The following is a 43,199-nucleotide window of genomic DNA, read 5'->3' on the forward strand; positions in this document are numbered from 1 at the left end:
GGTTGACGACCAGCAGCGACTCCGAGTTGTCCGGCAGCCCGAAGAACGCCTGCTTGCGCCGCAGCTTCCGCTTCCACAGGTAGGTACGGGCCACCCAGCCGAGCGCGGCACTGATACCGGCCGCGACGACACCCAGGACGATGTTGCGCACGTCGTCATTCATGGGCGCGCATGCTAGCGGGCGAACGCAAACCCGTGTTCGACACGCGCTCCCACGCGCTCCTGACGGGGCGTCGGTGGGTGGCATAGGCTGCGCGGACGGACCCGGACTGGAGGTACGGATGCGTCGCCCTGTCGCGCGGAAGCTGTCGGTCCTGGCGGTCTCGGCCGCCGTCGTGTCGGTGGGAGCCACGGCCCCACCGACCGCACCGGACAGACCGGTTGAGAAGACCCCGGTCGCCGTCGGCTCCGGCGGCGCCGTCGCCAGCGTCGACGCGGACGCCTCCGCGGCCGGTATCGAGGTGCTGCGCAAGGGCGGCAACGCCGTCGACGCGGCCGTCGCCACCGCCGCCGCCCTCGGTGTCACCGAGCCGTACTCCGCGGGCATCGGCGGAGGCGGCTACTTCGTCTACTACGACGCCAAGTCCCGCACGGTGCACACGATCGACGGCCGTGAGACCGCCCCGCTCACCGCCGGCGCCGACCTCTTCCTGGAGAACGGCAAGCCCCTCGCCTTCGCCGACGCCGTCAGCAGCGGCCTCGGCGTCGGCACCCCGGGCACGCCCGCCACCTGGGCGACCGCCCTCGACAAGTGGGGCAGCAGGGAACTCGGCACGGTGCTGAAGCCCGCCGAGCGCCTCGCCCGCGACGGCTTCACCGTCGACGACACCTTCCGCACCCAGACCGCCGCCAACGAGACCCGCTTCCGCTACTTCCCGGACACCGCCGAACTCTTCCTGCCCAGCGGCCGGCTCCCGGTCGTCGGCTCGACGTTCAAGAACCCCGACCTCGCCCGCACGTACGCGGAGCTGGCGCGGAAGGGCGTGCGCGCCCTGTACCGGGGGGACATCGCCGACGACATCGTCGACACGGTCAACCACCCGCCGGTCGACCCGGCCTCCGGCTGGAACGCCCGCCCCGGCGCGCTGTCGGAGAAGGACCTCGCCGCCTACCGCGCCAAGCTCCAGGCGCCCACCCGGACCACCTACCGCGGCCTCGGCGTCTACTCCATCGCGCCCTCCTCCTCCGGCGGCACGACCGTCGGCGAGGCGCTCAACATCCTGGAGCGGACGGACCTGTCGAAGGCGAGCGAGACCCAGTACCTGCACCGCTTCATCGAGGCCAGCCGCATCGCGTTCGCCGACCGCGGGCGCTGGCTCGGCGACCCCGCCTTCGAGGACGTCCCCACCGAGGAACTGCTGTCGCAGCGCTACGCCGACTCGCGGGCGTGCCTGATCCGCGACGACGCGGTCCTCACCAGCCCGGTCGCGCCCGGCGACCCGCGCGACCCGGCGGCCTGCGCCACCGGCGGGACGGCCGTGCCGACGACGTACGAGGGTGAGAACACCACCCATCTGACGGTGGCCGACAAGTGGGGGAACGTCGTCGCCTACACCCTGACCATCGAGCAGACCGGCGGCAGCGGCATCACCGTCCCCGGGCGCGGTTTCCTCCTCAACAACGAGCTGACGGACTTCTCCTTCGCCCCGGCCAACCCGGCCGTCCACGACCCGAACCTGCCCGGCCCGGGCAAGCGGCCGCGGTCGTCGATCTCACCGACGATCGTCCTCGACCGGAACGACAAGCCGGTGGTGGCGCTCGGCTCGCCGGGCGGCGCGACCATCATCACCACCGTGCTGCAGACCCTCACCGGGTTCCTCGACCGGGACCTGCCGCTCGTCGACGCCATCGCCGCGCCCCGCGCCAGCCAGCGCAACGCGGCCCAGACCGAACTCGAACCGGGCCTGTACGGGAGCGGGACGGCGAAGGCCCTCGAAGCGCTCGGGCACTCCTTCCGGCTCAACGCCGAGATCGGCGCGGCCACCGGCGTGCAGCGGCTGCCGGACGGCAGGTGGCTGGCGGCCGCCGAGACGGTACGGCGCGGCGGCGGCTCGGCGCAGGTGGTGCGCCCCGCCCCATAGCGCGTCCCGCCTCACAGCTCCGGCGGCGGCACTTCCGTCGTGGGGACGTCCGTCGTGGGGACGTCCGTCGTGGGGACGTCCGTCGTGGGGACGTCCGTCGTGGGGACGGGCGGCGGCGGGGTGCCGAACGCCAGCCGTCCGTCCTCGACGTCCACGCTCACCCGGTCGCCCTCCCGCACCCGCCCGTCGAGCAGCAGCCGGGACAGCTCGTTGTCGACCTCGCGCTGGATGGTGCGGCGCAGCGGACGCGCCCCGTACTCCGGCTGGTAGCCGCGCTCGGCGAGCCAGTCGACGGCCGCGTCCGTGAATTCGACCGTGATGCCCTGCGCGCGCAGCAGCCGGCGGGTCTGCTCCAGCAGCAGATCGGTGATCTGCCTCAGCTGCTCTGCGGTCAGCTGACGGAAGACGACGATCTCGTCGATGCGGTTGAGGAACTCCGGCCGGAAGTGCTCGCGCAGCGGCCGCAGGATCTGCTCCCGCCGCGCCTCCTCGTCGGCGTCCGTGCCGCCCGACCCGAAACCGATGCCGGCACCGCGCCGGGTGATCACCTCCGACCCCAGGTTGCTGGTCATCACGATGACCGTGTTGGCGAAGTCGACCGTGCGGCCCTGGGAGTCGGTGAGCCGGCCGTCGTCGAGCACCTGGAGCAGGATGTTGAAGACGTCCGGGTGCGCCTTCTCCACCTCGTCGAGCAGCAGCAGCGAGTACGGGTGCCGGCGCACGACCTCGGTGAGCTGGCCGGCCTCCTCGTGGCCGACGTAGCCGGGCGGGGCGCCGACCAGCCGGCTGACGGTGTGCCGCTCCTGGTACTCGCTCATGTCGAGGCGCACCATGCGCTCCTCGCTGCCGAACAGCGCCTCGGCGAGGGCGCGGGCCAGCTCCGTCTTGCCGACGCCGGTCGGGCCGAGGAAGAGGAAGCTGCCGATCGGCCGGTCCGGGCTCGCGAGACCGGCGCGGGAGCGCATCACCGCGTCGGAGACGACCCGAACGGCCTGCTCCTGGCCGATGACCCGCTCGTGCAGATGCGCCTGCAGACCCAGCAGCCGCTCCTTCTCCTCCTGGGTGAGGCTGGCGACGGGGATGCCGGTCTGCCGGGACACCACCTCGGCGACGGCCTCGGCGGTGACCTCCAGGTCCAGTCCCTCGTCCGCCTCGCCGCCTCCGGCCGCGTCCTCGATCCGCCGCCGCAGCTCGACGATCCGGTCCCGCAGTTGGGTGGCCTGCTCGTACTGCTCGTCCGCGACCGCCTGGTCCTTGTCCCGGGCGAGCTGCTCGACCTCGCGCTCCATGGCGCGCACGTCCGTGCCCTTCGTCCGGGCGCCGAGGCGGACCCGGGCGCCGGCCTGGTCGATCAGGTCGATGGCCTTGTCCGGCAGCCGCCGGTCGGTGAGGTACCGGTCGGACAGCTCCACGGCCGCCACCAGCGCCTCGTCGGTGTAGCGGACCTGGTGGTGGGCCTCGTAGCGGTCCCGCAGCCCGCGCAGGATCTCGAGCGTGTCCGGCACCGACGGCTCGGGCACCAGGATGGGCTGGAAGCGGCGGGCCAGCGCCGCGTCCTTCTCGATCCGCCGGAACTCCTCCAGCGTCGTCGCGCCCACGATGTGCAGCTCGCCGCGGGCCAGCGGGGGCTTGAGGATGTTGCCCGCGTCCAGGGAGCCGCCCTCGCCGCCTCCGCCGGCGCCGACGACGGTGTGCAGCTCGTCGATGAAGACGATCAGCCGGTCGGAGTGGGTGCGGATCTCGTCGACGATGGTGTTCAGGCGTTCCTCGAAGTCGCCCCGGTAACGGGTGCCGGCGACCACGCCGGTGAGGTCCAGGGCGACGACCCGGCGCGCGGTGAGGACGTCCGGCACGTCGCCGTCCGCGATGCGCTGGGCGAGCCCCTCCACGACGGCGGTCTTGCCGACGCCCGCGTCGCCGATCAGCACCGGGTTGTTCTTGCCGCGCCGGGAGAGCACCTCGATGGTCTGCTCGATCTCGTCGTCGCGTCCGATCACCGGATCGATGCGGCCCTCGCGGGCCAGGTCGGTGAGGTCACGCCCGTACTTGTCCAGCGTGGGCGTGCCGGTGGGCCGGGGCCGCTCCGTCCGGTCCTGCGGCGCCTCCGGGGCCTCCGTCGCACCGCCCGAGGGCGCGAAGCGGGCCGCGTTGAGGATGTGGCCGGCCGCGGAGTCCGGGTTCGCCGCGAGGGCGCTCAGCACGTGCTCCGGGCCGATGTGGCCCGCGCCGCGCGACCGGGCCAGGTCGTGGGCGTCCAGCAGGGCGCGCTTGGCGGCCGGGGTCAGGGACAGCGAGGTGAGCGCCGGCGACTCGCCCGGCGGGTGCTGGGCCGGGCCCGACCGCTCGTCGATCTCCGTCGCGAGGGAGTCGGGGTCGGCGCCGGCCCGGCTCAGCAGCGTGCGCGTCGGCTCCGTCACGAGGGCCGCGCGCAGCAGGTGCTCGGTGTCCAGATCGCGGCTGCCGTGCTCGGCGGCGTACTGCGCCGCGCCGCGGACCAGGTCCCTGGCCGGCTGGCTGAGGAGCTGGCCGATGTTGATCTGGCGGGGACCGGGGCGGGGCCCGCCGAAGAAGCGGGCCAGGAATTCACCGAAGGGGTCGTTGTAGCCCTCCGGGCTGGTGAAGCCGCTGGTCATGGCGTTCCGTTCCATCGACTGCACTGCCGGTGCGACGGGTGCCCCTGCCGTGCGGTGCTAACCCTGCGAGGCGGGTGGGGACACCGTGTCCACCTTGTCACGGTCGCTGGTGGGCAGCACGTCGTGACGGGCGGTCCGGTGGTCCGGCGGTGGTCCGGCGGTGGTCCGGATGCGTGGACGATCGGCACGCGGACACCCGGCCCGTCCTGCCAATTACTGTACCGGTATTAGAATGACGGCATGGTGCGTACCCCGTTGACCCCCGAAGAGCGTGAACGCGGCGAGCGGCTCGGCGGCCTCCTCCGCGAGGCCCGAGGCGGTCGCAGCATGACCGAGATCGCGGCGATCGCCGGCATCTCCGCCGAGACCCTCCGCAAGATCGAGACCGGCCGGGCCCCGACCCCGGCCTTCTTTACGGTCGCCGCCCTGGCCCGGGCCCTCGGGCTGTCCATGGACGAGCTGGCGGAGCGGTGCGCGCTGCTGGGGGTGTGAGGCGGCGGGGGAGGGGCGTCCCGCCCTCTCGCGTCACCTTGGAAAACTCCCCGTAGCCGCGTTGTAACACAACTGGTGTTTTCTACGGACCGTGATGTTCCGGTCGCGCGGGAGGCGGGCGATGGCTACGGATCTGCTCCCGGACCGGGTGCGGGAGTTCGCGGACTACCTGGACGGCCTCCTGGCCCGTCTGGACCAGGGCGCCGGCTGGTGCGCGGTGTTCTGGCAGCGCGACCCCGACGGCATGCGGGCCTGTCTCGACGGACACGAGGTGCCGCCGTGGGACGTCGTGGAGGCACTGCTCCAGGACCTGGCCGCGGAGTACGGCACACCGGCCGCCGCCCAGGACGCGGAGCGGGCCCGGCCCCTGCACCTCGCCGCCCTGGTCGCCCATGACGACCGGCCCGGCGGCCGCGCCGCCCTCGAAGCCCGGCTCGACGGCATGCTCCGCGAACAGCGCCACGCGGTCGAGCGCCAGGCCGAACTGGGCCGCCTGCTGGCCGCCGCGGCCGACCGCGACGAGGTCGACGCCCTCCGCCTCGACCTCGCCTGGGCCCACGACGACCACGACCGGGCCACCGCCCGCTGCGCCGAACTGCGGTACCGGATCGCGGAGGCCGACCGGCGCGCGCAGGACGGGCGGACACGGACACCGCACCCGACGCGGCGGACCGCCGACGACCCCGCCCCGAGCGCCGGGGCGTCCACGTACGCCGACGCGCCGAGCGCCATGGCGTCCACGTACGCCGACGCGCCGAGCGCCATGGCGTCCACGTACGCCGATGCCCCGAGCGCCGGAGCGTCCACGTACACCGATGCCCCGACCGCCTCGGCGTTCGCTCACGCCGACCGCCCGACCGCCACGGCATCCGCTGACCCCAACGACCCGACCGCCTCCGCCGCACCCGCACCCGCATCCGCCCCCGCCCCCGACCAGGCCGCCCCGCTCCCCACCGTCCCCGCCCCCGGTCCCGCCCCCACCCCCAAGCAGCGCAAGCGCAGGCGGGGCAGTGCCCGCTTCGCCGGCCTGGTGGAGGAGGAGACCGCCGCCCCCGTCGTCGTACCGCCCGCCGCCGAGCACGCGCTGTCCACGACCGCGTCCTCCGCGTCCCCGTCCGCCTCACTCTCGTCCGCCTCACCCTCGGCCGCGTCCGCCTCGGCCGTGTCCGCGTCCGCCGGGCGCCGCGTCCCGCGCGGTGCCCGCTTCGCGGGGGCCGCAGAGGCGGTGGCGGAGCGGCCCGAGCCGGGGGGTGAGGCGTGGGCCGAGCCGAGGGACGCGGTGGCGCGGCGGGAGAGCGCCGAGGCGGTGGCCCGGCTGGTGCGGCTGCGCGCCGAGGGCCGCAGCGGAGAGGCCCACGCGCTGCTCGCGGAGCTCGCGTACGGGCCCGCCGCCCGTCTCCCGCTGCTCGCCGCCGATCTGCGCCGCGCGGGGCTCGACGCCGACTGGACGACCCTGCTGTGGGAGGCCGCCTCGCTGCCCGCCGACCGGCTGGTCGCCGCCGCGGACGCCCTGGCCGAGGCGGGGCGCACGGCCGACGGGGAGCAGATCCTGCGGCAGGGCGTCGTCCGGCCGGCCGACGAGATCGGGGAGGCCGTCCGCGGACTGCTCGCGCAGGGCCGCCACCCGGCGGCACGGGCGCTGCTCGACGCCTACGTCCGGGTGCGCACCCCGGAGGAGGCGGCCCGCAGCGCCGCCCCGGACCCGCAGGTCCTCGTCCCGCTCCTGCTGGAGGCCGCCCGGGGCGTCTCGGACGAACGGCACCGGTACCTGGCGCACGCCCTGCGGGTCGCCGGCCTCACGGCCTGACCGGCGCCCGCCGGGTACGCCGTACGGCCGCGGCTCACCCACCGGAGTGTGAAACGCGATCGACTCCGCGGGTTGACGACGATGGTCTTGGCAAGCCGGTCCGGGAGGCTTACGTTCGTCCCTCTACGGCCCTCGTCTACGGGCGTAGAGGCTCTGGCGTTCCCCGTCGAAGGAGCAGCTCATGGCCAACGTCGTCCGTGCCGCCCTGGTCCAGGCCACCTGGACCGGCGACACCGAGTCCATGGTGGCGAAACACGAGGAGCACGCCCGTGAGGCGGCCCGGCAGGGCGCGAGGATCATCGGATTCCAGGAGGTGTTCAACGCCCCCTACTTCTGCCAGGTCCAGGAACCGGAGCACTACCGCTGGGCCGAGCCGGTCCCCGACGGGCCGACCGTCCGGCGCATGCGGGACCTGGCCCGCGAGACGGGCATGGTGATCGTCGCCCCCGTCTTCGAGATCGAGCAGTCCGGCTTCTACTACAACACCGCGGCCGTGATCGACGCCGACGGCTCGTACCTCGGCAAGTACCGCAAGCACCACATCCCGCAGGTCAAGGGCTTCTGGGAGAAGTACTACTTCAAGCCGGGCAACCTGGGCTGGCCCGTCTTCGACACCGCCGTCGGCAAAGTCGGCGTCTACATCTGCTACGACCGCCACTTCCCCGAGGGCTGGCGGCAACTCGGCCTCAACGGAGCCCAGTTGGTGTACAACCCGTCGGCGACCCACCGCGGCCTCTCCGCCCACCTGTGGCGGCTGGAGCAGCCCGCGGCCGCCGTCGCCAACGAGTACTTCGTCGCCGCCATCAACCGGGTCGGGGTGGAGGAGTACGGCGACAACGACTTCTACGGGACCTCCTACTTCGTCGACCCGCGCGGACAGTTCGTCGGCGAGCCGGCCGGTGACAAGGACGAGGAACTCGTCGTCCGCGACCTCGACTTCGACCTGGTCGAGCAGGTGCGGCAGACATGGGCCTTCTACCGCGACCGGCGCCCCGACGCCTACGAGGGGCTGGTGCGGCCGTGAGCGACGACCTGTACGCCCGCCACCGCAGGGTCCTCCCGGACTGGCTCGCCCTCTACTACGACGAACCGCTGGAGATCACCCACGGCGAGGGCCGGCACGTCTGGGACGCGCAGGGCACCCGGTACCTGGACTTCTTCGGCGGCATCCTCACCACGATGACCGCCCACGCGCTGCCCGAGGTGACGAAGGCCATCAGCGAGCAGGCCGGGCGGATCGTCCACTCGTCCACGCTCTACCTCAACCGGCCGATGGTGGAACTCGCCGAACGCGTCGCCCGGGTGAGCGCCGTCCCCGACGCCCGCGTCTTCTTCACCACCTCCGGCACCGAGGCCAACGACACGGCCCTGCTGCTGGCGACGGCGTACCGGCGCAGCAACACCGTGCTCGCGATGCGCAACAGCTACCACGGCCGCTCCTTCAGCGCGGTCGGCATCACCGGCAACCGCGGCTGGTCCCCGACCTCCCTGTCCCCCCTCCAGACGCTGTACGTCCACGGCGGCGTGCGCACCCGCGGCCCCTACGCCGCGCTCGACGACCGCGCGTTCATCGCGGCGTGCGTCGAGGACCTGAAGGACCTCCTCGGCCACACCCGGCCGCCCGCCGCGCTGATCGCCGAGCCGATCCAGGGCGTCGGCGGCTTCACCTCGCCGCCGGACGGCCTCTACGCGGCGTTCCGCGAGGTGCTGCACGAGCGCGGGATCCTCTGGATCGCCGACGAGGTGCAGACCGGCTGGGGCCGCACCGGCGACCACTTCTGGGGCTGGCAGGCGCACGGCCGCAACGGCCCGCCGGACATCGTCACCTTCGCCAAGGGCATCGGCAACGGCATGTCCGTCGGCGGTGTCATCGCCCGCGCCGAGATCATGAACTGTCTGGACGCCAACAGCATCTCGACCTTCGGCGGCACCCAGATCACCATGGCGGCCGCCCTCGCCAACCTCGCATACCTGCTGGAGCACGACCTCCAGGGCAACGCCCGGCGGGTCGGCGGACTGCTCGTCGAACGGCTGCGGGCCGTCACCGCGCACGACCCGGGCGTACGGGAGGTACGCGGGCGCGGACTGATGATCGGCGTCGAGCTCGTCCGGCCCGGCACCGACGAGGCCGACCCGGACCGGGCGGCCGCCGTCCTGGACGCGGCCCGCGCGGACGGCCTGCTGATCGGCAAGGGCGGCGGCCACAGCACCAGCGCCCTGCGCATCGCACCGCCGCTGTCCCTGACCGTCGCGGAGGCCGAGGAGGGCGCCGCGATCCTCGACGGCGCGCTGAGGAGCACGCGGCACTGAGGAGCACGGCACTGAGGAGCACGCGGCACTGAGGAGCACGGCACTGAGGAGCACGCGGCACTGAGGAGCACGCAGCAGCACCACCGCGAGCAAGGGAACAACGCCATGACCAGCACCTGGGAGTACCGGGGGCCCGCGGAGGCCCTGGAACCCGCCCTGTCGGTCCGTCAGGTCCTCGCCCTGGAACGCGTGCTGGCCGGCGAGCCCGAGGTCGTGGCCGGCGCCGCCCAGCTCGACCGGCCCGTGCGCTGGGTGCACGTCGCCGAGGCCGCCGACGTCGGCGTGATGCTCAGCGGCGGCGAGATGGTGCTCACCACCGGGGTGCTGCTCGCCGGCGACGAGGACAGACAGGCCGAGTACGTCCGCTCCCTGCACCGCGCGGAGGCCGCCGCCGTCGTCCTGGGCCTCGGGCGGGCCTTCCCCGCACCGCCGGACGTGATGCGGCGCACGGCCGAGCGGTGCGGGCTGCCCATGGTCGTCCTGCACCGGCCGTTCCCGTTCGCCGAGCTGACGGAGGAGGTCCAGTCCCGGCTGGTACGGCGCAAGTTCGCCGCCGTCAGCCTCTCCGAGGCCGTACGGACCGCGCTGACCGGGCTCATCACCGCCGGCGCCCCGCTGCAACGCCTGCTCGACGAGGTCGCCCGGCACAGCGGCTGCCCCGTCGTCGTCACCAACCTCGCCCACCGGGTGCTGGCCACCGCGGGGGAGCGCCCGGCCGTCGACGACGTGCTGCGCGACTGGGAACGCATCGCCCGGCAGGCCGGCGGCAGCGAGGGCGACGGCTGGATCCGCGCCGAACTGGGCGGCCGCGGCGAACGCTGGGGACAGATCACCCTGTGCGGCCACCGCGGCCCCGCCGCGGGCGGACGGCTGCTCGCCGACCGGGCCGCCGAGGCCCTCGTCCTGCACCGCATGCTCGGCGGCACCGCCGCCCGCACCTGGGAGGAGCAGTCCGCCCAGGGACTCTTCACCGACCTGGTCTCCGGCGTCGTACCCGCCCGGCAACTGCTGCCCCGCGCACGGGCCGCCGGCCTTCCCGTCAACCGGCGCACCTTCGTCCCGCTGGCCGTGCGCGACGCCGAGCCCGCCCGGCTCGACCGCGTCCTGCGGCTGCTGGGACTGCCCGGCCTGGTCGCCGCGCTCGCCGGCGGGGCCACCGCCGTCCTGCTCAGCCTCGCCCGCGACCAGGACGCCGAGGCGCTCGCCGCGCACTTCGCGGCCCGGCTGCGCGCCGAGGCGGACGAGGACCGCCCCGTCGTCGCCGCGGCCGCCGCGCGGACCGCCTGGGACGACGTGCCCGCCGGGCTGCGCGAGGCGCAGCACGTCGCGGACGCCGTCGCCGACGCCCCGGCCGCCCTCGGCCTCCCGCCCGTCGTCCGCCTCAAGGACGTCCGGCTGCGCGGCCTGGTCCGGCTGCTGCGGGACGACCCGCACGTGCAGTCCTTCGCCGAACGCGAGCTGGACGGGCTGCTGTGCGCGGCCGGCGACGACCTGCTCGCCGTCCTGCGCACCTATCTCGCCACCGGCCGCAACAAGTCCCGCACCGCACAGCTCCACCACGTCTCCCGGCCCGCGCTGTACCGCCGGCTGGAGGCGATACAGACCCGGCTCGGGGTCGACCTCGACGACTTCGAGCAGGCCGCGTCCGTGCACATCGCGCTCCTCGCGCACGACGCCCAACAGGGATGACCACGCGCCGGCCCGCCCGCCCGCGCAACAGGAGTGAAACATGCGACGACCTGCGAAAACGGCGGTGAAACATGGGCCGGCGACAACGTGACACGGTGGTACGCGCCACCCCCGCGGACGTGACACCGTGCACCTCCGAGCGGCCCCGTGGACTTCCTACGCTCCAGGTGCGGACGACGGCACGACCGGCGCCCGCCCCAGCACACAGAGCGAGTGGAGGTCCCGATGAGCCGAGTGATCCGTGCCGCCCTCTTCCAGACCGCGTGGACCGGCGACAAGGAGTCGATGATCCGGGTGCACGAGCAGGCGGTGCGCGACGCGGCCGCCCAGGGCGCCGGCATCCTGTGCTTCCAGGAGCTGTTCTACGGGCCGTACTTCTGCCAGGTGCAGGACCCGGCCTTCTACGAGTACGCCGAGCGGGTTCCCGACGGGCCGGTGGTCCGGCGCTTCCAGGCGCTCGCCCGGGAACACGGCATCGTCCTCGTGCTGCCGGTGTACGAGGAGGAGCAGCCGGGCGTCCTCTACAACACCGCGGCCGTGATCGACGCGGACGGCTCGTACCTCGGCAAGTACCGCAAGCACCACATCCCGCAGGTCAAGGGCTTCTGGGAGAAGTTCTACTTCCGCCCCGGGAACGCCGGCTGGCCGGTCTTCGACACCGCCGTCGGCAAGGTCGGCGTGTACATCTGCTACGACCGCCACTTCCCGGAGGGCTGGCGAGCCCTGGGCCTGGCCGGTGCCGAGATCGTCTTCAACCCGTCGGCCACCTCGCGCGGCCTGTCCGCCTACCTGTGGCAGCTGGAGCAGCCGGCGGCGGCCGTCGCCAACGAGTACTTCGTCGGCGCGATCAACCGGGTCGGCGTCGAGGAACTCGGCGCCAACGACTTCTACGGGACCTCCTACTTCGTGGACCCGGAGGCCCAGTTCGTCGGGGAGGTGGCGAGCGACAAGGAGACCGAACTCGTCGTCCGCGACCTCGACCTGGCCAAGCTGCGCGAGGTCCGCGACCGCTGGCAGTTCTACCGCGACCGCCGCACCGACGCGTACGCGCCGCTGACGGCGCCCTGACGGACCGCGGGCCGCTGCCCGCGCCCCCTCCGGGGCCGTCCCGCGGCCGCGCCGCGGGGGCGCGACCGGCCACGCACGACCCGCACTGTCCGACCACGACCCAGCGGAGCGTCCACGCATGAGCATCCGTACCGTCGTCCGGGGCGGCCTCGTCGTCACCGCGTCCGACGAGATCCACGCCGACGTCCTGATCGAGGACGGCCGCATCGCCGCCCTCGCCGCCTCCGGCACCACGGCCGCCGAGGCCTGGACGGCCGAGCGGACCATCGACGCGACCGGGAAGTACGTGATCCCGGGCGGCGTCGACGCCCACACCCACATGGAGCTGCCGTTCGGCGGCACCTTCGCCTCCGACACCTTCGAGACCGGCACCCGGGCCGCCGCCTGGGGCGGCACGACCACGATCATCGACTTCGCCGTGCAGAGCGTCGGCCACACCCTCCGGCAGGGGCTGGACACCTGGCACGCCAAGGCCGAGGGCAACTGCGCCGTCGACTACGGCTTCCACATGATCGTCTCCGATGTGAACCAGGAGACGCTCAAGGAGATGGACCTGCTCGTGGAGGAGGGCGTGACCTCCTTCAAGCAGTTCATGGCCTACCCCGGGGTCTTCTACAGCGACGACGGCCAGATCCTGCGCGCCATGCAGCGCTCCGCCGAGAACGGCGGCCTGATCATGATGCACGCCGAGAACGGCATCGCCATCGACGTGCTCGTCGAGCAGGCGCTGGCGCGCGGCGAGACCGACCCGCGCTACCACGGCGAGGTGCGCAAGGCCCTCCTGGAGGCCGAGGCCACCCATCGCGCCATCCGGCTCGCCCAGGTCGCGGGCGCCCCGCTGTACGTCGTGCACGTCTCCGCGACGGAGGCGGTCGCCGAACTGGCCAGGGCCCGCGACGCGGGGCTGAACGTCTTCGGCGAGACCTGCCCGCAGTACCTGTTCCTGTCCACCGACAACCTCGCCGAGCCCGGCTTCGAGGGCGCCAAGTACGTGTGCAGCACACCGCTGCGGCCCAAGGAGCACCAGGCCAGGCTCTGGCAGGGGCTGCGGACGAACGACCTCCAGGTGGTGTCCACGGACCACTGCCCGTTCTGCTTCACGGGCCAGAAGGAGCTCGGCCGGGGCGACTTCTCGAAGATCCCCAACGGGCTGCCCGGCGTGGAGAACCGCATGGACCTGCTCCACCAGGCCGTCGTCGACGGGCACATCTCGCGCCGCCGCTGGATCGAGATCGCCTGCGCCACCCCGGCCCGCATGTTCGGCCTGTACCCGAAGAAGGGCACCATCGCCCCGGGCGCCGACGCGGACGTCGTCGTCTACGACCCGCACGCCGAGCAGACGCTCTCCGCCGCGACGCACCACATGAACGTCGACTACTCGGCGTACGAGGGCCGGCGGATCACCGGCCGCGTCGAGACGGTCCTGTCGCGGGGCGAACCCGTCATCACCGAGCGGGAGTACACCGGTCGCGCCGGTCACGGCGTCTACCTCCCGCGCTCCACCTGTCAGTACCTCACCTAGGGAGTGGCGCCATGGACTTCGGACTCGTCCTGCAGACCGACCCGCCGGCCTCGAAGGTCGTCAGCCTGATGCAGCGCGCCGAGCGCAACGGCTTCACGCACGGCTGGACCTTCGACTCCGCGGTGCTCTGGCAGGAGCCCTTCGTGATCTACAGCCAGATCCTGTCGAACACGACGAAACTGAAGGTCGGCCCGATGGTGACGAACCCGGGCACCCGCACCTGGGAGGTCACCGCCTCCACCTTCGCCACCCTCAACGACATGTTCGGCAACCGCACGGTGTGCGGCATCGGCCGCGGCGACTCCGCGATGCGCGTCGCGGGCCGCAAGCCCAACACCCTGGCCCGCATCAGCGAGGCCATGAAGGTCATCCGGGCCCTCGGCCGGGGCGAGGAGGCCGACCTCGGCGGCACGGTCGTCCGGTTCCCGTGGATCGGGGCGGGCGCCGAACTGCCCGTCTGGATGGCGGCGTACGGCCCGAAGGCGCTGAAGATGACCGGTGAGGAGGCCGACGGGTTCATCCTCCAGCTCGCCGACCTGTACCTCACCGAGTACATGGTGAAGGCGGTCAAGGACGCGGCGGCCGCCGCCGGCCGGGACCCCGCCGAGGTGACGATCTGCGTCGCCGCCCCCGCGTACGTCACCGACGACGACTCGCCCGAGGCGCTCGCCCACGCGCGCGAGCAGTGCCGCTGGTTCGGCGGGATGGTCGGCAACCACGTCGCCGACCTGGTCTCCAAGTACGGCGAGCACTCCGCCGCCGTCCCCGACGAACTCACCGACTACATCAAGGCGCGCGAGGGCTACGACTACTCCCACCACGGGCGCAGCGGCAACCCCGACACCCGGTTCGTGCCCGACGAGATCGTCGACCGGTTCTGCCTCGTCGGGCCGGTCGAGAAGCACATCGAGAAGCTGAACGCGCTGCGCGAGCTCGGCGTCGACCAGTTCGCCGTCTACGACATGCACGACGCGCAGGAGAAGGTCATCGACGCGTACGGCGCCCAGGTGATCCCGGCCGTCAACGGCTGACCCGCCACCACGCGCCCCCTCCCCCCACTCCTGTTCCCCCCTCCTCCGCCGTCCCGGGGGAGGGGACCGGAGACCCGCACGGCCTTTCCGGACCCGTCCCTCGCTTGATTGGCCTGCCCATGACCGACACCGCTCCCGCGGACATACCGCCGACCTCGCACGCCACCCGCGCCGACGGCCGGGTGGAGATCGCCCCTGGTTCGCCGCCGCCCAGCGGCCCCTACGCCAACGAGGACCTGCTGCCGGTCCCCGTCGACCAGCGCACCTGGACCACGTACAACTTCTCCGCGCTCTGGGTCGGCATGGCCCACAACACGGCCTCCTGGACGCTGGCCTCCGGTCTGATCGCCGTCGGCATGGACTGGAAGCAGGCCGTGCTCACCATCGCGCTGGCCAATGTGATCGTGCTGGTCCCGATGCTGCTCACCGGGCACGCGGGACCGAAGTACGGCATCCCCTTCCCGGTCTTCGCCCGCGCCTCCTTCGGCATCCGCGGCGCCAACCTGCCCGCCGTCGTGAGGGCGTTGGTGGCGTGCGGCTGGTTCGGCATCCAGACCTGGATCGGCGGCGAGGCGATCTACTTCCTCGCCGGGAAGCTGATCGGCAACGGCTGGAGCGACGCCGGGACGATCGGCGGCCACCCCTGGACCATGTGGCTGTCGTTCGCGGTCTTCTGGGCGATCCAGGTCGCGATCATCCACCGGGGCATGGAGACGATCCGCCGCTTCGAGAACTGGGCCGCGCCCTTCGTGCTCGTCGGCGCGTTGGTGATGCTGGTCTGGATGAGCGACAAGGCGGGCGGCTTCGGCCCGCTGCTCGACCAGCCCTCCCGGCTCGGCTGGGGCGGCGACTTCTGGAAACTGTTCTGGCCCTCCCTGATGGGCATGATCGGTTTCTGGTCCACCCTGTCGCTGAACATCCCCGACTTCACCCGCTACGGCCGCAGCCAGAAGGCGCAGACATGGGGCCAGGCCCTCGGCCTCCCCACGACGATGACGTTGTTCGCGCTGCTGTCCGTGCTGGTCACCTCCGGGAGCCAGGCCGTCTACGGCGAGACGATCTGGGACCCGGTCCAGCTCGCCGCCCGCACGGACAACGTGGTGGGTCTGCTGTTCGCGCTGGTGACGGTCCTGGTGGCGACCCTGTCGGTGAACATCGCGGCCAACCTGGTCTCCCCGGCCTTCGACTTCTCCAACATCGCGCCCCGCAGGATCGGTTTCCGGACCGGCGCGCTCGCCACCTGCGTCCTCGGTGTGCTCATCTTCCCGTGGAAGCTGTACTCCGACCCGCAGGGCTACATCTTCACCTGGCTCGGCCTGGTCGGCGGTCTGCTCGGCACGGTCGCCGGCATCCTCATCGCCGACTACTGGATCCTGCGCCGCGCCGAGCTCGACCTGACCGACCTGTACCGCGCCGGCGGCCGCTACTGGTACACGGGCGGCTGGAACTGGCGGGCCGTCGTCGCCTTCCTGGCCGGCGGTGTCCTCGCCGTCGGCGGGGCCGGCTTCGAGCCGCTGATCGACGGCCGGCCCGTCCCGGCCCTGGAGCCGCTGGCCGACTACGGCTGGGCGGTGGGGCTGGGCACCTCGATGGCGCTGTACCTGGCGCTGATGCTCCTCGCGGGGCGCGGGAGGCGCCCCGTGTGACCGCCCGCCGGCCGCCGCCCGCCCGCCGCGCGGACCCTCGGCCCGCCGGCGCAGCGCGGCCCGGAGAGGGGGCGAACCCCCGCCGGGCCGCGCTCAGTTCGCCGAGGCCTGCAACGAGGCGACCGCTTCCTTCGCCGCCTTGATCGCACCCTCGTTGATCTCGTCCGTGCTCGGCGCCTTCTTCGTCTCGAAGTCGCTGCCGTTGAAGGTGACGATCACCAGCGCGTTGGAGACCCGGGCGATCACCACGCCCTCACGGGTCTGCTGCTTGTCCTCGGTGGTGAGGTTGACCACCGAGTAGCCCTCCTCCCCGAGCCCCGGCACCGCCCCGCCGCCGCTCTTCTCCGCGATCCGCTCCTTGTACGACGTCCCGGCCGCGTCGTCCGAGTCCATCAGCTCGAAGGAGACGTCCAGCCAGCGGTAGTCGTAGCCCTTGAGCGCGTTCCAGGAGCAGGTGCGGCGCGCGTCGGAGTCCGTCGAGGGAATCTCCTTGCCCGCCGTCTTGGCGCCCGGCACCAGGGACGACACCGTCTTCGTGGCCACGCTCGCGCAGGGGGCGGGGGCGGTGGTGAACGTCTTGGCCACGGCGGTGGTGGAGGGCGCGGACGACGACTCGGACCGGCTCGTCGGTGTGTCCGCGGCCGCCGCTTCGTCCTGTGACGAGGTGAGCGGTCCGGACGACAGCGCCCAGCCCGCGCAGGCGAGCACGGCCACCGGGGTCAGGCGCGCGGTGAGGGCGAGCGGCAGGGGGAGAGAGCGCACGGCGCACTTTCGTGGGGGAGGGTGCGGACGGAGTCCGCGATGCGGACAGGGACGCCAGTGTCACACGACTCCCTGTGGGGCGGAAGGGTGAACTCGCTCCGTGCTGAGGCGGTGACGGGACGGCCGTCCGGGCACGGGTGACGGGGTGCCCGTCCGGGCAGGGCGGGCGGCCGCGCGGGCACGGAGGAGGACCGCCGGGGCGTACCTCGCGCATCGTCAGGGCCAGACGTTGGCCTGCGTCCGGAAAGCGTCCGGGTCGCTCTCCACGGGAAGGACGCACACCAAATGACCGCCAGGCGCTCGCAGCACGCGGCACTCCTGCCACTGCGAGACCTGCTCAGCACCGAGAGCGATCAAGCGCGCGGTTTCCGCCTCGATGTCGTCGGTCTCGATGTCCAGGTGGATACGAGGTGCGTCGTCGACCGCCTGGACCGCCATGACCAGCCCCGGCAGGGCTTGATGGAGTGTGGTGAACTCCGGAGCCGGCGGAAACGGCCGGGCGGTGGCACCGAGAACCGCCGACCAGAAGTCCGCTGCCTTGGCGGCCTCAGCTTCGGGTGTGTCGATCAGAACGGCGTACAAGCGGCTTCTGTGCATGGCGGCTCTTTCTGATCAGCCGGGACGGCGTACTTCGATCATCGACTCTGGACCTCATCAACACGCACTGAGCTTGTTCTTCGACCCCAGCCGCAGAGGTGAGTCTGCCGCCCGAACACGTTGTGAGGGAAGCCTTCCCGAAACGTCGGGATTCCGGGACGAGTTGTGTGCGTGTCCGACCGCGAGGGACGGTGATCGATAGCCTGGGGGGAGGGACGGAGGACGGCTCCGGTCCGGACTCCCCGGATTGTCCCCAGGACGTGTCCTGAGCGCCGACCCGCCTGGACGACGCGCGCAACAGCGAGGTGAGAGGCCGTATGTTCACCACCCGACCCACGCTCCAGGGCACCTTCGGCATGGTGTCCTCCACCCACTGGCTGGCCTCCCAGGCGGCGATGGCCGTCCTGGAGGACGGCGGGAACGCCTACGACGCCGCCGTCGCCGGGGCGTTCGTGCTGCACGTCGTCGAGCCGCACCTCAACGGGCCGGCCGGCGAGGTCCCGATCCTGCTGGCCCCGGCCGGCGGTGAGGTGCGCGTGCTGTGCGGACAGGGGGTCGCCCCGGCCGGGGCGACCGTCGCCCACTACCGCGGACTCGGCCTGGACCTCGTGCCCGGCACCGGGCCGCTCGCGGCCGCCGTCCCCGGCGCGTTCGACGCCTGGATGCTCCTGCTGCGCGACCACGGCACCAAGCCCCTCCCCGACGTCCTGAAGTACGCCGTCGGGTACGCCGAGCACGGGCACCCGCCCGTGGAGAACGTGGGCGCGACGGTCGAGACCGTACGGGAGCTGTTCGAGACGGAGTGGACCTCGTCGGCGCGGGTGTACCTCCCGGACGGCGCCCCGCCCCGCCCCGGCCGGCTGCTGCGCAACGCCGCCCTCGCCGCCACCTGGAAGCGGCTGCTCGCCGAGACCGCCGGCGCGGGGGACCGGGAGGCACGGATCGAGGCCGCGCGGGAGGTCTGGCGGACCGGGTTCATCGCCGAGGCGCTGGTCCGCCAGGCGGCCCGCCCCACCCTGGACACCAGCGGCGCGCACCACACTGGCACCCTCACGGCGGCCGACCTCGCCGGCTGGTCCGCCACGTACGAGAGGCCCGCCACGTACGACTGGAACGGCTGGACCCTGTGCAAGGCCGGCCCCTGGAGCCAGGGCCCGGCCCTCCTCCAGCAGCTCGCCCTGCTCCCGCCCGACCTGCCCGCGTACGGCTCCGCCGACTACGTCCACCTGCTCGTCGAGGGCTGCAAGCTCGCCATGGCCGACCGGGAGGCCTGGTACGGGGACGCGGCCGAGACGCCGCTGGAGGAACTGCTGTCGGCGCGCTACAACACCGGCCGGCGCCGGCTGATCGGGGACGGGGCGTCCTACGAGCTGCGGCCGGGCAGCCCCGGCGGGCGCGTCCCCCGGCTGAGCGCGCACGCGCACGTGGTGGTCACCGACGAGCCCGGCTTCAGCCCGATGGGCGCCGGCGAGCCGACGGTCGCGAAGGCGCCGACCTCGCCGGTGCCGGGCGAGCCCGACGTGAGCGCCGCGGGGGCCACCCGCGGCGACACCTGCCACCTGGACGTCGTCGACCGCTGGGGCAACATGGTCGCGGCCACCCCCAGCGGCGGCTGGCTGCAGTCCAACCCGGTCGTGCCCGAACTCGGCTTCCCGCTCGGCACCCGGCTGCAGATGACCTGGCTGGAGGAGGGCCTGCCGAACTCGCTCACCCCCGGCCGCCGGCCCCGCACCACCCTCACCCCGTCGATCGCGCTGCGCGACGGCGTCCCGGTACTCGCCTTCGGCACGCCCGGCGGCGATCAGCAGGACCAGTGGCAGCTGCACTTCTTCCTGGCCGTCGCCCTCCGCGCGCCCGTGCGCGGCGGACTCGACCTCCAGGGCGCCGTCGACGCCCCGAACTGGCACACCGACGCCTTCCCCGGCTCCTTCTACCCGCGCGGCATGCGGCCGGGCAGCGTGACCGTCGAGTCGCGGGTGCCGGGCGGCGTCGTCGAGGAGCTGCGGCGGCGCGGCCACGACGTGACCGTCGGCGACCCCTGGTCCGAGGGACGGCTGTGCGCCGTCGCCCGCGACCCGGCCACCGGGATCCTGTCGGCGGCGGCCAACCCGCGGGGGATGCAGGGGTACGCGGTGGGGCGGTGAGCGCCCGAACGCGCGGAGGCGGCCGTCACCGGACGCCCCCGCTGTTCATCCCCGTTCCACCCGCCGTGCACGGCCGGGGCGGGCAATGTCAGGGCGGCGTGCTCTCATGGAGACATGATCGACGACAAGGAAACCATCGACGAGTTTCTCGCCCGCCACTCCGCCGACGTGGAGGAGGCGGTCCGCAAGGCCGCCGCGACCGAGATCCTCCCCCGCTTCCGGCAGCTCGCCACGCACGAGGTCGACGAGAAGAGCGGCCCCCACGACCTGGTCACGGACGCCGACCGCAACGCCGAGCGGTACCTCACCGAGGTGCTCGCCGCCCTGCTGCCCGGCTCGGCCGTCGTCGGCGAGGAGGCGGTGCACGCCAACCCCGTGACGTACGAGGCGCTCCAGGGCGACGCCCCGGTCTGGATCGTCGACCCGGTCGACGGCACCCGGCAGTTCGTGCACGGCGACGACGGCTTCTGCACGCTGGTCGCGCTCGCCCGGCACGGCGTCGTGCACGCCTCGTGGACGTACGCCGCGGCCCGCGACCAGCTCGCCACGGCCGTGCGCGGCGCGGGCGCCTTCCTGGACGGCGAGCGGCTGTTCGCCGGGCCCCCGGCGCCCGGACGCGACCTGACGGTCGCCACCTCCCACCCCGACTTCACCACCGACGAGCAGAAGCAGGCCCTGCTCGGCCTGCGGACGGCCGGCGTCGCGCCCCGCCCCTGCGGATCGGCGGGCCTCGAGTACCTGGCCGTCGCCCGCGGCGAGGTGGACGCCACGGCGTTCTCCTGGGAAGCGGCCTGGGACCACGCGGCCGGCCTGCTCCTGGTCGAGGAGGCGGGCGGCGCCCACCTCACCCTCACCGGCGAACCGTTCCGGATCACCGGCGGCAACAGCCTGCCGTTCACGGCGGCCCGGGACGCGGCGACGGCACGGCGGGTGACGGCCCTGCTGGCGGCGGGCACGCGGCCCTGACGGTTCCGGGCTTCCGGGCCCGCCCGCAGGGCGGCGCCCGGACGAGCCCCCGGTGGCCTGAACCCCCCGGCGCCGCGGGCGCTGTGGCCTGAACCCCCCGGCGCCGCGGGCGCTGTCGGGCCCCCGGCATATCCTGATCCCGGAGGCCACCGGCTGACGAAGGGGTCCGAAGTGCCGATGCTTGACGTGGCAGTGGTGGGGGCGGGGCCGAACGGCCTGACCGCCGCCGTGGAGCTGGCCCGGCGAGGATTCTCCGTCGCCCTCTTCGAGGCCCGCGACACCGTCGGCGGGGGAGCCCGCACCGAGGAGCTCACCCTCCCCGGGTTCCGCCACGACCCGTGTTCCGCCGCGCACCCCCTCGCCGTCAACTCGCCCGCCTTCCGTGCCCTGCCCCTGGAGCGCTACGGCCTGGAGTGGCTCCACTCCGACCTGGCGATGGCGCACCCCTTCCCCGACGGCACCGCCGCCGTGCTGTCCCGCTCGGTCTCCGAGACGGCGGCCTCCTTCGGACCGCGCGACGCGGGCGCCTACCGCAGGCTCGTCGAGCCGTTCCTGGCGAAGTGGGACACCCTGGCCCGGGACTTCATGTCCCTGCCCCTGACCGCGCTGCCCCGCGACCCGGTGACGCTGGCCCGCTTCGGCCTCGCCGGCCTGCCCCCGTCCACCTGGCTGACCCGCCGCTTCCGCGACGAACCCGCCAAGGCGCTCTTCGCCGGTCTCGTCGCCCACATCATGGCCCCCCTGGGCGGCTTCGCCACCGGCGCCGTCGGCCTGGTCTTCGCCCTGGCCGCGCACGCCCGCGGCTGGCCGGTGGCCCGAGGCGGCTCCCAGGCCATCTCCGACGCCCTGGCCGGCCACCTGAAGGACCTCGGCGGCGCCCTGCACACCGACTACGAGGTCAAGCGACTCGACGACCTCCCCCCGGCCCGCGCCTACGTCTTCGACACCTCGCCCACCGCCCTCGCCCGCATCGCCGGCCTCGGCCGCTTCTACGAGGGGTACCGGTACGGCCCCGGCGTGTTCAAGATCGACTACGCGCTCGACGGACCCGTCCCCTGGACCGCGCGCCAGGCACGTACCGCCACCACCGTGCAGATCGGCGCGGACAGCGCGGAGATCGGCGCCGCCCTGCGCGCCGCCTCCAGGGAGGGACGCGCACCGGAGCGCCCCTTCATGATCACGGTGCAGCCCGGGGTCGTCGACCCCACCCGCGCCCCGGCCGGCAAGCACGTCTTCTGGGCCTACGCCCACGTCCCCAACGGCTGGACCGGCGACCTCACCGACGTCATGGAACGCCAACTGGAGCGGTTCGCCCCGGGCTTCCGCGACCTCGTCCTCGCCCGCGCGGTCGCCGGCCCCGCCGAACTCGCCGCCCGCAACGCCAACTACGTCGGCGGAGACATCGGCTCCGGCGCCGCCTCGGGCCTCCAGCTCCTGCTGCGCCCCCGGCTGTCCCTGTTCCCCTACTCCACGCCCCACCCGGCCGTGTTCCTCTGCTCCTCGGCCACCCCGCCCGGCCCGGGCGTCCACGGCATGTCCGGCCACAACGCGGCGAAGGCCGTCTGGCGGCGGCTGCGCCGACAGGCGTAGCGTCCGGTCCCGCGGTGCCGCGCACCGACAGAGAGGCAGCCCCGCATGACCACGATCACGCTCGTCCAGGGTGACATCACCGACCAGTCCGTGGACGCCATCGTCAACGCCGCCAACTCCTCGCTGCTCGGCGGCAGCGGGGTCGACGGCGCCATCCACCGGCGCGGCGGCCCCGCGATCCTCGAGGAGTGCCGCAGACTCCGCGCCTCCTCCCACGGCAAGGGCCTGCCCACCGGCCAGGCGGTCGCCACCACCGCCGGCGCGCTGGCCGCGCGCTGGGTCATCCACACCGTCGGCCCGGTGTACGCGACCATCGGCGCCGATCCCTCGCTGCTCGCCTCCTGCCACCGCGAGTCGCTCCGGGTGGCGGACGAGCTGGGCGCGCGGACGGTCGCCTTCCCGGCCATCTCCACCGGCGTCTACGGCTGGCCGATGGAGGACGCCGCCCGCATCGCGGTCACCACCGTGCGCGAGACGGAGACGGCGGTCGAGGAGGTCAGGTTCGTCCTCTTCGACGAGCGGGCGTACGCGGCGTTCGCCGGCCAGACCGGCTGACCCCGCGTGCCGCGGGCTCGGTGTGGAGCGAGGAACCGCCTCCGCACGAGATGGGCGGCGGCCACCGCTTTCCCGCCGGGGTGCTGCTGCGGGGCGTACTCGCCGACCTCGGACCGGCCCGCCGTCAGGCGCTGCACGCCGACGCGGCCCGCCTGCCAGGCGGCCGGTGTCCTGCGCGGCGGGACGGAGAGCGGTCCGCGGCAGGTGACAGGGGCCGGGCTACCCGGTGAGTGCCTGTGTCCCCGTGACGGCGAGGAGCGCGAGGCGTTCGGCGTCCGGGGTGTCGGGTTCGGCTGTGTAGACCATGATGCGCAGGTCGCTGTCGACGAAGACGAGGACGTCGCAGTCCAGGGTGAGGGCGCCGACGTGGGGATGGTCGACGGTCTTGCGGGCGGACCGGTGCCGGCCGACGGCACCGGATCGCCACAGTCGCTCGAACTCGACGCTCCTGACGCGCAGTTCGCGGACGAGGTGGTGCAGGCGCCGATCGTTCGGGTAGCGGCCCGCGGTTCCGCGCAGGTCGGCGACCTGCGCGGCACGGAGTGCGCCCAGGGACTCGGGAGTGTGGCGCACGCGGGTGCCGGAGCCGAGGAAGGTGCGCCACACGGCGTTGACGTCGCTGCCTCGCCATTCCCCCATCAGCGCCGTGTACAGCGGGTTGGCGAGGAGCTGGGTCCACGCGGCGTCGAAGACCGCGACGGGGGTGCCGGTGAGCCGGTCCATCATCCGCCGGACGCTGGGCGTGATGTACGCCGGGACCGTGTGCGGGCCGGGGGGAACGAGTCCGGCGAGCTGGAAGAGGTGGGCGCGTCCGTCCTTGGGCAGCCGCAGGGCCCGGGCGAGGGCTTCGACGACCTGCGCGGAGGGGTGGGTGGCCCGTCCCTGTTCGAGGCGGGTGATGTAGTCGACGGAGATCCCCGCGAGGTGGGCCAGCTCTTCCCGCCGCAGTCCCGGGGCGCGTCGGTGGCCGCCGGAGGGCAGGCCCGACGCATCCGGCGAGACCTGGTCGCGCCAGCGCCGCAGGGCCGCACCGAGTTCCGTCCTCTCCATGCCGGACAGTGTGGCGTACCGGCCGCACGACGTGCCTGGTACCGGGAGTCCCAGGAAGGCGGGTCCACTACCTGTCCGTGGGTCCTGTCTCCACAGCCGCCCCGTCTCACACCCGCCCACCCCCGGCTGTGCGCCCGCCTTAACCCTCGGCGACCCGTCCGGGAGACGCCTGCGTAATGCGCGGTTCGTACCGTCACAGAGGCTCTCACCAGGCCGATCGTCAGAAAGGGGGCGCCCGTGGCCGTGCCGGACCCGCGGACCGACAGCGCGACGGAGACGAAGGTGCGCACGGTCTGCTCGTACTGCGGCGTGGGCTGCGGCATGCTCCTGGACATCCGTACCGGACCGGACGGACGCCGTACGGTCCTGAAGGCGTCCGGGGACAAGGAGCACCCCGCGAACCTCGGCCGGCTGTGCACCAAGGGCGCGACCACCGCCGACATGCTCGCCGCACCCGGCCGGCTGACCACCGCCCTGGTCCGCTCCGAGCGCGGGGAGGAGCCGGAGCCCGCCCCCGTGGCCGCGGCCGTCGCCGAGACGGCCCGGCGGCTGCGCGCGATCGTCGACGAGCACGGGCCCGACGCGGTCGCCCTCTATGTCTCCGGCCAGATGAGCCTGGAGGCGCAGTACCTGGCGAACAAGCTGGTCAAGGGGTATCTGCGCAGCAACCAGATCGAGTCGAACTCCCGGCTGTGCATGGCCAGCGCCGGCACCGGCTACAAGCTCTCCCTCGGCGCCGACGGGCCGCCCGGCTCGTACGACGACCTCGACAAGGCGGACGTCTTCCTGGTCATCGGCTCCAACATGGCCGACTGCCACCCGATCCTCTTCCTGCGCATGATGGACCGGGTGAAGGCCGGGGCGAAACTGATCGTCGTCGACCCGCGCCGCACCGCCACCGCCGCCAAGGCCGACCTGTTCCTCCAGGTCAGGTCCGGCACCGACCTCGCCCTCCTGAACGGCCTGCTGCACCTGCTGCACGCCAACGGCCACACCGACCCCGACTTCGTCGCCGCGTACACCGAGGGCTGGGAGGCGATGCCGGAGTTCCTCGCCGACTACCCGCCCGCGACCGTCGCCGAGATCACCGGCATCCCCGAGGCCGACCTGCGCGAGGCCGCCCGGCTGATCGGCGAGGCGGGGGAGTGGACGAGCTGCTGGACGATGGGCCTCAACCAGTCCACGCACGGCACCTGGAACACCAACGCCCTGGTCAACCTGCACCTCGCGACCGGCAGGATCTGCCGGCCGGGCAGCGGCCCCTTCTCCCTCACCGGACAGCCCAACGCCATGGGCGGGCGCGAGATGGGCTACATGGGGCCGGGGCTCCCCGGGCAGCGGTCCGTCCTCGTCGACGCCGACCGCGCCTTCGTCGAGGAGCTGTGGGGCTTGGAGCCGGGCACGATCCGCGCCGACGGCGTCGGCAAGGGCACCGTCGAGATGTTCCGCCGGATGGCCGACGGAGAGATCAAGGCCTGCTGGATCATCTGCACCAACCCGGTCGCCTCCGTCGCCAACCGCAGGACGGTCATCGAGGGTCTGGAGGCCGCCGAGTTCGTCGTCGCCCAGGACGTCTTCGCCGACACCGAGACCAACGCGTACGCCGACGTCGTCCTGCCCGGCGCCCTGTGGACGGAGACCGAGGGCGTCCTCATCAACAGCGAGCGCAACCTCACCCTCGCCCGGCCCGCCGCCGACCCGCCCGGCGAGGCGACCGCCGACTGGCGCCTGATCGCCGGCGTCGCCCGCGCGATGGGCTACGAGGACGGCTTCGCCTACGACAGCGCGGAGGAGATCTTCGAGGAGATCAAACGCGCCCACAACCCGCAGACCGGCTACGACCTGCGCGGAGTGACCTACGAGCGGCTGCGCGCCACCCCGGTGCAGTGGCCCGCCGCCACCCCCGACGGCCCCGACCGCAACCCGATCCGGTACGTGAACGCCGACGGCTCGCTCACCTTCCCCACCGCGAGCGGCCGCGCCGTCTTCCACGCCCGCCCGCACGTCCCGCCCGCCGAGATGCCGGACGACGACTACCCGTTCGTCCTCAACACGGGCCGTCTCCAGCACCAGTGGCACACCCTGACCAAGACCGCCAAGGTGGCCAAGCTCAACAAGCTCGACCCGGGCCCCTTCGTCGAGCTGCACCCCGAGGACGCCGCCGGGCTCGGCATCGCCGACGGCGACTCGGTGGAGGTCGCCTCCCGGCGCGGCCGGGCCGTGCTGCCCGCCGTCGTCACCGACCGGGTGCTGCCCGGCTCCTGCTTCGCGCCGTTCCACTGGAACGACCTGTTCGGGGAGTACCTCAGCGTCAACGCGGTCACCGGTGACGCCGTCGACCCGCTCTCCTTCCAGCCCGAGCTGAAGGTGTGCGCGGTGTCGCTGACCAAGGTGTCGACGCCGGTGACGGTACGGACCGCGACGGCGCCGGCCGCGGCGGGTGTACCGGGCGCGGTGGGCGTACCGGCCGCGGCGGGCGCACCGGCGGCGCCGGTGACCGGTGCGCGGGTGCTCGTGCCGACCGCCGTCCAGCCCTCCGCCGCCGCCGTCTTCGGCCTGGACCCCGCCCCGCCGCCCGTCCTGAGCGAGCGGGAGCGGCAGTACCTGGTCGGCTTCCTCGCCGGCATCCCGGCCGGCGCCCCCGGCGTCCCCGTCCTGCCCCCGGACGCCCCGTTCAGCCCCGAGCACGCCCTGTGGGTCAACGGCACCCTGGCCGGCATGTACTCCCGCACCGCCCCCGACGGCGGCTCCGAGCCGTCCCCGGGGCGCCGGATCGTCATCCTGTGGGCCTCGCAGACCGGCAACGCCGAGGACTTCGCCACCACCACCGCCGAACGGCTCACCGCCGGCGGCCACAGCACCTCCCTCGTCGCCATGGACGAGGCCGACCCCGCCGCCCTGCCCGCGGGCGCCGACCTGCTGCTGATCACCAGCACCTTCGGCGACGGCGACGCCCCCGACAACGGCGCCGGCTTCTGGGACGGCCTGACCACCCTCGACGCCGGGCGCCTGGCGGGCCGCCGCTACGCCGTCCTGGCCTTCGGGGACTCCTCCTACGACGACTTCTGCGGGCACGGCCGCCGCCTGGACCACCGTATGGACGAGCTGGGCGCGGTGCGGCTCGCGCCGCGCACCGACTGCGAACCGGACTACGAGCCGCAGGCCGAGGCCTGGCTGGACCAGGTGCTCACCGCGCTCAAGGACGCCACGGAACCGGCCCCGGCCCAGCTCTCGCCCTCCCCGGTTCCCGCCCGGGTCCAGGCCGCCCCCTCCCCCTCCCCCTCCCCCTCCCCGGCTCTCTCCCCGGCGCCCGCCCGGTCCCGCGCCAAGCGGCCCGCCCCCGTCGCCGCCCGCCTCACCGGCAACCGCCTGCTCAGCCTGCCCGGCTCCGGCAAGGAGGTGCGCCGCTTCACCTTCGACACCCGCGACAGCGACACCCCGCTCCTCTACGAGGCCGGCGACGCCCTCGGCGTCCGGCCCCTGAACTCCCCGGCGCTGGTGGAGGAGTGGCTGGCCGTCACCGGTCTGGACGCGGACGCGGCCGTACGGGTGAACGGCGTCGGCGAGGTCGCCCTCGGCGAGGCCCTGCTGCGCCACCTCGACATCACCCGGATATCGCCGGCCCTGCTGCGGTTCACCGCCGACCGCGCCCGCGACCCGCGCGAGCTGCGCAAGCTGCTGCGCCCGGACAACAAGGACGAGCTGGCGAAGTGGTCCTGGGGCCGGCAGGCCGTCGACGTGGCCGCCGAGTTCGGGATCCGGGCCGGGGCGCAGGAGTGGACCGAGACGCTGGGCCGCCTCCAGCCCCGGCTGTACTCCATCTCCTCCAGCCCGCTCACCGACCCCCACCTGGTCTCCCTCACCGTCTCGGTCGTCCGGTACGAGAACCTGGCCGGCCGGCCCCGCCAGGGCGTCTGCTCGCCCTTCCTCGCGGACGCCGAGCCCGGCACCGAGGTCCCGGTGCACGTGCAGCGCTCCCCGCACTTCCGGCCGCCCGCCGACCCGGCGGTGCCGATGGTGATGGTGGGTCCCGGCACCGGCGTCGCCCCGTTCGTCGGCTTCCTGGAGGAGCGCCGGGCGCGCGGGCACCGGGCGCCGAACTGGCTGTTCTTCGGCGAACAGCACCGGGCGACCGACTTCTACTACGAGCGGGAGCTGACCGCCCTCCTGGCCGACGGCACCCTCGGCCGTCTGGACACGGCCTTCTCCCGCGACCAGCGGGCCAAGGTGTACGTGCAGGACCGGATGCGCGAGCACGGCTCCCAGCTGTGGTCCTGGCTCCGGGACGGCGCCCACTTCTACGTGTGCGGCGACGCCTCCCGCATGGCCAAGGACGTCGACCGGGCGCTGCGCGACATCGCCGTCGTCCACGGCGGCCTGGGGGAGGAGGAGGCCGCGGCGTACGTCAAGCAGCTCGCTTCCGACAAGCGGTACGTGCGGGACGTGTACTGACGACGGCGACTCTCTTCGGCGGCCGGCACCAAGTCGCGTTGCGCCGAAGGGAGTTGATATCGGGCCCTCCCCGGCGCGTCCCTGTCCGGTTTCCTGACCGCGGTGGACAAGATCTGACGCACCCTCCGTCCCGTGCAGCCGCACGGTTCGCCCCGAGGAAGGTCATGGTCATGTCGCACCCGTACGTGTCGTCCATGGACCGGCCGGACCGCCCCCAGCGGGCGGTCGTCAGCCGTCGCCGTCTCCTCGAAGGATCCGCCGCCGTACTCGGCGCGCTCGCCCTCTCCGCCCCCTCCGCCGCCCGGCGGGCGGCCGCGGCGGACGCGACCCCGGAGTGGAACGGCCGCATCGACGTCTTCCGGCTCGGCACCGAACCCCCGCACACCACCCTCATGCCGTACGCCGGCCTCGACCAGGCCCTGGCCGCCGACCGCACCCGCTCCCCGTACCGGCTCGACCTCGACGGGACGTGGAGATTCGCCTACGCCGAGCGCCCCGACGAGCGCGACGTCGACTTCCACCGCACCGACCTGGACGACACCTCCTGGGAGACGATCCCCGTCCCCTCCGTCTGGCAGCTGCACGGCCACGACCGCCCCATCTACCTCAACATCACCTACCCCTACTGGGGCCCCAACGGCCTGGGCGAGGATCCGCAGCCCCCCGCCGCACCCACCCGCTACAACCCCGTCGGCCAGTACCGGCGCACCTTCACCGTGCCCGGGGAGTGGGCCGGCCGGCGCGTCTTCCTGCACTTCGAGGGCGTCAAGTCCGCCCACTACGTCTGGATCAACGGCGAGCTGACCGGCTACCACGAGGACTCCTACACCCCCGCCGAGTACGACATCACCGACCGCCTCCGGCCGGGCACCAACCAGATCGCCGTGGAGGTCTACCGCTACTGCGACGGGGACTGGCTGGAGGACCAGGACATGATCCGGCTGAGCGGCATCTTCCGCTCGGTCTACCTGTACTCCACCCCGGCCGTGCACCTGCGGGACTTCAAGCTGGACACCCCGCTCGGCGACGACCACACCTCCGCGCGGCTGTCGGTCACGGCGAGCGTGCGGGACTACGGCGGCGGACCCCGCGGGGGATCCGGGGGCCGGGACCCGGCCGGCGCGCGGTACACCGTCGACACCCTCCTGTACGACGCCGACGGCCATCCCGTGTGGTCCCGCCCGCTCCAGCAGCCCGTCGACCTCACCCCCGGCGGGGAGACGACCGTCCGGGCGGCGAAGGCCGTACCCGCCCCCCGCCTCTGGTCGGCGGAGCACCCGTACCTGTACACCGCCGTCCTGCGGCTGCGCGACCCCGCCGGCCGGATCATCGAGACGCTGTCGCACCGGGTCGGCCTGCGCGAGTTCGCCCTGCAGGACGGGCTGATGCGCGTCAACGGCCGGCCCGTCTCCTTCCGCGGCACCAACCGGCACGAGATGCACCCGGCCCGCGGCACCGCCCTCACCCGCGCGGACCTCGTCGAGGACATCAGGCTCATCAAGCGCCTGAACATCAACTCCGTCCGCACCTCCCACTACCCCAACAACCCGCAGTGGTACGAACTGGCCGACGAGTACGGCCTCTACCTCGTCGACGAGACCAACCTGGAGACGCACGGCATCCGCTCCCGGTACCCCGGCGACCACCCAGACTGGACCGCCGCCTGCGTGGCCCGCGCCCAGAACATGGTCCACCGCGACAAGAACCACGCCTCGGTCGTCCTGTGGTCCCTCGGCAACGAGGCCGGCGCCGGCACCACCTTCACCGCCATGTACGACTGGATCCGCTCCTACGACCCCACCCGCGTCATCCAGTACGAGGGCGACGACAGCCCCGGCGTCAGCGACATCCGCTCCCGCATGTACGAGACACCCGCCCGGGTCGAGCAGCGCGCCGAGGACACCACGGACACCCGCCCGTACGTCATGATCGAGTACTCCCACGCGATGGGGAACTCCAACGGCAACCTCAAGAAGTACTGGGACGTCGTCCGCCGCCACGACGTCCTCCAGGGCGGCTGGATCTGGGACTTCGTCGACCAGTCCCTGTACTGGCCCACCCCCGTGCGCACCCTGTTCACCGAGACCGGACCCGGCCGGCTGCGCGGCGAGCTGATGGCCTCCAGCGGCACCTTCGACCGGGTCCGGGGAGTCCGCGGCGCCACCGTCTTCGCCCGCGACCCGAGCCTGGACCTCACCGGATCCCTCACCCTGGAGGCCTGGGTCACCCCGCACGTCACCGGCTACCACCAGCCGATCATCGCCAAGGGCGACACCCAGTACGCGCTGAAGCAGACCCACCGCACCCTGGAGTTCCTCCTCCACGACGGCAGCCGGTGGATCACCGCCGGCTGGGCCCTGCCCGACGACTGGACCGGCCGCGAACACCACGTCGCGGGCGTCTTCGACGCCGACGCGGGTACCCTCACCCTGTACGTCGACGGCGCGGTACGGGCCACCCGCGCCACCACCGGCCGCCCCGCCGTCAACACCGCCCCCCTCGCGCTCGGCAACGACACCGACAACCACACCCGCGAGTTCAGCGGCACCATCCGCCGGGCCGGCGTCCACGCCCGCGCCCTCACCGCCGCCGAACTCGCCGACGACGGCCGCGGCCCCGGCGACGACGGCGTGCGGTTCTGGTTCGACGCGGCCACCGTCGCCGTGGCCGAGGAGCGGCCGCGCGAGAAGACCTTTTTCGCCTACGGCGGCGACTGGGGCGACCTGCCCAACGACGGCAGCTTCGTCGCGGACGGCATCGTCACCGCCGACCGGGGCCACACCGGCAAGGCCGCCGAGGTCAAGCGGGTCTACCAGGCGGTCGGCGCGGCACCGGTGCCCGGGCGCCCGGCGGGCACGGTCACGCTGACCAACGAGTACCTCTTCACCGACCTCAGGGACTTCCGCGGACGGTGGACCCTCGTCGCCGACGGCACGGCGGTGCGCCACGGCGAACTGACCCGCGGTCAGCTGGACGTGCCGCCCCTGACCTCCAAGGACATCACCGTCCCCGTCCGGCTCCCGGCCGCCCCGGAGCCCGGCACCGAGTACTTCCTCGAACTCTCCTTCACCCTGCGGGAGTCCACCCCGTGGGCGCGGGCCGGCTTCGAGGTGGCCCGCCACCAGCTCCCGCTCGACGCCGGCAGCCCGCCCGTGACACCCGTGCCCCTGTCCGGCGTCCCCGCCCTCACCCACGACGACGGTCCCACCGACGTCACCGTCACCGGCCGGGACTTCTCCGTCACCGTCGACAAGCGCACCGGCGTCATCACCTCCTACGAGGCCGCCGGCACCTCCCTGATCGTCGCCGGCCCCGCGCCCAACTTCTGGCGGGCGCCCACCGACAACGACAAGGGCAACGGCCAGCACACCCGCAACCGGACCTGGCGCGACGCCGGCGCGCACCGCACCGTGACCGGCGTCCGCGTACGCGCCCTGCGGGACCGGGCCGTGGAGATCAGGGTCGCCGGCACGCTCCCGACGACGGTGACGTCGGCGTACACCACCACCTACACCGTCTTCGGCAACGCCGAGATCAAGGTCGACCACACCCTGCACCCGGGCGCCGCGAGCCTGCCGTACCTCCCGGAGGTGGGCAGCCTGCTGTTCCTGCCCGCCCGGCTGGAGCACCTGCACTACTACGGGCGCGGCCCCGAGGAGAACCACTGGGACCGCAACGACGGCACCGACGTCGGCCGGTACTCGGGGACCGTCTCCGAGCAGTGGACCCCCTACATCCGCCCGCAGGAGAACGGCAACAAGACCGACGTCCGCTGGGTCGCCCTCACCGACCGCGACGGCGTCGGCCTGCTCGCCACCGGCGAGCCCCTGCTGGAGGTCAACGCCTCCCACTTCACCCCCGAGGACCTGTCCGCCGGGCTCCGCCACGACTACCAGCTCACCCCGCGCGAGGAGGTCGTGCTGCGCCTGAGCCACCGCCAGATGGGTGTCGGCGGCGACAACAGCTGGGGCGCCCACACCCACGACGAGTACAAGCTGTTCGCCGACCACGACTACGCCTACACCTACCGGCTGCGCCCGCTGACCGGCGTCGGGCGGGCGACGGCGGCCTGGCGCCGGCCGACGGCCGTCGGGTAGCCGGGCGGCGGGGCCCGCCGGCCGCCCGGCGGGCCCCGCCCCCGCAGCGGTGGAACAATCCTCACCGAACGGGCGCACGGAAGCAGACCGGAGCACCACCAGCACCCCCACCAGCCGAAGGAAGAGGGACGTTCCATGGCCGAGCAGGACGAACGCTTCGACGTCGTGGTCCTCGGTGCCGGCCCCGGCGGCTACGTCGCCGCGGTCCGCGCAGCCCAGCTGGGCAGACGCGTCGCCGTCGTCGAGGAGAAGTACTGGGGCGGCGTCTGCCTGAACGTGGGCTGCATCCCCACCAAGGCCCTCCTGCGCAACGCCGAACTCGCCCACCTCCTCACCCACGAGGCGAAGACCTTCGGCATCAGGATCGACGGCCAGGTCTCCTTCGACTACGGCGAGGCGTTCCGCCGCAGCCGCAAGGTCGCGGACGGCCGGGTCAAGGGCGTCCACTACCTGATGAAGAAGAACAAGATCACCGAGTTCGACGGCCGCGGCACCTTCCTCGACCCGCACACCCTCCAGGTCGCCGGCTACGACGGCGAGACCCGCACGATCGGCTTCGACCACTGCGTCATCGCCACCGGCGCCACCCCGAAGCTCCTGCCCGGCACCCGCCGCACCTCCCGCGTGGTGACGTACGAGGAGCAGATCCTCGCCGACGACCTCCCGGAGTCGATCGTCGTCGCGGGCGCCGGCGCGATCGGCGTCGAGTTCGCCTACGTGCTGCACAACTACGGCGTGAAGGTCACCGTCGTGGAGTTCCTGGACCGCATGGCCCCGCTGGAGGACGCCGAGGTCTCCGCCGAACTCGCCCGGCAGTACCGCAGGCTGGGCATCGACGTGCTCACCTCCACCCGCGTCGAGTCCATCGACGAGTCCGGCCCCCGGGTCCGCGTCACCGTCACCGGCAAGGACGGCGCCCAGCACGTCCTGGAGACCGACAAGGTCCTCCAGGCGATCGGCTTCGCCCCGAACGTGACCGGCTACGGCCTGGAGAACACCGGCGTCCGCGTCACCGAGCGCGGCGCGATCGACGTCGACGGCCGCTGCCGCACCTCCGTGCCGCACCTGTACGCCATCGGCGACGTCACCGCGAAGCTGATGCTCGCGCACGCCGCCGAGGCGATGGGCGTGATCGCCGCCGAGACCCTCGCGGACGCGGAGACCATGGAGCTCGACTACGCCATGATCCCCCGGGCCACCTTCTGCCAGCCCCAGATCGCCAGCTTCGGCTACACCGAGGCCCAGGCCCGCGACCTCGGGTACGACGTCAAGGTCGCGAAGTTCCCCTTCAGCGCCAACGGCAAGTCCCACGGCCTCGGCGACACCACCGGCTTCGTCAAGCTGATCAGCGACGCGACGCACGGCGAGCTCATCGGCGGCCACCTCATCGGCCCCGACGTCACCGAGCTGCTGCCCGAGCTGACCCTGGCCCAGCAGTGGGACCTCACCGTCCACGAGGTCGCCCGCAACGTCCACGCCCACCCGACCCTGAGCGAGGCCGTCAAGGAGGCCGTCCACGGCCTCGCCGGCCACATGATCAACATGTGAGGGCGGCCGGCCGGGCCGTTCACCCGGACGGCCCGGCCGCGCTCGCCTCCGACGGACGTCCGGGGTGTCCTGCAAGGGAGCCCACGGAACGCACGGAGCCCACGGAGCCCCACGGAAGGGACGTCCGGCCATGACCTCCCACCCCGGCCCGAACCCGCACCGGCCGACGCCGTCCGGCAGCCCGCAGGGCGAGATCGGCACCGCCTGGTCGACCCCGCGCGGCGGCCCCCGCCGCCCCTCCCCGCGCGACGCCCGGATCGCCGGCGGCGTCTCCTTCGCCGGCGTCCTGATGCTGTGCGGTGGCGTCCTCGCCGTCCTGCAGGGCATCGCCGCGCTGGCCGGGGACGAGGTCTACACCCGGGTCGGCCCGTACGTCTACGCGCTGAGCCTCACCGTCTGGGGCGCCGTCCACGTCGTTCTCGGCGTCCTGGCCGCCGTCACCGGCGCGGGCCTGCTCAGGGGCGCCGCCTGGGCCCGCTTCCCGGGCGTCTTCCTGGCCGCGCTCGGCCTGGTCGCCCAGTTCCTGTTCCTGCCCTACGAACCGTTCTGGTCGGTCGTGATCATGGGGGTCGACGTGTACGTGATCTGGGCGCTGACCGCCGCGCGTACGGCGTCGTAGGGTCGCGGGCCGCCGCGCGTACGGCGGTGCGGGGTCGCGGGCCGCCGCGCGTACGGTGGCGCGGGGTCGCGGGCCGCCGTCCCCGCCGGGTGGCAGGGGGGCCGGCGCGAGAAGGGCGTCCGGCCCTACCGGTCCTCCTGCTCGGCGGTGTCGCTGATGCCCAGCCGCAGATGCTCCACGTGGTAGACGGCCTGGTCGAGGAGTTCGGCGACATGGTGGTCGTGCAGCGCGTAGACGACCGAGCGGCCGCGCCGCTCGCCCACCACCAGGCCCAGGTTGCGCAGCAGCCGCAACTGGTGCGAGCACGCCGACTGCTCCATCCCCACCTCGGCCGCCAGCTCCGTCGCGGGCAGCGGCCCTTCCCGCAGCCGGGCGAGGATCAGCAGGCGTGAGGGGGTGGACAGGGCCTGGAGGGTGGTGGCCACCTTGGCCACGTTGACCGCGTCCAGACGGACGCGCTCGGTGGCTGCGGGGGTGACGGCTCCATGACCCATGCGGGCCATCTTACCCACCGTACATGAATGAATGAATGACTCTTCATGTGTTCCTGTATCGTGGCCGCGTGTCCACCACCCTCACCTCCGCACCGGCCACCGCGACCGCCCCGGCGCCCCCGCGGCGCCGCACCCGGATCCTCGCCCTCCCCGAGGCCCGCTGGGCCCTCGCCGCCACCCTCGCCTTCCTGCTGGGACTCGCGCTGGACGCCGGCGGCACACCGGCCTGGGCGTCCGCGGTCCCCTACGCGGTCGCCTACGTCACCGGCGGCTGGGAACCCGCCCTCGAAGGGCTGCGGGCGCTGCGCCGGAAGACCCTCGACGTCGACCTGCTGATGATCGTCGCCGCGCTCGGCGCCGCCGCCATCGGCCAGGTCCTCGACGGCGCCCTCCTCATCGTCATCTTCGCCACCTCCGGCGCCCTGGAGGCCCTGGCCACCGCCCGCACCGCCGACTCCGTCCGCGGTCTCCTCGACCTCGCGCCCGACACCGCGACCCGGCTCACCGACGGCGGCGAGGAGACCGTCCCGGCCGCCGCTCTCGCCGTCGGCGACCTGCTGCTCGTCCGCCCGGGGGAGCGCATCGGCGCCGACGGGCGCGTCGTCGACGGCGTCAGCGAGGCCGACCAGGCGACCATCACCGGCGAACCCCTGCCCGTCGTCAAGCGCCCCGGCGACGAGGTCTTCGCCGGCACCCTCAACGGCACCGGAGCCCTCCGCGTCCGCGTCGCACGCGACCCCGCCGACTCGGTCATCGCCCGCATCGTCACCCTGGTCGAGGAGGCCTCCCGCACCAAGGCGCCCACCCAGCTGTTCGTCGAGCGGATCGAGCAGCGCTACGCCGTCGCCGTCGTGGCCGCCACCCTCGCCGTCTTCGGCGTGCCGCTCGCCTTCGGCGCGCAGCTCACCGACGCCCTGCTGCGCGCCATGACCTTCATGATCGTCGCCTCGCCGTGCGCCGTCGTCCTCGCCACCATGCCGCCCCTGCTGTCCGCCATCGCCACCGCCGGCCGCCACGGCGTCCTGGTCAAGTCCGCGGTCGCCATGGAACGCCTCGGCGAGACCGACACCGCGGCCCTCGACAAGACCGGCACCCTCACCGAGGGCGCCCCCGAGGTCACGGCCGTCACCCCGCTGCCCGGATCCGGCATCGACGAGGACGCCCTCCTCGCCCTCGCCGCGGCCGCCGAGCACCCCAGCGAGCATCCGCTGGCCCGCGCCGTCGTGGCGGCGGCGCGCGGGCGGGGCCTGCGGATCGCCCCCGCCGAGGACTTCACGGCGACACCCGGACAGGGCGTCACGGCCCTCGTCGAGGGCCGGTCCGTCACCGTGGGCCGGGCGGACACCGTGGGCCGGGCGGACACCGGCCACACCCCGGCGGCCCTTGAGACGGAGGGGACCGTGGTCCTGGTGCGCGTCGACGGCGCCCCCGCCGGCACCCTCACCCTCACCGACCGCCTGCGCCCCGCCGCCCCCGCCGCCACCGAGGCGCTCACCGCCCTCACCGGCACCGCCCCGGTCCTCCTCACCGGCGACAACGCCCGGGCCGCCGCCCGCGTCGCCGACGCCACCGGCATCACGGACGTCCGCGCCGGCCTGCTCCCGCAGGACAAGGCCGACGCCGTGCGCGAGCTCCAGCTCTCCGGCCGCAGGGTGCTGTTCGTCGGGGACGGCGTCAACGACGCGCCCGCGCTCGCCGCCGCCCACGCGGGCCTGGCCATGGGCCGGGCCGGTTCCGACCTGGCCCTGGAGACCGCGGACGCCGTCGTCGTCCGCGACGACCTCACCACGGTCGCGGCCGTCGTACGGCTGTCGCGGACCGCGCGCCGGCTGGTGGTGCAGAACCTGGTGATCGCGGGGACCTTCATCACCGGCCTGGTGCTGTGGGACCTCGTCGGCCACCTGCCGCTGCCGCTCGGGGTGGCCGGGCACGAGGGGTCGACCGTACTGGTCGGACTCAACGGACTGCGGCTGCTGCGCGACCGCGCCTGGCAGCAGTAGGGACCGGGACGGCGAATCGGGAAGGCACCGGCCACACCAGGTCGATGTCGGATTCTCGCCAGCGCCGCCCCGGGCCGGTGGCCGATGCTGAGGACATGCGGAACGGGATGCACACCGACCGGGAGCGCTGCCTGCGCGCCGTGCGGTCGAAGGACGCGCGGTTCGACGGCTGGTTCTTCACGGCGGTCTCGACCACCGGGATCTACTGCCGGCCCAGCTGCCCGGTCGTGGCGCCCAAGCCGGAGAACATGACCTTCCACCCGAGCGCCGCCGCCTGCCAGCAGGCCGGTTTCCGGGCCTGCAAACGGTGCCGGCCCGACACCAGCCCGGGCTCCCCGGAGTGGAACCACCGCGCCGACCTCGTCGCCCGCGCCATGCGGCTCGTCGCCGACGGCGTCGTCGACCGCGAAGGGGTGCCCGGACTCGCCGCCCGCCTCGGCTACAGCACCCGCCAGGTGGAACGCCAGCTCCTCGCCGAACTCGGCGCCGGCCCCCTCGCCCTGGCCCGCGCCCAGCGCGCCCAGACCGCCCGCCTCCTCATCGAGACCAGCGACCTGCCCATGGCGGACGTGGCGTTCGCCGCCGGCTTCGCCTCCGTCCGCACCTTCAACGACACGGTGCGCGAGGTGTTCGCGCTCTCCCCGAGCGACCTGCGCGCCCGGGCCCCGAAGCGGAGCGGCGCCCCGCGCCCGGCGTCCCCCACCGCCGGGACGCTCCACCTCCGCCTGCCGTTCCGCGCGCCCCTCAACCCCGACAACCTCTTCGGTCACCTCGCCGCGACCGGCGTGCCCGGGGTGGAGGAGTGGCGCGACGGAGCGTTCCGGCGCACGCTGCGCCTGCCGTACGGACACGGCATCGTGGCGCTCACCCCGCACCCCGACCACATCGGCTGCCGGCTCACCCTCACCGACCTGCGCGACCTCACCGTCGCCATCAGCCGTTGCCGGCGCCTGCTCGACCTGGACGCCGACCCGGTCGCCGTCGACGACCACCTGCGCACCGACCCGCAGCTCGCGCCGCTGGTCGACAAGGCGCCCGGCCGCCGTGTCCCGCGCACGGTGGACGAGGCGGAGTTCGCCGTCCGGGCGGTCCTGGGCCAGCAGGTGTCCACGGCGGCCGCCCGCACCCACGCGGCCCGCCTGGTCACCGCCCACGGCGACCCCGTCGACGACCCCGACGGCGGCCTCACCCACCTCTTCCCGACCCCCGAGGCCCTCGCCGCGCTCGACCCCGGGTCCCTGGCGATGCCCCGCACCCGCCGCACCACCTTCACCACCCTCGTACGGCACCTCGCCGAGGGATCCCTGCACCTGGGCGTGGAGAGCGACTGGGCGGACGCCCGCGCCCGCCTGCTGTCCCTCCCCGGCTTCGGCCCCTGGACCGTCGACGTCATCGCCCTGCGCGCCCTGGGCGACCCCGACGCCTTCCTCCCCACCGACCTGGGCATCCGCCGCGCCGCCCGCGACCTGGGCCTGCCCTCCACCCCGGCGGCGCTCACGGCCCGCGCGGCGGCGTGGCGCCCCTGGCGGGCCTACGCCGTCCAGTACCTGTGGGCGACCGACAGCCACCCGATCAACTCCCTGCCCGTGTGAGGACCGACGATGCGCACCCCCACGACCACCCCCCTGACCACCACGAGCACCACGAAGCGGCACACGCTCGTCGACAGCCCCTACGGCCCCCTCACCCTCGTCGCCGACGACGGAGTCCTGTGCGGCCTCTACATGACCGAACAACGCCACCGCCCACCGCAGGAGACCTTCGGCCCCCGCGACGACACCCTCCTCACCGAGGCCCGGGACCAACTGGAGGCGTACTTCGACGGCGGGCTGAAGCACTTCACCCTCCCGCTCCGCCTGCACGGCACCCCCTTCCAGCGCGCGGTCTGGGCCGAACTCCGCACCATCCCCTACGGCGAGACCCGCACCTACGGCGAACTCGCCCGGACCCTCGGCACCCCCACCGCCTCCCGCGCCGTCGGCCTCGCCAACGGCAGGAACCCCGTCGGCATCATCGTCCCCTGCCACCGCGTCGTCGGCGCCGACGGCGGCCTCACCGGCTACGGCGGCGGCCTCGCCCGCAAACACCGCCTCCTGGCCTTCGAGAGCGGAACGACCCTGTTCTAGGCCCGGCCCGACCCCGGCCTGACCTCGGCCTACCCCCGGCCCAGGTCCCGCAGCAGCCGGGGCAGCGCGGTCCCGATCGGCTCCCGTACGACCTCGTCGGCGATCCCGTCGTACGGTGTCGGCTCGGCGTTGACGATGATCAGACGGGCGCCGTGGTCGGCGGCGACGCCCGCGAGACCCGCCGCCGGCTGGACCTGGAGGCTGGTGCCGACGGCGATGAAGATGTGGCAGGCCTTGGTGACGGCGACGGCGTCGCCGAGGACCATCGGGTCGAGGCGCTGGCCGAACATGACGGTCGCGGACTTCAGGATGCCGCCGCATCCGAGGCACGGCGGATCGTCCTCACCGGCCTCCACGCGAGCGAGCGCGTCCCGCATCGGTCCGCGCGCGTGGCACCGGGTGCACACCACGCCGTGCGCGGTGCCGTGCAGTTCGAGCACCTTGCGGGCGGGCATCCCGGCGAGCTGGTGCAGCCCGTCCACGTTCTGCGTGATCACCCGCACCGGCACCCCGGACCGTTCCAGTTCGGCCACCGCCCGGTGTGCCGCGTTCGGCTCCGCCCGGAGCGCTCGGCTCTCGCGCCGCATCTGCCAGGACCGCCGCCGGATCTCCGGGTCCCGCATGTAGTACTCGTACGTGACGAGCTTCTCCGCCTCCGGGTCCCGCCGCCACAGCCCGTCGGGGCCGCGGTAGTCGGGGATGCCGGAGTCGGTGGAGATGCCGGCGCCGCTGAGGAGGGCGACGAGGGGTTTGGCCATGTCGCCGAGGGTAGGGCGGGAGATCCGGCGTCGGCGAACGGATATCGGACGGTCGGCGCCCCGGCCCCCGCCCCCGCCGGGTCGGATCGGCTCCTGCCGGGTCGGGCCGGCCCCCGCTCACGCCACCCGGTGGCCGTTCTCCAGCTCGGCCGTCCCCGAGCCGTCCGCCAGGACGTCCAGCGCGGCCAGCACGCGCAGGCCCAGCGAGCCCCGCAGGTGGTCGGTGACGTCCGCGCGCGGCACCAGCCGCCAGGACAGCAGTTCCTCCTCCTGCAGCCGGATCGCCTTGAGGTCGTCGTCGGTGAGGATCCCGCCGTCGTAGACGTACGCCACCAGGGGCGGCCGGTTCGTGCCGTGCGCCCAGTCCACCGTGAGCAGCCGGCCCGGTTCGCGGTCCAGGCCGATCTCCTCGAGCGTCTCGCGGCGGGCCGCCTGGCGCGGGGTCTCGCCGTCGTCGGACTCGATCGTGCCGCCCGGCAGCGTCCACCCCTCGCGGTAGTTGGGCTCGACCAGGAGCACCCGCCCCTCGCCGTCCCGGAACAGCACCGCGGCGCCGGCCAGGACGCGGGGGAGGGAGGCGATGTAGGCGGCGAAGGAAGTCTCAGCAGTGGTCATCCTGGAAGGGTAACCAGGCCCCGCGCCGCCCACCCGGCTCACTGTGCGGCGCACGGGAGCGGGGACGGGCCCGGTCACGGCGCGTCCGCCCCCACCAGCCGCAGCGTCCGCTCCGCCAGCTCACTGATCCGCACCCGGTCGAAACCGAACACCGCGCTGCGCACGGTGTCCTCCAACGGTTTTGTCCACTGGCCGGGGATGGCCCGCGCACCGGTCAGGACCCCGGCGACCGAACCGGCCGTCGCGCCGTTGGAGTCGGTGTCCAGGCCGCCGCGGACGGTCAGCGCGAGCGTCCGCGTGAAGTCGCCGTCGCCGTACAGGAGCCCGGCGGTGAGGACGGCCGCGTTCGGCACCGTGTGGATCCAGCCGAGGCCCGCCGTCTCCTCGGCGACCGTGGTCAGCGTGTCCTCCCAGGACAGGCGGGTGTCGTGGAGGGAGACGACACGGCGTACGGCGCGGGCGAGCCGGCAGCTCGCCGGGATCACGGCCAGCGCCTCCCCGACGGCGTGCCGGACCGTCGGCGCCGTGAACGCCGCCGAGATCAGCGCCGCCGCCCACATCGCGCCGTACACACCGTTGCCGGTGTGGGACAGCACGGCGTCGCGGCGGGCCAGCGCGGCGGCCCGGTACGGGACGCCGGGGCAGGTCCAGCCGTAGACGTCGGCGCGGATCAGCGCGCCGATCCACTCCTGGTAGGGGTTGTCGTACGTCGCCGTCAGCGGCGGTTTCAGCCCGTTGGCGAGGTTGCGGTACGCGGCCCGCTCCGCCGTGAACGTCTGCAGGTACGGCAGCCGCAGCAGCCACAGCTCGCCGACCCGCTCGGTGGTGAAGCCGAAGCCGTACGTCTCCAGCAGGTCCAGGCCGAGGATGGCGTAGTCGATGTCGTCGTCGCGGCAACTGCCGTGGATGCGGCCGCGTACGCAGTGGCGCCACTCGGGGCGCAGCGGCGCGTCGTCGTCCCCGGGGGCCGGCGCCGGCAGGTAGTCGGTGAGCGGCAGGGCGGCGGCCCGCCGCAGATAGCGGTCGATGCGCTCGCGCGTCCACACGTCTCCCTGCTCGACCGGTTTGCCGAGCATGTTGCCGGCGATCCGGCCGAGCCAGCCGCCGAGGACGCGGTCGGCGCACTCGTGATCGGTGCCCACAGGGGTCATGGCTGCGGAGTACCCGTTTCCGGGGCCGCCGTGCGGCTCCGTCGCTGTTCGAGGGCCGGGCAGGGCATGACGGCGGAGGCGTCCTGCGGTTAAGGTCACTGCGGCGCGACTGGCCCCGACGTGCGAGGGGCCCGGAGAGCAAGGGGAGCAAGGTGGCGGACGCCGAAGCGCAGGGCACTCACAGGGTGCTCGTGGCCGCGGACAAGTTCAAGGGCTCGTTGACGGCCGTGGAGGTCGCCGAGCGGGTGACGGCCGGGCTGCGCCGGGTCGTACCGGAGGCCGAGGTCGAGACCCTGCCGGTCGCCGACGGCGGCGACGGCACGGTCGACGCGGCGGTCGCGGCCGGATTCGAACGCCGGGAGGTACGGGTCGCCGGACCCCTCGGCCACGAGGTCACCGCCGCGTTCGCGCTGCGCGGTGACACGGCGGTCGTGGAGATGGCCGAGGCGAGCGGTCTCCAGCGCCTCCCGGCCGGGGTGTTCGCCCCGCTCACGGCCTCCACGTACGGTTCCGGGGAACTGCTGCTGGCCGCGCTGGACGCCGGCGCCCGCACGATCGTCTTCGGGGTCGGCGGCAGCGCCACCACCGACGGCGGCGCGGGCATGCTGTCCGCGCTGGGCGCCCGCCTCCTGGACGAGGAGGGCGAGCCGGTCGCGCCGGGCGGAGGCGGACTCGCCGATCTGGCCCGCGTCGACCTGTCGGGCCTCGACGCCCGGCTGTCCTGCGTCGACCTGGTCCTCGCCAGCGACGTCGACAACCCGCTGACCGGCCCGAAGGGCGCCCCGGCGGTGTACGGGCCGCAGAAGGGGGCCTCCCCGGACGACGTCGAGACGCTGGACGCGGCGCTCGCGCGGTACGCGAAGGTGCTGGAGGCCGCGGTCGGTCCGAAGGCCGCGGAGTACGCCGCGGCGCCCGGCGCGGGCGCCGCGGGCGGCATCGGCTACGGCGCCCTGCTGCTCGGCGCCCGCTTCCGCGCCGGGATCGAGGTCATGCTCGACGTGCTGGGGTTCGCGCCGGCGCTGGAGCGGGCGGATCTGGTGATCACCGGTGAGGGCTCGCTGGACGCGCAGACCCTGCACGGCAAGGCGCCCGCGGGAGTCGCCGCCGCCGCCCGCGCGGCCGGCAAGGAGGTCGTGGCCGTCTGCGGACGCCTCGCCCTGCCGCCGGAGGCGCTGGGCCGGGCCGGGATCCGGCGGGCCTACCCGCTGACGGAGGCCGAGCCGGACGTCGCCCGCTGCATCGCGGAGGCCGGGCCGATCCTGGAGCGGGTCGCCGAGCGGATCGCCCGGGACTACCTGGTCTGACCCGCCAGGGGGCTCCGCCCCCTGGACCCCCGTCGGCCCTGAACGGGCCTCGTCCTCAATCGCCGGACGGGCTGGGTGGGTCTGGGCGGGCC

Annotated in this window: 31 protein-coding genes (1 of these 31 cut by a window edge); 22 read left to right on the forward strand and 9 right to left on the reverse strand. The window is 73.8% G+C overall.

What is annotated here, in order from left to right; translation table 11 throughout:
- Positions 1–163: the 5' end (the start) of a hypothetical protein gene (locus ACFV9M_RS14095; protein WP_385066180.1), read on the reverse strand. It extends 599 nt beyond the left edge of the window; the window shows 163 of its 762 coding nt (coding positions 1–163); it begins with the start codon at positions 161–163; its stop codon lies beyond the left edge, outside the window.
- Positions 164–281: 118 nt separating this feature from the next.
- Between ACFV9M_RS14095 and ggt the strand changes: the two genes are divergently transcribed.
- Positions 282–2,081 carry a gamma-glutamyltransferase gene (gene ggt / locus ACFV9M_RS14100; RefSeq protein ID WP_385066178.1) on the forward strand — a complete coding sequence of 600 codons (1,800 nt, stop codon included), beginning with the start codon at positions 282–284 and terminating at the stop codon, positions 2,079–2,081.
- 11 nt (positions 2,082–2,092) lie between these two features.
- Here ggt and ACFV9M_RS14105 read toward each other — a convergent pair whose 3' ends face one another.
- Positions 2,093–4,714: an ATP-dependent Clp protease ATP-binding subunit gene (locus tag ACFV9M_RS14105; protein ID WP_385066175.1), complete on the reverse strand. Its 2,622-nt coding sequence runs from the start codon at positions 4,712–4,714 to the stop codon at positions 2,093–2,095.
- A 240-nt stretch (positions 4,715–4,954) separates the two neighbouring features.
- Here ACFV9M_RS14105 and ACFV9M_RS14110 point away from each other — a divergent pair, with 240 nt between their 5' ends.
- From ACFV9M_RS14110 to ACFV9M_RS14150, 9 genes are all read left to right on the forward strand, one after another.
- Positions 4,955–5,206, forward strand: a complete 252-nt coding sequence (locus tag ACFV9M_RS14110; protein WP_385066173.1) for a helix-turn-helix domain-containing protein — start codon at positions 4,955–4,957, stop codon at positions 5,204–5,206.
- Between the two features lie 121 nt (positions 5,207–5,327).
- A complete protein-coding gene (locus ACFV9M_RS14115; protein ID WP_385066171.1) occupies positions 5,328–7,013 on the forward strand; it encodes a hypothetical protein in 1,686 nt (561 codons plus the stop codon).
- A gap of 181 nt (positions 7,014–7,194) precedes the next feature.
- The gene (locus tag ACFV9M_RS14120) at positions 7,195–8,037 is read left to right on the forward strand and encodes a nitrilase-related carbon-nitrogen hydrolase (RefSeq protein WP_385066169.1); all 843 of its coding nucleotides are present in this window, start codon (positions 7,195–7,197) and stop codon (positions 8,035–8,037) included.
- Positions 8,034–9,323: an aspartate aminotransferase family protein gene (locus ACFV9M_RS14125; RefSeq protein ID WP_385066166.1), complete on the forward strand. Its 1,290-nt coding sequence runs from the start codon at positions 8,034–8,036 to the stop codon at positions 9,321–9,323. The genes ACFV9M_RS14120 and ACFV9M_RS14125 overlap by 4 nt, the downstream gene beginning before the upstream one ends.
- Positions 9,324–9,428: 105 nt before the next feature.
- Positions 9,429–11,012: a PucR family transcriptional regulator gene (locus tag ACFV9M_RS14130; protein ID WP_385066163.1), complete on the forward strand. Its 1,584-nt coding sequence runs from the start codon at positions 9,429–9,431 to the stop codon at positions 11,010–11,012.
- Positions 11,013–11,237: 225 nt separating this feature from the next.
- Positions 11,238–12,080 (forward strand): nitrilase-related carbon-nitrogen hydrolase, encoded by an 843-nt coding sequence (locus ACFV9M_RS14135; RefSeq protein WP_385066159.1) that lies wholly within the window; start codon positions 11,238–11,240, stop codon positions 12,078–12,080.
- Between the two features lie 118 nt (positions 12,081–12,198).
- Entirely contained in the window at positions 12,199–13,602 is a 1,404-nt protein-coding gene (gene hydA / locus ACFV9M_RS14140; RefSeq protein WP_385066156.1) for a dihydropyrimidinase, read from the forward strand.
- Positions 13,603–13,613: 11 nt separating this feature from the next.
- Entirely contained in the window at positions 13,614–14,633 is a 1,020-nt protein-coding gene (locus tag ACFV9M_RS14145; RefSeq protein ID WP_385066153.1) for a TIGR03842 family LLM class F420-dependent oxidoreductase, read from the forward strand.
- A gap of 119 nt (positions 14,634–14,752) precedes the next feature.
- The gene (locus tag ACFV9M_RS14150) at positions 14,753–16,279 is read left to right on the forward strand and encodes an NCS1 family nucleobase:cation symporter-1 (protein ID WP_385066150.1); all 1,527 of its coding nucleotides are present in this window, start codon (positions 14,753–14,755) and stop codon (positions 16,277–16,279) included.
- 93 nt (positions 16,280–16,372) lie between these two features.
- On the opposite strand, the gene ACFV9M_RS14155 is transcribed toward ACFV9M_RS14150, so the two are convergent.
- Together ACFV9M_RS14155 and ACFV9M_RS14160 are read right to left on the reverse strand one after the other, a co-directional pair.
- Complete coding sequence (locus ACFV9M_RS14155) at positions 16,373–17,041, reverse strand: hypothetical protein (RefSeq protein WP_385066148.1); 669 nt, start codon at positions 17,039–17,041, stop codon at positions 16,373–16,375.
- Between the two features lie 216 nt (positions 17,042–17,257).
- Entirely contained in the window at positions 17,258–17,623 is a 366-nt protein-coding gene (locus ACFV9M_RS14160; RefSeq protein WP_385066146.1) for a VOC family protein, read from the reverse strand.
- A gap of 332 nt (positions 17,624–17,955) precedes the next feature.
- On the opposite strand from ACFV9M_RS14160, the gene ACFV9M_RS14165 reads away from it, so the two are divergent.
- From ACFV9M_RS14165 to ACFV9M_RS14180, 4 genes are all read left to right on the forward strand, one after another.
- Positions 17,956–19,782, forward strand: a complete 1,827-nt coding sequence (locus tag ACFV9M_RS14165; RefSeq protein ID WP_385066143.1) for a gamma-glutamyltransferase family protein — start codon at positions 17,956–17,958, stop codon at positions 19,780–19,782.
- Between the two features lie 114 nt (positions 19,783–19,896).
- A complete protein-coding gene (locus ACFV9M_RS14170) occupies positions 19,897–20,748 on the forward strand; it encodes an inositol monophosphatase family protein (RefSeq protein WP_385066141.1) in 852 nt (283 codons plus the stop codon).
- A 177-nt stretch (positions 20,749–20,925) separates the two neighbouring features.
- Complete coding sequence (locus tag ACFV9M_RS14175; protein WP_385066138.1) at positions 20,926–22,338, forward strand: phytoene desaturase family protein; 1,413 nt, start codon at positions 20,926–20,928, stop codon at positions 22,336–22,338.
- 45 nt (positions 22,339–22,383) lie between these two features.
- Positions 22,384–22,893 (forward strand): O-acetyl-ADP-ribose deacetylase, encoded by a 510-nt coding sequence (locus ACFV9M_RS14180; protein WP_385066135.1) that lies wholly within the window; start codon positions 22,384–22,386, stop codon positions 22,891–22,893.
- Between the two features lie 219 nt (positions 22,894–23,112).
- Here ACFV9M_RS14180 and ACFV9M_RS14185 read toward each other — a convergent pair whose 3' ends face one another.
- A complete protein-coding gene (locus tag ACFV9M_RS14185; protein ID WP_385066134.1) occupies positions 23,113–23,943 on the reverse strand; it encodes a helix-turn-helix transcriptional regulator in 831 nt (276 codons plus the stop codon).
- A gap of 321 nt (positions 23,944–24,264) precedes the next feature.
- On the opposite strand from ACFV9M_RS14185, the gene ACFV9M_RS14190 reads away from it, so the two are divergent.
- From ACFV9M_RS14190 to ACFV9M_RS14205, 4 genes are all read left to right on the forward strand, one after another.
- The gene (locus tag ACFV9M_RS14190) at positions 24,265–28,395 is read left to right on the forward strand and encodes a molybdopterin-dependent oxidoreductase (RefSeq protein WP_385066322.1); all 4,131 of its coding nucleotides are present in this window, start codon (positions 24,265–24,267) and stop codon (positions 28,393–28,395) included.
- Positions 28,396–28,565: 170 nt separating this feature from the next.
- Positions 28,566–32,492 carry a glycoside hydrolase family 2 TIM barrel-domain containing protein gene (locus tag ACFV9M_RS14195; RefSeq protein ID WP_385066132.1) on the forward strand — a complete coding sequence of 1,309 codons (3,927 nt, stop codon included), beginning with the start codon at positions 28,566–28,568 and terminating at the stop codon, positions 32,490–32,492.
- Positions 32,493–32,627: 135 nt separating this feature from the next.
- The gene (gene lpdA / locus ACFV9M_RS14200; protein ID WP_385066130.1) at positions 32,628–34,040 is read left to right on the forward strand and encodes a dihydrolipoyl dehydrogenase; all 1,413 of its coding nucleotides are present in this window, start codon (positions 32,628–32,630) and stop codon (positions 34,038–34,040) included.
- Between the two features lie 130 nt (positions 34,041–34,170).
- Complete coding sequence (locus ACFV9M_RS14205; protein WP_385066127.1) at positions 34,171–34,659, forward strand: hypothetical protein; 489 nt, start codon at positions 34,171–34,173, stop codon at positions 34,657–34,659.
- Between the two features lie 125 nt (positions 34,660–34,784).
- On the opposite strand, the gene ACFV9M_RS14210 is transcribed toward ACFV9M_RS14205, so the two are convergent.
- A complete protein-coding gene (locus tag ACFV9M_RS14210) occupies positions 34,785–35,153 on the reverse strand; it encodes an ArsR/SmtB family transcription factor (RefSeq protein WP_385066125.1) in 369 nt (122 codons plus the stop codon).
- Between the two features lie 35 nt (positions 35,154–35,188).
- Between ACFV9M_RS14210 and ACFV9M_RS14215 the strand changes: the two genes are divergently transcribed.
- The 3 genes from ACFV9M_RS14215 (at position 35,189) to ACFV9M_RS14225 (ending at position 39,279) form a co-directional block, all read left to right on the forward strand.
- The gene (locus ACFV9M_RS14215; protein WP_385066122.1) at positions 35,189–37,153 is read left to right on the forward strand and encodes a heavy metal translocating P-type ATPase; all 1,965 of its coding nucleotides are present in this window, start codon (positions 35,189–35,191) and stop codon (positions 37,151–37,153) included.
- A 95-nt stretch (positions 37,154–37,248) separates the two neighbouring features.
- Entirely contained in the window at positions 37,249–38,745 is a 1,497-nt protein-coding gene (locus ACFV9M_RS14220) for an AlkA N-terminal domain-containing protein (protein ID WP_385066120.1), read from the forward strand.
- Between the two features lie 9 nt (positions 38,746–38,754).
- Complete coding sequence (locus ACFV9M_RS14225) at positions 38,755–39,279, forward strand: methylated-DNA--[protein]-cysteine S-methyltransferase (RefSeq protein WP_385066118.1); 525 nt, start codon at positions 38,755–38,757, stop codon at positions 39,277–39,279.
- Between the two features lie 29 nt (positions 39,280–39,308).
- On the opposite strand, the gene ACFV9M_RS14230 is transcribed toward ACFV9M_RS14225, so the two are convergent.
- From ACFV9M_RS14230 to ACFV9M_RS14240, 3 genes are all read right to left on the reverse strand, one after another.
- Positions 39,309–40,037 (reverse strand): NAD-dependent deacetylase, encoded by a 729-nt coding sequence (locus ACFV9M_RS14230; RefSeq protein WP_385066116.1) that lies wholly within the window; start codon positions 40,035–40,037, stop codon positions 39,309–39,311.
- Between the two features lie 117 nt (positions 40,038–40,154).
- The gene (locus ACFV9M_RS14235) at positions 40,155–40,652 is read right to left on the reverse strand and encodes an NUDIX domain-containing protein (RefSeq protein WP_385066114.1); all 498 of its coding nucleotides are present in this window, start codon (positions 40,650–40,652) and stop codon (positions 40,155–40,157) included.
- 74 nt (positions 40,653–40,726) lie between these two features.
- Positions 40,727–41,803 carry an ADP-ribosylglycohydrolase family protein gene (locus ACFV9M_RS14240; RefSeq protein ID WP_385066113.1) on the reverse strand — a complete coding sequence of 359 codons (1,077 nt, stop codon included), beginning with the start codon at positions 41,801–41,803 and terminating at the stop codon, positions 40,727–40,729.
- Positions 41,804–41,988: 185 nt separating this feature from the next.
- Here ACFV9M_RS14240 and ACFV9M_RS14245 point away from each other — a divergent pair, with 185 nt between their 5' ends.
- Positions 41,989–43,107, forward strand: coding sequence for a glycerate kinase (locus tag ACFV9M_RS14245; RefSeq protein ID WP_385066320.1), 1,119 nt, complete (start codon positions 41,989–41,991; stop codon positions 43,105–43,107).
- Positions 43,108–43,199 lie beyond the last annotated feature (92 nt).

It is taken from the genome of Streptomyces sp. NPDC059895 (assembly GCF_042731035.1).
Lineage (GTDB): Bacteria > Actinomycetota > Actinomycetes > Streptomycetales > Streptomycetaceae > Streptomyces.

Coding starts and splice junctions, on each gene's coding strand:
- ACFV9M_RS14195 (WP_385066132.1), top strand. CDS start 28,566: ATGTCGCACCCGTACGTGTCGTCCATGGACCGGCCGGACCGCCCCCAG.
- ACFV9M_RS14190 (WP_385066322.1), top strand. CDS start 24,265: ATGCTCCTGGACATCCGTACCGGACCGGACGGACGCCGTACGGTCCTG.
- ACFV9M_RS14130 (WP_385066163.1), top strand. CDS start 9,429: ATGACCAGCACCTGGGAGTACCGGGGGCCCGCGGAGGCCCTGGAACCC.
- ggt (WP_385066178.1), top strand. CDS start 282: ATGCGTCGCCCTGTCGCGCGGAAGCTGTCGGTCCTGGCGGTCTCGGCC.
- ACFV9M_RS14240 (WP_385066113.1), bottom strand. CDS start 41,803: ATGACCCCTGTGGGCACCGATCACGAGTGCGCCGACCGCGTCCTCGGC.
- ACFV9M_RS14225 (WP_385066118.1), top strand. CDS start 38,755: ATGCGCACCCCCACGACCACCCCCCTGACCACCACGAGCACCACGAAG.
- ACFV9M_RS14180 (WP_385066135.1), top strand. CDS start 22,384: ATGACCACGATCACGCTCGTCCAGGGTGACATCACCGACCAGTCCGTG.
- ACFV9M_RS14110 (WP_385066173.1), top strand. CDS start 4,955: ATGGTGCGTACCCCGTTGACCCCCGAAGAGCGTGAACGCGGCGAGCGG.
- ACFV9M_RS14230 (WP_385066116.1), bottom strand. CDS start 40,037: ATGGCCAAACCCCTCGTCGCCCTCCTCAGCGGCGCCGGCATCTCCACC.
- ACFV9M_RS14205 (WP_385066127.1), top strand. CDS start 34,171: ATGACCTCCCACCCCGGCCCGAACCCGCACCGGCCGACGCCGTCCGGC.
- ACFV9M_RS14235 (WP_385066114.1), bottom strand. CDS start 40,652: ATGACCACTGCTGAGACTTCCTTCGCCGCCTACATCGCCTCCCTCCCC.
- ACFV9M_RS14170 (WP_385066141.1), top strand. CDS start 19,897: ATGATCGACGACAAGGAAACCATCGACGAGTTTCTCGCCCGCCACTCC.
- hydA (WP_385066156.1), top strand. CDS start 12,199: ATGAGCATCCGTACCGTCGTCCGGGGCGGCCTCGTCGTCACCGCGTCC.
- ACFV9M_RS14175 (WP_385066138.1), top strand. CDS start 20,926: ATGCTTGACGTGGCAGTGGTGGGGGCGGGGCCGAACGGCCTGACCGCC.
- ACFV9M_RS14105 (WP_385066175.1), bottom strand. CDS start 4,714: ATGACCAGCGGCTTCACCAGCCCGGAGGGCTACAACGACCCCTTCGGT.
- ACFV9M_RS14220 (WP_385066120.1), top strand. CDS start 37,249: ATGCGGAACGGGATGCACACCGACCGGGAGCGCTGCCTGCGCGCCGTG.
- ACFV9M_RS14210 (WP_385066125.1), bottom strand. CDS start 35,153: ATGGGTCATGGAGCCGTCACCCCCGCAGCCACCGAGCGCGTCCGTCTG.
- ACFV9M_RS14165 (WP_385066143.1), top strand. CDS start 17,956: ATGTTCACCACCCGACCCACGCTCCAGGGCACCTTCGGCATGGTGTCC.
- ACFV9M_RS14215 (WP_385066122.1), top strand. CDS start 35,189: ATGACTCTTCATGTGTTCCTGTATCGTGGCCGCGTGTCCACCACCCTC.
- ACFV9M_RS14150 (WP_385066150.1), top strand. CDS start 14,753: ATGACCGACACCGCTCCCGCGGACATACCGCCGACCTCGCACGCCACC.
- ACFV9M_RS14185 (WP_385066134.1), bottom strand. CDS start 23,943: ATGGAGAGGACGGAACTCGGTGCGGCCCTGCGGCGCTGGCGCGACCAG.
- ACFV9M_RS14115 (WP_385066171.1), top strand. CDS start 5,328: ATGGCTACGGATCTGCTCCCGGACCGGGTGCGGGAGTTCGCGGACTAC.
- ACFV9M_RS14145 (WP_385066153.1), top strand. CDS start 13,614: ATGGACTTCGGACTCGTCCTGCAGACCGACCCGCCGGCCTCGAAGGTC.
- lpdA (WP_385066130.1), top strand. CDS start 32,628: ATGGCCGAGCAGGACGAACGCTTCGACGTCGTGGTCCTCGGTGCCGGC.
- ACFV9M_RS14120 (WP_385066169.1), top strand. CDS start 7,195: ATGGCCAACGTCGTCCGTGCCGCCCTGGTCCAGGCCACCTGGACCGGC.
- ACFV9M_RS14135 (WP_385066159.1), top strand. CDS start 11,238: ATGAGCCGAGTGATCCGTGCCGCCCTCTTCCAGACCGCGTGGACCGGC.